This window comes from Flavobacterium sp. (genome assembly GCF_040379285.1).
Classification (GTDB): Bacteria; Bacteroidota; Bacteroidia; order Flavobacteriales; family Flavobacteriaceae; genus Flavobacterium.
On sequence record NZ_JBEILJ010000014.1, the window covers coordinates 1 to 53957 of the forward strand.

The following is a 53957-nucleotide window of genomic DNA, read 5'->3' on the forward strand; positions in this document are numbered from 1 at the left end:
AATCTTCCTATTTTTCAAATCCGCAAGAGTATTCCTGTATTGCTGCGGTCCAAAGGGGTAGACGCGCTGATCATTGCCGATCGATCGCTGACCAAAGAGGAGCGTTCGATTATCGTGGACGAATGTATTGAGTACGGATTTAAAGTGTATACGTTGCCAGTTGTTGCCGATTGGGACGATCAAAAGAAATTTCTAAAAAGATTAAGAATTTTGAAATTCACGATTTATTGGAGCGCAAGCCGATTACGTTGGATACCCAACTGATTTCGGAGTATTTGCAGGAAAAAACGATATTGGTGACGGGCGCTGCCGGTTCCATTGGGAGCGAGATTGTTCGTCAAGTTCTCTTATTTCAACCCAAGCGTATTATTTTATTGGATCAAGCCGAGACTCCGTTGCATTCGCTATCCTTAGAAATTTCAGGGAAAGGTCGTGCGGTTGAATTGATTGATGTGGTGGGTGATGTGCGGGATTATGCCTTTATGGAAACGGTTTTCAAATCGTATCTCCCCGATGTGGTGTATCACGCAGCAGCCTATAAACATGTGCCCTTAATGGAAATCAATCCCGCTCAAGCAGTCTTTACCAATGTGTTGGGCACGCGAAATGTAGCCGATTTATCCAACCAGTATCATGTTGATCGTTTTGTGATGGTTTCAACCGACAAAGCGGTAAATCCCAGTAGTGTGATGGGAGCTAGTAAACGCATTGCAGAAATGTATGTTCAAGCCAAGCATTTTAAACACCAACGACAAAATAATGGCCGATTTACCCGGTTTATTACTACACGCTTTGGGAATGTGTTAGGCTCCAATGGTTCAGTAGTGCCTCTTTTTACGAAACAGATACAAGAAGGCGGCCCCATTACGATTACCCATCCTGAGATTATTCGGTATTTTATGACCATACCCGAAGCGTGTCAATTGGTTTTGGAAGCAGGCTCTATGGGTAAAGGAGGAGAGATTTTCATTTTTGATATGGGCAAACCGGTTAAGATTATTGATTTGGCTCGAAAAATGATTCGTTTGGCGGGGTTTGTTCCCGAAAAAGATATTGCCATCAAAATAGTAGGCCTTCGTCCTGGAGAGAAATTGTATGAAGAGTTACTGAATGATTCGGCCAAAAATTTACCTACCCACCATGAAAAAATTATGATTGCCGTGGAGAATAGCGCCGATTTTGAAGAAGTAAGTCACCAAGTGGAAGTTTTGATCACCACTGCACGAACGGGTGCTTATGAAGCTACCGTTTCGCAAATGAAAGCGTTGGTACCTGATTTTAAGAGTTTGAATTCTGTATTTGAAAAATTAGATGTGACTCAAAAATAGCTCCCCTTTGTTAATAATCCCTATATTTGCAACACATTATTCAAAGTATGAAGAAAATTTCCTTACTTTTTTTGTTAATTACAGCACTTTCCCAAGTGTCATGTATCTCTAAGAAAAAGTATTATTACCTGCAAGGCGATTACAATATGGCTAATGCAGCCGCCAATTATGAGCCCATCATCCAAAAAGACGATCAAATTTCTATTCAAGTGTTGACTTACCAACGCGAACTTTCTGAACCTTTTAATATGAATGCTGTTGGTAATATGGGAGGAGGAAATATTATAAACAATCCCAATGCAGGATATTTAGTGGATAGTGAAGGGACAATCGATTTTCCTACTTTGGGTAAATTATCCGTGGCTGGTTATACTATTGAGCAATTGCGCTTAATGCTGACCGACAAATTAAAAGCCTATTTGGTCGATCCCATTATCAACATTCGCATTCTAAATTTTAAAGTAACCGTTTTAGGTGCAGTGGGGAATCCTGGAGTTAGAAATTTTAACACTAATCGGGTGACTATTTTCGATGCCTTGGCAATTTCTGGCGATGTAACTCCTTTTGGACTCCGCCAAGAAGTAATTATAATTCGTGACTACCAGGGAGTTAAATCCTTTAATACGATTGATTTGACCAAGGCTGATTTGGTGAATTCACCTTTTTACTACTTGGATCAAAATGATGTAATTTACATTCGAGAGCGCAAGGCAAAAATAGATGCCACAGCACTTCCCAATTTACCTATTATAATTTCTACAGTGAGTTTTTTAACTACAATGATTTTGTTACTTACCCGATAATTGAACTATGCAACAACCCTTAATACAAAATACAACTTCTCCAATCGAATCTAAGTCGGATGATTTCAATGTCAAAGACTTACTTTTTCGCTATCTTATTTATTGGAAATGGATTATTTTGTCGGTCGTTATCTGTTCGGCGTTAGCTTATATCTTTTTAAGGTATAAAGAAATTTATTATGGGGTTAATGCCTCTATATTAATTAAAGATGAAAAAAAGGGGGGTACTAGTGAGTTTTCGGCCTTTAGTGATTTGAATATTTTTGCGGGAAAAAACAATATTGAAAATGAGATTGCTATTTTTAAATCTCGAGGGCTCTCTCAAAATGTAGTGAAAAAACTCGATCTGGATATCAGTTATTTCAGCGAGGGTCGTGTGGTTGCTAAAGAATTGTACCGGGATTCCCCTATAAAAATGGTTTTTGTCAAGAAAAATGAATTGTATGATTCTAGGTTTATTTCATGGCGTGTTCGTCTGCTTGATTCTAAGCACTTTGAGTTGTCCCAGCCCGATCTATCGCAGTCCCAACGGTACCGTTTCGGTCAGTTGATTTCCTCTCCAATAGGGACTTTTTTCATCCAAATTAAATCGTTTCCTGTTAAAGAGCCAATGTCCGATATTTTAATTGTTAAAAGTTCGGTAGAGTTGAAAGCCAATGTATTACGTGCAAGCTTAGGAATAACAAACGAAGAAAAAACAAACATTGTTAATTTAACTTATACGGACTTAACCCAAGAACGAGGGGTGGATTACCTCAACGGTCTCATCGAACAATACAATGAAGATGCCGTTCGTGACCGAAATCAAGTGGCCGAATTTACCAAAGAGTTTATCAATAGACGTTTAGAAATCATTACTAAAGAATTGGGGGGCGTTGAGGGCGATGCAGAGGTCTTTAAAAAACAACGGGGACTAACTACCTTAGAAGCTGATGCAGGATTGAGTTTGTCTTCAAAAACGGAATATAATAGATCGGTACTATCTTTAGAAACAGAATTGAAAGTAAGTGACTTTCTGCTCGATGAAGTGCGTAAAATCAAAAAAGGGATGTTGATACCCACCAATGTGGTGACCGCTTCCCCCTCGATAGTAACTTTCATTAACAAGTACAATGAATCGGAATTAAGCCGTAAAACTTTTTTAATCAGTGGTACTGAAAATAACCCTCGCGTTAAACAAATTGAGCGTGAATTAGAGGATATTAAGCAAAGTGTAATCAGTAGTATTATCAGCCATCAACGCGACTTGCGCATTAAAAAGAATGATTTATTAAACCAACGCGCGCTTTACGAAGGTAAAGTGTATAATGTGCCTACGAATGAGCGTTTTTATAATGAAATCGCCCGTCAACAAAAAATTAAAGAAACACTCTATTTATATTTACTCCAAAAACGTGAGGAAACTGAAATCTCTCTAGCGGTTACCTCTCCCAAAGCCAAAATTATTGATACCGCCTACCTAACAGGGCCGATTTCAATCAAATCTTCCCTCGTCTATTTAATTGCTTTTGTATTAGGTTTGGCACTGCCCATCGGATTTTTGACCTTACTTTTTGCTTTAGACACCAAAATCAAAAGCCGCATGGATGTGGAAGGAAAAGTGTCGGTTCCCTATTTGGGCGATATTCCACGTTCGGATAATAGTGAAGAGCTTATCGACTCCAACAGCCGCTCTAGTTCGGCAGAAGCAGTTCGTATGATTCGAACCAATTTGGAGTTTGTGCTCTCCGAAGTGCAGCCTGGACGTTGCAAAACGATTTTTGTGACTTCCTCGATACCCAAAGAAGGGAAGACGTTTATAGCGATTAACTTGGCTACAACCATTGCCCTCTCTGGGAAAAAAGTATTGGTGATTGGATTGGATATTCGAAATCCAAAATTGGATGTGTATATCAATCTTCCCGCCAAAGGACTCACCAATTTCTTATCCAAAACGGGAGAATCCATTCACGATTATATTATCAAAGTCAAAGGCTACGAAAATTTCTATGCTCTTCCTTCTGGGGTTATTCCGCCCAATCCTGTAGAGCTTTTGATGAATGATAAAATCAATCGCCTTTTTGATGAATTAAAAACGGAGTTTGATTATATCATTGTAGATACTGCTCCAGTGAGTGTGGTTACCGATACGTTCTTGATTTCACACAATGCCGATGCCTTTATCTATGTAATGCGTGCCAATTATTTAGACAAACGAATGTTGCGTTTTGTGGAAACTATTTACAAAGAGCGCAAATTGCCCAATATGGCTCTTGTGTTGAATGACACCGATATTCAACGTTCCTACGGCTATGGTTATGGCTATGGTTACGGCTATGGTTACGGCTACGGTTATGGTTACGGTTATGGCTATGGGGTAGAAGAAAAGAAACTTACCCTTACGGATAGGATTCTTCGTTATTTTAAGAAGTAATTCTAGCTTATTTCGTGTAAAAATCCACGTTTTTTTGGAGTAATTCCACGACTGCTTTTTCGTTTTTTACGGCCAATGGTTGGCTTAAGGCTTGCACATGCTTTTCATGGTGGACATCGGTTCCCGAGTACTCGTAAAGTCCTTCGTTTAATAACAATGCTGCCGTTTTTAATACAGGCCAACCATAATATCCAGTAAGCGCGGGAAGATTCAATTGAAACAAACACCCCGCTTTCTTGAGGCGTCGGTACTCCTCCATTTTTCCATGATAAAAATTATAGCGTTCGGGATGTGCTAAAACCGGACGATATCCTTCGACTTGAAGTTCAAACAGCCAATCGTATAAAGCCAGTGGCGGTTGTTGGTAGGACATTTCAACCAACACCAAATTTTCTCTCAGGGTACAAAGAGGCCCTTCATATAGTTTTTGCGTAAAATCGGCATCCAACATGTACTCGGCAGCCCAATGCAACGAACCCGAATCCAAAGGGATATGGTCTGAAAACGACTGTGCTAAGGGTTCGATGGTAGCCCGATTATTGTGCCAAACTCCTGCCATGATATGGGGTGTGGCCGTAAAATGATGAATTCCTAATGCTTTCAATTCGGCACATCGCATTTGCGTTTCTTCCCACGAAGCACAACCGTCGTCAATTCCGGGGAGTAAATGCGAATGGATGTCGACATAACCTTCAGGAATTAAGCGGCTTAGTATAGGTTTTTGTTTCGTAAAGAACCACATAAAATTATCTGTTTAAAAGCGGGGTAAAGGTAACTAATTCGTGATTTAGTTTTATATTTGCCCGACAAATAACCCAACCCTTGTGAGTCAAAATACACGTCCACATAACGATAACGAAGCCTGGGATCTCATCATCAAAGGGAAACAAGGCATCTTTGCGCTCCACCTCAAGGATTTATGGCGGTACCGTGATTTACTTTTCATGTTTGTAAAACGCGATTTCGTAAGTTTTTACAAACAAACCATCTTGGGGCCGTTGTGGTTTTTTATCCAACCTCTTTTTACTACCCTTGTCTTTACTTTCGTATTTGGGAATTTGGCAGGAATCAGTGCCGACGGGTTACCGCATCAGCTCTTTTACTTGTGCGGGATCACAGCTTGGAATTATTTTGCCGATTGCTTGACCAAAACCAGTACCGTGTTTAAAGACAATACTAATATTTTTGGCAAAGTCTACTTCCCGCGTTTGATTATGCCCTTGAGTATCGTTGTGAGTAATCTGGTGCGGTTTGGAGTGCAATTATTGTTGCTCATTGCCATGATGGGTTATTTTTCGTTATATCCCATTCCCAACACTTCGTTTCAACTCACGGAAGGTATTTTTCTATTTCCTTTTTTGGTGGTATTGATGGCGCTTTTGGGACTCGGATTGGGGTTGATAATCACAGCAATTACCACCAAATATAAGGATCTTACTTTTTTGGTGACGTTTGGCGTGCAACTTATGATGTATGCAACTTCGGTGATTTATCCGTTGAGTTATATCCAACCCGAATATAAAAAGTGGATTGCGTGGAATCCGATGACGACCATCATCGAGGCGTTTCGCTATGCCTTTTTAGGAAAAGGCGAATTTACCACCTACAGCTTATTGTATACTACTGGAGTAACCTTAGTCGTATTGTTTTTAGGAATTTTGATTTTTAACAAAACCGAACGCACGTTCGTCGATACCATCTGATGCCACGCACTGTTATAGAAGTTCACCAGCTTTCCAAAGCTTATCAAATCGGACAAATCGGTACCGGTACTATTTCCCGTGACTTGGAGCGATTTGTGGTGACCAAAATTTTACGTCGTGACGACCCCTTTTTGAAAGTGGGTGAGGTAAATGATCGAACGGTGAAGTCCGATTCAGATATCGTTTGGTCTTTGCGCGATATCAATTTTGATGTACAAGAAGGCAATGCGGTGGGGATTATTGGTAAAAATGGAGCCGGAAAAAGTACGTTACTCAAACTCTTATCCCGTGTTACCGCTCCTACTACAGGTGAAATTCGAATCAAAGGCCGAATCGCAAGTTTGCTCGAAGTGGGTACTGGATTTCATCCCGAATTGACGGGTCGCGAAAATATTTATTTAAACGGCGCGATTTTGGGGATGCGCAAAAAAGAAATCGATCGTAAAATCGATGAAATTATTGCTTTCTCTGGTTGTGAACGTTACATCGATACCCCCGTAAAACGCTACAGTAGCGGGATGACCGTTCGTTTGGCTTTTGCGGTAGCGGCGCATCTCGAACCCGAAATTTTGGTGGTGGATGAAGTTTTGGCTGTCGGGGATGCCGAATTTCAAAAAAAAGCCATTGGTAAAATGCAAGACATCTCCAAAGGTGAAGGACGCACCGTTTTGTTTGTCAGTCACGATATGACCGCCATTCACGCCTTAACGGATTCGGTTATTATTTTGAAAAATGGGGAATGCTCCGATCGAATGCCCACCGACGAAGGAATTCAACAGTATTTGGCTACTAATTTGACGCAAAGTAGTAGCAAGTTAATTCGTAAATCGGATGGCGATTTATACGTAGAACGCTTTTTGATCAATAGCGATGAAGTCAATTATACGCAAATTCCCTCTGGCGACCCGTTGCGCATGCAGTTTTTTCTGAACAAACCCATTTCGGCACAAGAGGCTTCGTCTTTGGCGTTTTATGTTGTCTTTCGAAATGAACTCAATTATCCCGTATTTACCGTTTCCAATCGGTACGATGCCCACGCCCAAGTCTCCGATTCGGGTCAGGTGCAATACATCGAATGCCTAGTGCCCTCTATGGCCTTGGCTGAGGGAAAATATACGGCCAAAACCTGGATGGCTTTCAAAGGTGGGTTTTGTGACGAAATTACCGATGCTTTTGAAGTGGACGTGTTGGCTTCCAACTTTTACCATACCGGTCAAATGCCCATCGCGCGAAAGCACGGTGCCTTTTTGTTGAATCAAAATTGGACGTTGAAATGATAGCGAACAAAATTCGAGAATTCATCTATCGCCGATATAATATTAGCTTTTCCAAGGCGGGAGAGGACATGCAATTGATGAAATTAATCATTCATCGTACGCCCGGCGTTTATGTTGACATCGGTTGTTGGCATCCTGTGATTGCTTCTAATACGTATTTGTTTTATATCCACGGATGGAAAGGCATTTGCATTGATCCCAATCCCGAACTTCGCCCTTTGTACCAAAAGTTTCGTCCTACCGATATTTTTGAAAATTGTGCTTTAGGTTCCCAAGACCTCAATTTAAAATATTATATGCTTCCCGATAGTTCGATGAACACCCTTGATTATGGGTTTATCGAAAAAAGGGAATTGCAATCACAAATTCAGCAAGTTCTCGACGTTCCGACTATTCCTTTGGCCACTATTTTGGAACGGCATTTGCAGCCAGGCGATCGGTTGGATTTCTTTGATGTAGATGTGGAAGGATATGATCTGGAAGTGCTGAAAACTAATGATTGGGAGCGTTTTCGTCCTCGGTTTTTAGTTGTAGAATCCGATTTACCCCTCAAGGAAGACTTGGATTCGGAGATGCATGATTATCTTTCCTCGGTAGATTATATCATCATCGGTAAAGTGATTACCAAAGGAAATCTCGGCAATACCTTTTACATCGATAATCGTCTGTAATATGCGCTCTGGTTTTAATCCCAACAAAGATCAGTTGGTTCCCCCTTCAAAGTACCTACATCAAGTAGTGGTGCCGGTGCATATACCCCACCAAACGGACTACTATAAAGACAGTCTTAATATTTTAAAGTATTGTTTAGACTCCCTAACCGCTACAGTGCAACCTTTTACCTTTATTACTGTGGTCAACAACGGATCTTGCGAAGCTGTAGTTCAAGAATTAAACCGCCGACACCAAGAAGGTACAATTCATGAAATTATTCATTCCATCGCTATTGGTAAAGTCAATGCCTTAATAAAAGGATTGGTGAGTCATCAAGCCCCTTTGGTAACGCTAACAGATGCCGATGTGCTTTTTCAGCCAGGTTGGCAAGAAGAGACGATTGATTTATTTGAAAAAGTGAAGCGCATTGGGGCAGTCGGACTCATTCCGCAGATGAATTTGTTTCGTGTCGATGGATTTTCGTTGGTGTGGGAACATTTGTTTTCAGCCCGTTTGCGTTTTGCCAAAATACCCGATGTCGCTGCTGCCGAACGTTTTTACGACAGTATTGGCTGGGACCGTAACTATAATCCAAACCATCTTTTGTATAATTTGCAATACTCTGAAAATGGGAAATCCATGTGGGTGGGTTCTGGTCATGTGGTGGCGACCTTTCGTCGGGATGTCTTTCGCGAAATACAGCAGTCAGTTCCTCATCAATTGGGCGGAGATTCCGAGTGGTACCTCGATGAAAAACCCTATCAGTTTCATTACCATAAAGTAACCACATTGTCAAATTATGCCTTTCACATGGGTAATGTGAGAGAATCATGGATGGAAGTTCCGCCAACGATCCCCAAAGCCTCCACGCGAACCCACATTGAATTGTCACCTTCAGCGCCCAAGATTAGTCGTGTCGCTTACTTTTGGCAGTATCGTTTTTGGCGTAGAATTATGATGAACACGCCACTACTTTTCCGTTGGTTTATACTTCGAAAAGGGCTTCCTAAATCAGTGAAAGACATATGGTAACAAATCCCGTATTTAGTATATTAATTACGACACGCAATCGTTGGTCTGACTTGCAATTTACGTTGCAACAGCTTTTACCGTTGCTCCGACGGGACGATGTAGAATGTTTGATTGTCGACGACGGCTCTACCGATGGTACCACTACTTTTATTAAAGAACAATTTCCTCAGGTTCAGTTTTTTACCAACCCTAAGACAAAAGGATATATTTATAATCGTAACTTTTTGTTGCATACCGCTAAAGCGCCTTATCTGATCAGTTTGGATGACGATGCACATTTTGTGTTGCCACAGACCCTCGAAATCATACAGCAGCACTTTGAAAGGTATCCCCGTTGCGGACTCATTGCTTGTCGTGTTTTTTGGGGGAAAACGTTGCCTGCTACCCTCCAAACGGATGCCTTATCCCACAATGGTTTTGGATTTGTAGGTTGTGGACATGTGTGGCGAAAAAAAGCTTGGGAGTCCATTCCCGATTATCCAGAGCATTACGGATTTTATGGTGAAGAAGAATTTGCTTCGATGGCGCTCCTCCAAAAACGTTGGGAAATGCATTATGTTCCCGATCTTCTTGTTAACCATAGGGTAGAAGTTCGCCTACGGAAAAACGATGCCGACTATGCCTATCGACAGCGGAAAGCGTTTGCCAATAGCATTCGAAATTACATGACCTTTTATCCGTATTTTCGTCTTCCGTATACCTTGGCGTATTGCACGGCCATGCAGTTTTTTAATAAAGTAAAAGCACGGGATTACGTTGCCCTTTGGGCTACATTTAGAGCGATTTTTAGTATATTAGGCGCCTTAGGGGACTTGTTTCAAAGACGATACCGTTTGACCAAAATGCAGTATATTCGGATGAAAAAGTTACCTTTGAATCCTATATTCTGGAAACCTAACCCATGACAAACCCGTATATCGCCATTATTCCAGCCCGTGGCGGGTCAAAACGCTTACCCGGTAAAAACATTCGTTTTTTGGGTGACTTGCCCTTACTCGCGCACAGCATTCGGTATGCACAAGCCTCTTCTCGTATTCAACGAGTGATCGTTACTACCGATGATCCAGCGATAGAAGCAGTGGCCATGGACTATGGCGCCGAAGTCATCCAACGCCCCCACGAATTATCGGGCGATAAATCTCCTACCGTAACGGCATTGCAACATGTGTTAGCGCAACTAACCAAACTACCCGAGGGCGTGGTAGTACTACAACCCACCAATCCCTTGCGCCCTGTGGGTCTTTTGGACGAGGCTTTAGATTATTTTGAGCAAAATAAAGTGTCGGGTTTGTTTACCGTTTCGCCCAATCTCCATAAGTTAGGACGTATCCAAGCGCAATGCTTTGTGCCCTTTAATTACCATTTTGGCCAACGCAGTCAAGATATGGAGCCGTTGTATTATGAAAATGGATTGCTCTATGTTTGTAAGCCTTCGCTCATCAATAGTGGTGCTGTTATGGATGAAACCTGCTATCCGTTAGTCGTTACGCATCCCTATGCTGCAGTCGATATCGATACGGAAGCCGACTTTGCGTATGCCACATTTTGTTTCAACTATTATCAAACCCAACATAAATCAAACCACCCATGAATCCTTACTTTGAAATCGCTGGTCGCAAAATTGGACCGGATTACCCGCCCTTGGTAATCGCCGAAATTGGAATCAATCATGAAGGCGACTTGGAAGTGGCCAAAGCGATGGTTGATGCCGCACATCGTGCGGGCGCTGAGGTCGTGAAACACCAAACCCATATTGTTGCCGACGAAATGAGTGGTGCGGCCAAAAAGGTTATTCCCGGCAATGCCACGGTTTCAATCTATGAAATTATGGAGCGTTGTGCTTTAAATGAAGCCGACGAATGGGCCTTAAAATCTTATGTGGAAAGCAAAGGAATGATTTTTATTTCCACCCCTTTTTCCCGTGCTGCAGCCGAACGCTTAAAGAAATTTGATATTCCTGCGTACAAAATTGGCTCGGGCGAATGCAACAATTATCCTTTACTAGAACATATCGCAGCTTTTGGAAAACCGGTGATTTTGAGTACCGGAATGAATACCATCGAAAGTGTACAAAAAGCGGTGGCTATTTTTGACCGCTATCAGGTTCCTGTAGCCCTTTTGCACACCACCAATTTGTATCCAACCCCTATACCGCTTGTTCGTCTGGGAGCCATGACGCAGTTGCATGAAGCGTTCCCCGATAAGGTTTTTGGATTGTCCGATCATACGCTAAACAACAATGCATGCCTTGGGGCAGTGGCGCTAGGAGCAAGTATCTTGGAACGCCATTTTACCGACCACATGCAGCGCACCGGGCCCGATATTGTGTGCAGTATGGATGAACAAGCCTGCCGTGAATTGATTGTGGGTGCACATGAAATTTGGCAAATGCGTGGCGGTGAAAAACGTCCCGCGGCCGAAGAACAAGTGACCATCGATTTTGCGTTTGCCACCGTTTGTTCTATTGCTCCGATTGCTGAAGGGGAAACGCTAACCAAGGACAATATTTGGGTGAAACGACCCGGAACGGGAAAGATTTTAGCGGAGCATTTTGATTCATTGCTCGGAAAAAAAGCAACCCGTGCCATTGCGGCCGATGAACAATTGGATTTTTCAGATTTTAAATAAATACTATGCGCGTAGGAATGAACCCCCAAAAAAGCGAAGGCTTTATTTCGTTGACATCCAAACACCGGATGATCATGGTTTGTTACATTCCTGATTTTAGTGATTATTACCAAGCGTCATTTGAGGTGTTACAACTCTGTGTCGAATCGGCGATAAAAACGTTTAATACGCATGGAAAAATAACCTTGGTCAACAACGGGAGTTGCGCCGCAGTGCGAACCTATTTCAATACATTGTTTGAGTCAGGACAAATTGATAGTGTGATTCACCATCAAGAAAATATGGGTAAAATAGATGCCATGATGCAGGCAGCACGTGGGGTTCGAGAGGAGTACATTACCTTTTCGGATACCGATATTTTATTCAAAAATGGCTGGCAAGATGCGGTGGAACTGCTTTTAGATTCGTACCCCGATGTGGGTTCGGTTTCTCCCATATCTGTTCGCAACACACACAGTTACGTCACCGTGGCTACGATGCGTAAATTACTTCGCGGTAAATACCGTTTTTATTACGAATCATTACCCCAAAATATGGAGGATTACAATCGTTTTCTCCTCAGTATCAATTGGAAACCCATTGAAGATGTTCAGGTGAGATGGCCTGTCATTGATTTGGGCGCTCACAAAGTTTTGATGGGAGGCGGGCATAGTTTAGTGACGATTCGCCGCTCGATTGTACGGGATTTTGTTCCCAAAGATCCAGCCTTGATTTTAATCGGGAAACATTCCGTGTATAATTACATCGATTTGCCTGTAGATTTGGCCGGAAAAATGAGGGTTTCTACCTATGCCAATTGGGCGTACCACATGGGGAATGCTGCTGATGCCTGGATGTATGATATTCAAAAAAACAATCAAGCCGCCCCTCAAGCACCTTATGAACCACCTGTTTTTCAACAAGGGAAAATGATCGACTACAAAACGTTTTGGTACAAAATTCAAAAAGAGGTGTTCAAAAAACTATTCTTTTTACGTTATCCCAACCCATGAAAAAAATTGTTTTTTTAACTGGTACCCGAGCCGATTATGGTAAAATCAAATCCTTGATACAAATTCTAGAGGAACATCCCGATTTTGAACCCTATGTTTTTGTAACGGGCATGCATTTGCAACAAACCTATGGCTATACGCTCATTGAGATTCAACGGTGTCAGTTTTCACAAGTACATACCTTTGAAAATCATACCCATGAAACGACGATGGACTTGACATTGGCCAAAACCATAGAAGGATTTTCGGCCTATGTCAAAACTGTAAAGCCTGACATGATTGTGGTGCATGGCGATCGGGTGGAAACGCTTGCGGGCGCCATCGTGGGTTCCCTCAACAATATTTTGGTAGCGCATATCGAAGGTGGCGAATTGTCGGGTACGGTTGACGAACTGATTCGACATAGTGTTTCTAAATTAAGTCATGTACATTTTGTTTCCCATGAAGAAGCGGCCAACCGTTTGATTCAAATGGGTGAAATGGAACCTTCTATTGTGACCATCGGATCGCCCGACGTCGATATCATGTTTTCCAATCAGTTGCCTTCCCTTGATACTGCTAAAACCTATTATGAAATCCCGTTTGACGCCTATGGAATTCTGATGTTCCATCCCGTGACTACCGAAGCGGCAGCCATGCAAGGCTATGCCCAGCAATTGGTACAGGCCTTACTCGACGATACCCATAACTATGTCGTGATTTATCCGAATAACGATTTAGGCAGTCAAAAAATTCTAGACGCCTACGCTGCTTTTCAAGGGCAATCACGTTTTCGGGTGTTTCCTTCTTTGCGGTTTGAGTACTTTTTGACCCTATTAAAAAATGCCCAGTTCATCATCGGAAACAGTAGCGCGGGCATCCGCGAAGCCCCTTATTATGGTGTGCCTATTATAAATATTGGAACCCGTCAGCAAAATCGCGCTTTGCATGCCGATATAATCAATACCGACTATTCTTTTGAAGCTATTCGAGCAGCTTTGAGGGGAATCGATGCGCATGCTGTGCAACCCTCGGTTTCCGATTTTGGAGCGGGTAATAGTGCAGCCCTTTTTCTAGCGGCTTTACAACGTCCAGGGTTATGGGACATCAACCATCAAAAGCAGTTTAAAGACCGTTAATTTTTGAGTTGTTGTGAAAAAAAGAATCAAATCGATCCTCAGTCGCTTACTGCCTCAAGGCATGTTTCGGGAGCAAATAAAGTTAAGGTATTACCAATGGCGTGCGCCACGGGGTATTCGATTTGCTTTGGAGACCACCGCTTCCGGTTGGATTTACTGCACTACGATTGAGGGTGTTTCTATTCGCACGGTCGATCCGGTGTATACGGTGGCCAACGATTTTTTTTACTATCAAAAATTTTACAAACCCCAACCCGGTGATGTGGTCATGGATGCGGGCGGCAATGTAGGCATGATGGCCTTGTATTTTGCCCAACTCGTAGGGCCTTCAGGTAAGGTGTATTGTTTTGAACCCGATGCGCATAACCTTCGCGATATTCAGCGGAATTTGGCAATTAACTCCGAGTTGCAAGACCGAATTGTGGTGCAGTCTGAGTTGTTGTGGAATGCTAATACCTGGGTTGATTTTCAAGAATCGGGTACGGTCGGTTCTTCGGCCGTTTGGTTTTCTGGTACAGAGTCTATTGTCAAAAAGCAAGCCCTTACCATAGATGCTTGGGTACAATCGTTGGGATTGACGCGATTGGATTTTATAAAAATGGACATTGAAGGGGCGGAGATTGAAGCCTTGGAAGGCGCCGCGACCACATTGCGAACGTTACGGCCCAAAATGGCGATAGCCACGTATCATATCGTCAACGGAGCGCCCACGTATGAATGGGTGGAAACCTATTTTACAAAGCTGGCGTACCCGCACCAAACCCTTTCGTTAACCCGCCAAGAAATTTTAACGTTTGCGGGGTAGGTTTATCCAAAAATTCCTAATTGCGTATTGCAATCGGAGATTTTATATTTTTTTCAAAGCTTGTGAGCTGTCTAAAAGGCTCATAGTTTTGGGTGAAAGTTATAGTAGTAGTCACCAAAATCTAGCATCAGTGGTTGATGACTGTTAGCACTTATTTTATTTCTTTAAATACATTTCCGGGCTAAAAACTGCCAGCTTACTTTTTTTATAATCTTTTACATTCCTCGTTAAAATGATATTAATTGAATTGCTATTTTCCGCAGCATAATTTTGCATTGCATCTTCAAAGTCTTTAAATTTTGAATTAAGCGCTTCAATGATTACTTCCTTATTGATTTCAGCAATATCGATAATTCTCAAGAGCTGCTTTAGCTTTTCAATCACAATTTCATGTTTTGCAAACTTTACTAGTAAATAGTAAACATTGCTTATTATCACTGGAGTAGTGAAACCTTTAATTTTATCATTTTCACACAAAGTAAATATTTCAGTAGCATATTCGGCAAAAGGTTCTCTGTCGAAAAAGAAGTCGAGAATAACATCGGAATCAATCAATACATTATCCATTTATAAATGTTTTTTTTCGATGGCTTTGATAAGTTCTTCTTTATAATCTATATCTTTTGAGAGTTTGAAAGATCCTCGTAATGATTTTACAATTGGACTAACTTTCACAGCTTCTTTTTTAACATCTTCTTTGGTTAATGATTTTAGATAACTCTCAATGATATTTGAAAGACTACGGTTGTTTTTTTTCGCATAATCTTTAGCTTTTTGTATAATTTCTTGTTCAAGTACAAGCGTCAATTTTGTATTCATAACTTACTTTTCTTCAAAGATAGGAAAAATTCGTCTTCAACACGTGTGATTTATATTATTTTTAGACGTGTAGCACAGGCTATAATTTATTTGATGCCAATGGTCGTGTTCGTGCCTTTTTTACGATCGATGAAAGAGGTAACTCCATCCAAAAATCCTTACGTAAGGACAATTTTGGTGCAGGGGTATATGGCGTGAGTTTATGGATCAATGGAAAAAAAAGCCGATACCCAAAAGATTGTTTTTAACTAATACAAAAAGAAACTAACATTAAAACGCTGGGCTTTGGTTCAGCGTTTTTTTATCTCTAAATTTGACCCATGAAAAAATTAGGTGTGGTCATCACAGATGGGGTTGGTTTCCGAAATTACTTGTTGAGTGATTTTATGCAAGAGGCTGTACAACAATTTGATGAAGTGGTCATTCTTTCGTACCTTCCTCATACAGCCTATATTGATTTGAAACTTTCAGTGAGGGTTATCGAATTGGAAGCGCTTGAAGAAAATTTCTTCCAATGGTTTTTTCGGAAATCGAAAGAAGTAGCTCATTTGAAAAAACATCAAAAGGGAAACTACGGTATTCAAGATAATTTACAAACCAATACAACCAAAGCGATGACCTCCCGTGGCATTGCAACACGTTTGATTTTTCGCTTTACCCATTTTTTCCACTCAGAAAGATGGATTCAACGATATTATAACTGGCAACAGTTATGTTTTAAAAATCATCGTATTACCAAAAATTACGAAGCTATTCTAACGCGAGAAAGATTTAGCCATTTGTTTTTCACCCACCAACGACCTCCTTTTATCGCTCCTCTTGCATACCGTGCACAAAAACAAAAGATAACCACCTCTACTTTCATTTTTAGTTGGGATAACTTAGCTTCCAAAGGACGAATGGCGGCAAACTTCGACTATTATTTAGTGTGGAGTAAACTCATGAAAAAAGATTTGAAGTCATTTTATGAGAAAGTTAAAGAGCATCAAATCGCCATTGTAGGAACACCTCAATTTGAGCCTTATGTGCTCTCGCGCTATGAAACCTCAGAAGAAGCGTTTTATACAAAGTTTCAATTGAAAAAAGAATTTCCTACCATTTGTTTTAGCTGTGGTGATAGCTCTACCAGTAAAAATGACGAACTTTATATTCAAAGTATTGCCAAAGCAATTGAGGTAAAAAAAATACCGAAAGCCAATCTTTTGGTTCGAACTTCACCCGCAGAGGATCCTATTCGATTCAAAAATTTAGTTTCGGAATTCCCTTGGATTCAGTGGAACTTCCCGAAATGGGAATTGTCCAGAAGTTCCCACCAAGAATCGTGGTCGCAACGTATCCCTTCCATAGAAGATGTGAAGGATTTGAGAGCTATTTTGATGTATTCAACACTTAACGTAAATATGTTGTCTACAATGAGTCTTGATTTTATGCAATTTAATAAACCTGTTGTGAATCCAGTTTTTGGGAATAAAAGTAATGGATTGTATGATGACCAACGGTTTTTAAAGTATGCTCATATAGAACATGTCATCCAATCAGGTGCCACTCAAGTTGCTTTGGATGAAGCCTCTTTGATAACTGCCATAGCACAATATCTAGCACAGCCTGATCTACACGCTACACAACGGCAAAAACTCATCGACCTCGAAATCGGATTGCCCTTACACGGAACCAGTGCTCGAATTGCTGAAACCCTTTACCAATGGTCGTGACGCCCATGCATATTGCTGTCGTGTGTAACTACCGTTTGATGCCCGAACGGGTAGGAGGGATGGATCATTTTTTTGTGCAATTCAACCAACAATGTTTGGCTGCCGGCATCGCTGTCGATTGGTATTTTCCCAACACGGCAACCCATTTAGACTATGCCTCTTTTTCATTGATGGCGGCCGAACCCGAAGCCTTGGAAACCGTTTTTTTAGCGCAATTGCCCCAAAAAAACTATCGGGTTATTTTTACCCATTTTCTCGAACTCTGCACCCCTTTTTATGCACAAGTGCGTCAACTGTCGCAAGCCCGTATCGTTGCCGTTGACCACAATCCGCGTCCTGCCGGAGGATATTCCTGGAAAAAGCGCCTTAAAAAACGGATCAAAGGATGGCGTTATCAAGCATCATCCGATCTATTTATTGCAGTATCCGAGGCGATGAAACGCGACCTCATTACCGATTTCGGTTCGATCCCTCCTAATAAAATTCGCGTAATTCCCAATGGAATTGCCAATGCAACCTTGATTCAAAAAACCGATTTTACACCGCGCTATCATTTTTTAACCGCTTCGCATTTGCGCCCCGAAAAAGGGCTCCACGATCTTGTTGCGGCTGTAGCACAGTTGGATCGAACCGCATTGCCCCATTTTCAAATCTCAATTTTTGGAGAAGGACCTGCCGCTGCAGCATTACAGCAGCAAGTCACCGCCAATCAGTTGGATTCGGTTATTCATTTTGAAGGAAGTGTGTCAACGTTACATCAGCGGTACCACGAATTTGACGCGCTCCTACATCCCTCTCACGGAGAAACCTTTTGCTATGCTGTGGTTGAGGCTTTGATGGCCAACCTGCCCGTAATCACTACACGACACCAGGGCAATGTATTGGGTTTGGTTCAGCACGGAGTCAACGGACTTTTATTTGAAGAAGGAGGAGTGGATGAATTGTCGCATCACCTAAAAACGCTACTTTTGAATCCGAGAATGCTCCAAAATGGCTTGCATCGTTGTCCAGAAGTACGCCAATATACTTTGGGTCAAATGGTTGAAAATTATTTAAATATCGTGCGCGAATGCTCTTCAACTCCATAGGCTTTTTACTTTTTTTACCCTTCGTATTTGGGGTGTATTGGAGCTTGTCTCGAAAGGCATTGTGGATACAAAACGCTTTTTTATTGGCGGCCAGCTACTTTTTTTATGCGTGTTGGGATTGGCGGTTTTTGTTCTTGCTTTTGTTTTCTACCGTACTCGATTACTACACCGGATTACGCATGCACCAAGCCCGAACACAGCATGCAAAGACCTTTTGGTTTTGGTTGAGTATCGGCGTCAACCTCAGTTTTTTAGGCGCTTTTAAGTACTATGATTTTTTCGCAACTTCGTTTCAATCGTTGATGGGGCAGATGGGACTTAAGGTCGATGTGGTGACCCTTTCGCTGGTGCTTCCGGTGGGGATTTCCTTTTATACTTTTCACGGACTCTCGTATGTGATTGATATTTACAAAAATCGTATCGAACCCGAACGAAATCCCATTACGTACGCCCTATTTGTGACTTATTTTCCACTTTTAGTGGCAGGTCCGATAGAACGTGCAACCCATTTGCTTCCTCAAATAAAGGTCAAACGCCAATTCTCCTACCCCTTGGCGGTTGAAGGGATACAACAAATCGTTTGGGGTTTATTTAAAAAAGTGGTTGTGGCCGATAATTGCGCTTTTTTTGTGGATGAAATTTTTAAAAATAGCAGTTCACTTTCAGGAGGAGAACTCCTTGGGGGCATGTTTTTGTTCTCCTTTCAGATTTATGGTGACTTCAGCGGCTACTCGGATATTGCGTTGGGAACCTCTAAACTTTTTGGAATTCAATTGCTTAAAAACTTTAACTTTCCCTATTTCGCGACCGATATTGCCGATTTTTGGCGCAAATGGCATATTTCACTATCGTCCTGGTTTCGGGACTATATCTATATACCGTTGGGCGGTAGTCAAGGCACCCGAATGCGTCAGCTGCGGAATGTGATGGTGATTTTTTTGCTAAGCGGTTTTTGGCATGGCGCCAATTGGACGTTTATCGTTTGGGGATTGCTGCATGCTTTGTTGTTTATTCCGCTTTTGCTCCAGCAACGTAACCGAAATACGGTGCATCAAACGGGTTATCGCTGGTCGGATGGATTTCGAATGCTGACCACTTTTGTGTTGGTGAGTATCGCTTGGGTTTTCTTTCGGGCCGATTCGCTCACCGATGCCGTGCATTATCTCACGCGAATGACCCAATTGTATCCTTTTGATTTTGACTTTTTCTATAAAAATGCCAAGTATACCTTGCTAACCGGAATTACCGTTTTGGCGCTACTTTACCTGCTAGTTCAAGAAGGGTATTGGGTGTTTACCAAACAAAGTCAACCTGTATTTTCACCGCGATGGACCCTTTGGGTTATCGTCATGTTGTTTGCTATGGGTACGTATCGCAATCAAATGAGTTTCATCTATTTTCAATTCTGATGCAAAAGTTTTTAAAGAAAATAGCGCTGTATGGTCTTGGGGCATTTTTGCTGGTCAACGTTTTGGCGATGGCGGTATTGTTCGGTTTGCGAAAATCCTCGTTTTATAAACCCTCGTATGTTGCTTCACATTACGCGCCCAAAAATTTAGATTATGTGGTCATCGGATCCAGTATCGGATTAACGACTTTAAACACCCAACGCATCGACAGTCTCACGGGCCTACAAGGGTTTAATTTAAGTATCGACGACACCTCTTTAAGCTCCAACTATTTGATGTTGCAGCATTTTTTTGCCCAAGGAAAAACGGCGAAGAATTGTATTTTGGCCGTAAGTTATTGGGATGCCAATAATGCGCAGCCCTCGTTGAACAATAATGATTATCGGTTTTTACCTTTTGTCAATGAATCCTATGTCCACGACTATTACGCCGAAATGGAGTCTGGATATTTCAAACCCCTCACGTTTTCGCAGTACATTCCAGCTATTGGGGTGGCCTATTACAATACCGAATTAATTGTCCCATCGCTTTTGGGTATGGTGCAACCCCAACGGAAGAATCGTTTTGATGCCCATGGTGATTATGCTTATCCGGGAGAAGGGATTTCCAAAAAGGTGCCTTTTAAAACCTTAACCCTTTTGTGGAAGAATCCGTTTTTACAACGTATCGCCGACTTATGTGCACAGCATCAAACCCGTTTGATCGTCTATCAAGCGCCGCAGTACCACACCCAAGTCGTAATGCAACATCCTGATTACCGTATCCTAAATCATTCGCAATATCTTTCCGAGGCGAAGTATTATTACGATGCTATACACGTGAATTACCGTGGTCGTCTAGCGGCTACTGATGCGCTCGTCAAGGCGATTAACGAAGGATGCTTCCAAAAATAATGGCTATATTTGGAGCGATTCATTTTCAAATGTCAACCCTCGCATGATGCATATTGGTTTTATTTCTATGGAATTTCCGCACCCCCGTGTTGGGTCTTCTGGCGGCATTGGAACCAGTATTTATAACCTTGCCAAAGGACTTATCGCAAGGGGACATAAGGCTACCGTTATTTTATATGCGCAAAAAGAGGATGCTGTTTTTGAAACAGAGGGCATTACGATTTATATGGTGAAAAATGTGGTTGTACGAGGTATTTCATTATATTTTTCTCAAAAAAAGGTAGAAGCTCTTCTAAATCAATTGCATGCTGAGGGAAAAATGGATATTGTGGAAGTACCCGATTGGACAGGTTTTTCGGCTTTTGTTCAACCCAAAAAATGTCCTGTCATCATAAAGTTGCACGGCAGCGACACATACTTTTGCCATTTGGAAAACCGAAAAATGAAATTTAAGAATCGATTTTTAGAAGGTCGCGCACTACGCAAAGCCGATGGAATCATAGCGGTTAGTGATTTCACAGGTCGAACCACCAATGCTTTGTTTGGATTACAGCGGTCGTATATGGTTATTCATAATGGGTTGGATACCCAACAGTTCACCCGTGTACCCCAAGCAGCAAAAACCAAAACCATAGTGTATATAGGGACCTTAATTCGCAAAAAAGGGATGATGGAATTGCCGCATATTTTTAATGCTATTTTCCAAAACGACCCCGAGGTAAAGTTGGTGTTGGTGGGAACCAATGCCTTAGACATCAGTACCCAATGGCAACCTACTTGGGATTTAATGCAGCCGCTTTTTCACCCCGATGCGTTTCAAAATGTGCACTATGTAGGGGCTGTCCCTTATGAAGCCGTGCAAGGCTATTTGGACGAGGCAGCGGTGTGTGTATTTCCCTCTTTTGCCGAAGCACTTCCCGTTTCCTGGATTGAAGCAATGGCGATGGGAAAAGCCGTGGTGGCCTCCAATATTGGCTGGGCTACTGAAATTATAACCGATGGCAAAGATGGCCTTTTGGCCGACCCTCGGGATCATGTTGCTTTTGCCCAACGTATTTTATCCCTACTTCAAAACCCAGAAAAGGCTGTAAATATTGGTAAAGCCGCCCAAGAAAAGGTGCGACACATGTTTCAACTGGATACTATAGCAGCCCAACACGAAGCATATTACCAAGCTAAAATCCATGCCAAAAATTAAAACACTTTTTGTACGATCGCTTTCTTTTTTTGATTTTAATCGTATAGGCTAATCCCCTAGAATTCCCTACATTTGTGGGAATTTGAACGATTTTTGAAACATGAACTTTCAAACCTATACTACCACAAAAGGAGAAACGCTTTACTACTTGGGGCAACCCGATACGACTAAGTTGGAGGCGTTGGCAGAAGGTTATGGTGATCTTTGGCATGCGTCTTTTGACCAAGGATTTAAAAATGCTTTTTCCGATATAGTCTACCAAGCCGTAGTATTCTTCTGGTTTGTCAGTGATTTTGACGATTTGGATCAATGTGTAAGTTGGCGTATCAATCCTGACGCGTTTGTGGTGCGGAAGTCGGTTTGGGACACCTTGCAAGGATTTGATACCAACTATACCAATCCTGTTATGGCGGCCTTCGATTTCGGATTCAATGCGTTACGCTATCAAGGAGCGATTCCGATGTATGTGAAAGGACTTTTTCCCGTGGCACCACAAGCGACTCCAAAAATTAGTCGTCAAGACCGTTACGATTTTTACCGTCGTAATTTTATTCCTTCCCATGCGGTGTACATGGCGCTTCGAAAAGGGTGGAATCCCTTGGAGTGGTGGGCCTTGGCGAAAGCAAAATCCCGTCTTAACCTAAAAAAAGACATGCCGGTCATTCCGCCCAAACCATTAGAACCCATTCAAGGAAATCCTACGGTGAGTTATATTATCCCCACGATGATGCGTCAAGATTTTACGCTAAATTTGTTAAGCGATTTAAAGCAACAAACTTATCTTCCGACACAAGTTATTGTGGTGGATGCCACTCCCGAAAATGCGAGAGATTCATCGTTATACCGCCCTGAAGATTATCCGTTTGAGGTGATTTTCCGTTGGCAAACGACCAAAGGAAGCTGTCGGGCTCGCAATGAAGCCATTGCTTTATGTACGGGGGACTTTATCATTTTTGGAGATGACGATATACGCATACCTCCTGATTTTGTAGAAAATCATATTCGTTTGTTGCAAACGTACGGCGCGGGAGCAGCCAATGGGTTGGATATTCGTGCCGACCACCAGCAACAGGACCTAACCGATTTAGCCCATAAATTGCAAAATTATAAAGGACAACGCTGGTTAGTAGGTTGTGCTGCCACTTTCAATAACGCCAATTCCTGTGTGCTTCGCAAGCATGTGCAAACCCTAGTCGGAAACGACATCAATTTCGATGGGGGCTATGGCGAAGACAGTGATTTTGGATTGTCCCTGACGAAAATTGGCGTTGACGTGTTGTTTAATCCTTTTTCGACCAATTTACATTTAAAACCCCCGATGGGAGGGTATCGTTTTTGGGGCAGTCAGGCGAAGTTGATGGGGAAAAAACGCAAAGCCCAACCCTGGGAATTGGACACGCCAGTAAAATCCATTCGTCCTGTGCCTAGTCCTACCATCATGTACCAATTACACAAGCATTTTACCGCCGAACAGCGCAAAGAATACTGGGTAAAATACTTTGTTTTTTATCTTTTCAAAGGAAAATTTTGGACGTTGCCCATGCGTATATTCTGGTTGCCATTGCGTATTTTGCAATACCGAAAATCGGTTTTTTATGCTAAAAAGTTAATGGCTTTAGGCAAACGAACACAGTGATATGATCGTTTCGGTTATTTGGGAAAAACAAGGGATACGTCGGAAATTGGATACCGCGTTACACGGGTTGCAATGGCAGCCTGAAGGCTTCGTTGTGACCGATTTTTCTGAATCCTGTTTGTTGGAGTTTGTTTTTGATTCTCCCTTAAAGGCCTTTCAAAATCACGCCTACCGCTGGGAAGATTTGCCCCAACAACACCCCGTCTATTGCGGTTTGATGGTGCCCAAAGTGGTGCGATTGGCCAATGGGCAACTGATTCAAGCCACTATTCAAGGCGGTCATTGGGAACTCCATGCGCGCTACCCTAATCGTTTGCGTTGGTGGTTTTATCCCGAAAAGGCTCAGGTGCTAACCCGTTACACTGGAATGCGTCACGAGCGCCAATTGGAGTCGGTGGCGGGCGTTATGCCTTTACCAGCGCTTCCAGGCTTGCTTTTTTCTAGACAATTTGTGTCGTGGAGCAGGGCGTCTATTCCGTTTGCTGCCACAGCTTGTTTTACCGATCACTGTGATTTTGATACGCCCGAAAATTTGGAAATCCAACGCGAATTCCTCCGAGAATGTGGTATTCGGGTGACCAAAGGAATGTTTTTACACCATTTCTCCAAGCGTGAGGATAATGCTTCTTGGGAACGGGATGAGGCTTTATTGCAGGCATGGGCTAACGACGGGCATGAATTGGCATGTCACTCGTTGACCCAATCGATTCGGGACAAGGAAGCCGCTTTTCAGGAATTTGAAACAACCATTCCCCCGGTCCCCATGCCCACTTGGATTGATCATGGCTACCAACCATACAATGTGTCGTTGTATGCCAATGAAGGAAAAAGTGGTTCTTGGTTGGGACAACAATTGTCCGTCAAAAAAATCGTCAATCTATGGAATTATGTGGATTGTGGTACCGCCACAAAAGGTGTGATAAATCAACTTAATCCGCAGCATTTTACCTTAAAGACTTTTTATAAAGGAAATCAATCCCTTGGAATAGTCACCCGACTTTCTTTGCTCATCAAAGCAATTTTATTTCATTATTATGCCCAAGAATCCCTGATTCGTCAGTATAAATCGTTGGCTTCACAATTCAAAGAGTTGGTATTCCGTAGACAATGGCGACAGTTTCCCGAGTTTGTAAAGAAAATAGTACGCTTATCCGGTCCACTTTCAAGAGTAATCTTCGGTTGGCGTTCCCGTGCCAGCGAAGCGTTTCCCTTGGCTCGTTACCAAACCCTCTTTTTTGAATATACATTTGATAAACATCCCGTTGCTATTTTTCAAACTATCGAAATGGTCGATTTTGAACGCGCGTTGTGTCCCTCCAATGTCGACGATTTGATTATAGATAGTGGCGTTTTTATTGCTCATACTTATTTTTCGGTTCCTTTGGCTTACCACAGCGGTCGTCTTTTGTTGAATGACCAAACAGTAAACCCTAAGGTGTGCGTCAATTTTGAATATTTGGGTGATAAAATCCGCGAGCAAGTTGTATGGAATCCTACACTTGAAGAATGGATGACCTATGTCAAAGGATTTACAAAAACGGTACTCACCTGCGATGCTTCGGGCCATTGCGTAGTAGTGTGTGACGGTCAATTAAACTATCGCATAACAACATCATGATACAATTTCCTTCCACTACGGCTGATTTTGAAGCTTGGGATACTTTTGTGGAGCAGTATCCACAAGGCTCACATTTGTTGTATTCCGATTGGTTACATTCCTACCGGAACTACGGATTTCAAGCGGAAATTGGGGTGTATCAAACGGCGGGTGGAATTCAAGGAGGTTTCGGTGCTGTTATTGCCAAAGTGCTGGGTTTTCGATTTTATATTATTCCTTACGGACCTGTAGGCACAGCGCCCGAGGTTATTCAAGCCTGTTTGGATTCGGCTGTGAAACGTGCTCAAGCGGTGGGTGCCTGCATGATTCAGTTTACAATTCCCATGGGTACCAAATCTTGTCGCCCCATGTATCCATTCAATGAAAACTACATTCCTCATGAATTTCAAATGGGAAATGCTTTCAAGTATGTGTACTCCTGTCCGGGATTTAATTGGGTGGACCTCTCGGGTCAAAAAACAATTGAGGGTTTGATTGAATCCTTTCCTTCGGCCTCTTTTCGTCGGGATGTTCGTAGCGGGATGCGGAAAAACGAAAAACTTTCCTATGCCCTAACTCCTGAAGAAGTGGCTCAAGCCTACGCCTTATGTCAGGAAAATGCTGATGAAAATGGGTATCAAATTCGATCGTGGTCGGATATCGGTCCAACAATACTCAACTTGATTGGCAAAGAGAGATTAAAATTTTTGACCACCACATCGGACGGGCAACTCAAAGGCGCAGGATTATTTTTGAAAGCGGGACAGTATTACACCTTTGTCATGGGTGGCACTAAAAAAGAAAAGCCCCCCCGACATACAGGGCATTATCTTCAAATGAAAGTGATAGAAATGGCGCTTCAAGAGGGAATGGATGGCTACAATATTTCATTGGGGGGATCCGAGGGAGTTAAAGCGTTTAAAGGAAGTTTCGTTACAGTTCCCTACTATTTTCATGATGGAACCTATTACCGTGTACTGAAACCGATTCGCTTTAAAATTTTTCGTTACTTTGACACTTGGATAAAACCCTATAAAGGACACATTGCAAAACTTTTAAAACGGATAAAAGGATAAAATGAAGATTGAAAATAAAGAATTCTGGGAGCGTGAAGACGTGATTTATTCTCAGGATAAGACGGTAGATAATACGTCCAATTATGAAGCGTATTTGTATGAAAAAGCAGTAGCTTATTTTCAAGCACAACAAATTTCCATTCAACAGGCTAAAGTGTTTGGATGCGGGACAGCTCGTGAGGTAAAAGGGCTTTTAGAGTTTATGGATATTCAGAAAATCTATGCTACGGATATTTCTGAAAATATGATTGCCAAAGGGAGAGAAAATATCCAACGTTGGGGATTCTCCGATAAAGTGACACTAGGCGTTCAAGATGCGGTAACCTATACGGCTCCCGAGGCAACCTATGATTTGGTTACCTTGATGAGTTGTATTCTCACCTTTGTGGCTACACAAAAAGAACGCTATGCTCTTTTTCAAATGGTGCATCGCATTTTAAAACCCAACGGTTGTTTAATTGGTGTCGTTCACAATCAAGTGGGTACTCCCCAGAAAACGGTGTATTTCTGGTTACGCCGACTGTTCAAACCGTTTCTCCGCAATGAGGTAGGCAATCGTAATACCGGGTTTTATGGGTTTAATATAAAAGGTTATTATTTTTCTAAAGAAGGATTGTATGATCATTTGAAAGATAACGGTTTTCAAAATATAGAAATAAAATCGCTTTCGGACTTATACAAAGAAATGGGTGTTCCCTACAACCGATTGAAAGGCTACAACAATTTAATCTTTTTTGCAACAAAGTAACACATTCAGCAGGCATGAGTATTTTAAAATACTTTAAAATAAAAACCATTCATATGTATGTTTATCATCGCGATAAGTCTCATGTAGTGAATTTGCCTGAATTGGAATACACTTATCATATTGAGCAAAATAAAAAGCATCAAACCACTTACCGAATCAAAAAAGACGGTTGTACTATACATGAAAGTACCGTTTACAAGCGGCTTCACTTTTTAGGAATCATTGATAAGCAAGGGCCGACAATAGGTAATTGCTTTACACATGATGATTATCGTGGGCAAGGGATTTACCCGGCCATGCTTAATTTAATAACAAATAAACTTTTGGTGGAAGAACAAATCCCCGAGGTTTTTGTAATTGTGGATGTCCACAATATTCCTTCCATTAAAGGCATTGAAAAGGCGGGTTTTACCTTGTATGCCACCGTAAAAACCAAGCGATTTTTATTTTTTTATATCAATCAAGAAGTCCATTATGACGCTTAAGGTTACCTTAATCATTTGCACCTACAAACGCGCTGAAAGTTTGCATCGACTCCTTCAAACGGTACGCACGCAATCGAAGCATCCCGATGCTATTCTCATTATTGACGGTTCACCCGACGATCAAACCGAAGTCATGTTGCAAGCGAATCCGATTAACAATCTTGTTTATTTTCGAGTGACCCCAGAGCAACGCGGTTTGACCAAGCAACGCAATTTTGGGATTCAGCACGTGGAGCCCCAAACCGATATTGTTTGTTTTTTGGATGACGATGTTTTGTTGGAGCCCACCTATTTTGAGGCTTTGACGCAAACTTATGCGGTTTATCCTGAGGTGTTGGGCGTGGGAGGTTTTATTACGAATGAAACGCAATGGATTCCGATGCAAGCTAATGAAACCCTTAGTAACGCATGGTTTGCCTTTGACGGGTGGAAACGGAACGAACCTTTACGGAATAAAATTCGGCGCAAACTAGGCTTGGATGCCGATGTGCCTCCGGGATGTATTCCGATGTTTTCCCATGGACGCAGTGTGGGATTTTTACCACCGAGTGGAAAAATTTATCCCGTGCAACAATTGATGGGGTGCTCTTCTTCGTTTCGGAAATCGGTTTTTGATCGCCTACAATTTTCGCATTTTTTTGAAGGCTATGGTCTCTATGAAGATGCCGATTTTACTTCGCGTCTTTCGAAGTTAGGCCCTTTGTATGTCAATACCGAAGCACGATTAAGTCATCACCACGATTTTTCGGGTCGCCCTAATGCCTTCAAATACGGACGTATGGTTGTGCGAAATGGTTGGTATGTGTGGCGTGTGTATGCACCACAACCCGGATGGCGCAACCGCGTGAAATGGAATCTCATCACAGGCGTATTGATAGCCATACGATTTAGTAATATCTTTACTGCCACCAATAGCATGGACTGCCTTCGGGAGACGCTCGGTCGACTTACGGGGTGGTTTAGCCTTATTGTACATAAACCCAAAATTGAACATTCATGATCGCTGACGCTATACTTAAATCCCTTGTTCACCCCAAAACAAAAGCTTCAGTTGCGACCGTTGATTCCGATATGATTCGTTTTACGGACGGTCATAGCTTACCGATAATCCAAGCGCGTCCTATTTTACTTTCGGAAGATTCCTTATTTACCATCGAGGGTATTTTACAAAATGCAGCCACCACGCAAGAAGCTACTTTTATTGACACCCAAGGTTCAATGAAAAATTATCTCCGCAAACGAGTGCTCCCTTCTTTAGCCAAAGATTTTCACATCGGAAAGCGTTACCGCGAATTGGCCCAAACGGTCAATGCACAAGGGGGGCGCGTCCTCGTCATTGGTTCAGGAGATAAGGTTGTTTATTATAAAAATCTTTTTCATACATGTGAGGTCGTGTGCAGCGACGTGCATTTACAACTGGGTGCCGATTGTGTCATTGATGCGCATGAAATTCCTTTTCCCGATGCGTTTTTTGATTTGGTGTTTGCGGCCCAAGTTTTGGAACATACCATGAATCCCTGGAAAGTGACTCAAGAAGTGCAACGCGTGACCAAAATAGGGGGTCGTATTCAAATAGAAGTCCCTCAAAATTATCCATATCACGGGCAGCCTTATGATTTTTTCCGATTTACTTTCACAGGATTACGGGTTTTGTTTGAACAGTGTAGCGTAGCAAAAGCGTCAATAACCGAGAGTAATGCTGCGATGGTTGGGGTTACATTGGGCAATTATATGATGAATTTATCGGCACAAAAATACTACCGTCAGGGAGCACTTTTCCTCTCACGTTTTTTGTTTGGATGGCTAAAATATCTCGATCGTTTTACCTTACACCAACGTTCGGTTTCTTCTCCCAAGGGATATGCTTTTACCTTTTTAAAAGATGGTGAAGTGCGGAAGGGAGCTGCGTTATTGGAAGAATATTACGCATTAAAACCTTGATGATTCCATGAAAACGGTAGTCGTTTCTTCTGCTCCGCTCATTCAAAAGGCTGATGGTTGGTATGCCTACAGTCCGTATGTACAGGAATTGGAGTTATGGGCAAAATACGCTACCACAGTCACAATGGTTTGTCCCGTTTGGTCAGATACAAAAGGTACTTTGGTTGCTCGACTGTCATTCTCTCCTGAACGGGTGATTTTTCTACATGAATTTAATATCAAAACACTGCAGGGTGTCTTGCGGGCACTTTTCTTTTTAATCCCTAATCTTTGGAAATTGTACCGCGCCATGCAACGGGCTGAACATATTCATTTGCGTTGCCCAGGAAATTTATCATTATTAGGTTGTGTAGTGCAATCCCTTTTTCCCAAAACCTATAAAACCTGTAAATATGCGGGTAACTGGGACCCCCAAGCGGCTCAACCCATTGCATACCGTTGGCAAAAAAAACTGTTATCCCATACCCGTTTTACCCAAAATATGCGTGTTTTGGTTTATGGGGAATGGCCTCGAGCAAGTAAAAATATCGTCCCTTTTTTTACGGCGAGTTATTTTTACTCCGAAATTCTCCCCGTTCCAGATCGATGGGAGCGTCGTCCGTGGCATGTGGTTTTTGTAGGTACCCTTGGCGCAAACAAACGGCCGATGTATGTAGTGCAATTGGTGGCAAAACTACGAGAGCGTGGTGTTCCAATGACCTTAGCACTTTATGGGCATGGGGCTGAATACGATCGGATAACACAGTTTATTCAGGAGCAAAATTTGTCGGAGTGGATTGTTTGCTATGGCAATCAACCTCGCGAGGTAATTCAACAAGCGCTATGTGATGCTCATTTTTTATGTCTTCCGTCGCAAAGTGAAGGTTGGCCCAAAGCCGTGGCTGAAGCTATGTTTTGGGGAGCTATACCGTGGGCTACGTCTGTTTCTTGTGTGCCCCAAATGTTGAATGAAGGACGAAGAGGTCTCATCTTGACGTTGGACATAAACCGCGATATTAAACATATTCAACAAGGGTGTGCCGATCCGAATGCTTTGCGTCAACAATCCCAACAAGCGATGGAATGGTCACGGCAATATACTTTGGACGCTTTTGAAATAGCCATCCGTAAATTGATGCAACCATGAGGATATTGCAGTTCATTGATACGTTAGAAACAGGAGGTGCCGAACGTATGGCGGTTAATTATGCCAATGCTTTGCATCAAGCAGGCGATTTTGTGGCGTTGGCGGTAACTCGAAAAGAGGGGCCTTTGCGCGCTGAATTGCAACCCGAGGTGCCTTATCTTTTTGTGCAAAAAAAAGGAATGATTGATATTCCGGCTCTTTTTCGCGTGAGATCTTTTTGCAAACGCCATAAAATAGAATGGATCCACGCGCATTCCAGTTCGTTTTTTTGGGCTGTTTTGTTAAAATTTACCTTGCCACGATTGCAAATTATTTGGCATGACCACTATGGATTAAGTGAGTTTCCTGAAAAGCGGACACTTTATCCCTTACGTTTTTTTTCCTTATTTTTTTGGGGGATTCTTCCCGTGAATCATAAGTTAGCCGAATGGTCCCAACAGCGCTTATGGTGTAAAAATATTCAGTATTTTCCCAATTTTTCATTCCCTTCAATCCAAGAAAAAAAAGTGACTTCCTTGCATGGTTGTGCTGGGAAAAGGGTTTTGAATCTTGCCAATTTACGTCCCCAAAAGAATCAGCTTCTATTATTGGATGCTGTAGTGCAAATTCGTGATGCGTTTCCCGATTGGACCTATCATTTGGTAGGGAAAGATTTTAACGATGAATATGACGCAAAAATAACTACTTTTATCCACGACAATCAACTGGAATCGGTGGTATTTCGGTATGGGGCATGTCCTGATACAAATTGGATTTTTCAACAAGCTGATCTCATGGTGTTGAGTTCCGATTCGGAGGGGTTGCCCGTTTCCTTGTTGGAAGCTGCCAACTATCACTTACCTATTGTTGCAACAGCCGTAGGGGAGATTCCAGTCATCATTAACTCTGGTAAAACTGGAGTATTGGTGCCTCCGGGGGATGTTTCATCATTAGCTAAGGCATTATCAGCACTTATGGCCTCACAGGAAATGCGACAAGCTTATGGAGATGCTTGGCATCATGCTGTAAAAGAAAGCTTTTCGGCTACCGCAATTATACAACGCTATAAAAATTGGACTCGTGTTTAAGTTTTTAGAACAAAAAGAACGGAATTATCTTTTACTCATCCTCGTGCATGCGTTGTTGGGTGTACTGATTTATTACAATCTTTTTATCTCTAAAATTTACGGTATACTCATCTTTGTCGTGAGTTTGTATTTTATTATAAAAACGCGTAATCGGAACAATGAAGTGCTCTATGCTTCAGCTTATCTGGTAGGAAGTGAAGTATTTCTTCGGATGACTGAGGGTAATCCCAACCATGAATTTTCTAAGTATGGTATCATTCTTTATGTGACTATCGGAATGATTTATAGTGGGTTTTCCAAAAATGCGATACCGTATTGGATTTTCCTGATTTTATTGGTGCCGGGACTGATTTTAGGTGCCCAAGAGTTGGATTTGACCACACAAAATATTCGAAAAACACTAGCGTTTAATATTTCAGGTCCTATTTGTTTGGGTATTACCTCACTGTATTGTTACAACAGGAAACTCACCTTTCCTGAGATGAACAATATCCTACTCATGGTAGGTCTCCCTATGGTTGCTTGTTCCACCTACTTATGGTTGTTTACACCCGAATTGAAAGAGGTTTTAACCGGTACGGGTTCCAATGGAGAAACCTCGGGTGGATTTGGTCCCAACCAAGTATCAACTGCCTTGGGCTTGGGGATGTTTGTATTCCTCTCCCGACTTTTTGTAGCCTCCAAAACCAAAGTCTTATTTTTAATTAATCTAGTACTTGCGCTCAATATTTCCTACCGTGGTTTAGTAACGTTTTCCCGCGGCGGAATGATTACAGGATTTGCCATGTTGGTGATTTTGTTTGCTTTCATGTATTTAAATTCCAGTAAACGCGGCCGTTTAAAGATGATATACTTTGGGGGAATTATGGCGGTTATTCTCACTTCGGTTTGGTTTTATACCGAAGTGCAAACGGGCGGATTAATTGGACTCCGATACGCCAATAAAGATGCCCTCGGTAGGGAAAAAGAAAGTAAATTCACCGGTCGGGAAGAAATTGCCGATAGTGAAATCAATGCTTTTTTGAATAATCCTTTTTTTGGTGTGGGGGTTGCCAAAGGTACTGAAATTCGCTTGGCTGAGACAGGTCAGGTTATCGCCTCCCACAACGAACTCACCCGAATGCTGGGCGAGCATGGCTTTTTCGGTTTGTTGGGATTGGTTTTGTTGGTGATGACCCCTACCATTTTGTTTTTGGGGAATAGGCAACACGTATATGCCTTCTGTTTTGTAATCTTCTGGCTATTAACTATTAACCATGCTGCCATGCGAACTGCCGCCCCTTCATTTATTTATGCATTATCATTACTTAAAGTTTACCTAATTGACCCCAATGAAATTACTCTACATCGGGAACAAACTGTCTAAACATAATCGCGGACAAACGGTTATGGAATCTTTGGGTCCCGATTTGGAGCGGGAGGGTTTTACGGTTCGGTATACTTCCGATAAAAAAGGCTTACTGTGGCGATTTCTCGATATCGTATGGTCAGTGATGCGCTATGCCCGTAGCTCCGATTATGTGCTTATTGACACCTACAGCACCTGGAGTTTTTATTATGTGGTGGTTACCGCAACGCTCTGTCGTCTTTTTCAGGTGCCCTACATTTCTATTTTGCATGGAGGTCATTTGCCCAACCGTCTTCAAAAATGGCCCCGACTTTCTCGTTGGGTGTTTGCCCATGCTTATGCCAATGTAGCGCCCTCAGGCTACTTGTATGCCGTATTTAAGCCTTTATTTTCACAAACGATCACCATTCCCAATGCGATTCCAATTAAAGATTATACCTACCAACCGCGTGATACTCGAACACTTCATTTGCTTTGGGTACGTTCGTTGGTCCCTTTGTACCATCCCGAAATGGCATTACAAGTTTGTGCCGCATTGCAACATTACCACCCGTGTACACTCACCATTATCGGACCTGATCCACAACAGCGTAAACCTGAACTCGAAGCTTTGGCAAAACAATGGGGGATCTCGGTTATTTTTACGGGAAAACTTACTAAAGCCGAGTGGCATCAAAGGGCAACGTCGAGTACTATTTTTCTTAACACAACCCGTGCCGACAATACACCTGTGAGTGTCATCGAAGCGATGGCGTTGGGATTGCCAGTGGTGAGTACCCATGTAGGTGGACTACCGTATTTGATTACACCGCATGAAACTGGACTCTTGGTGCCTTCTGAAGATGTTCAGGCGATGACAGAGGCGGTTTTGCATCTTCATCAGCATCCAGATAAAGCCCTAAAAATGGCTGAAAAGGCGCGCGCTCAAATGGAAAATTTCGATTGGTCAGTGGTAAAAGAAGCATGGATAAAACTATTAAAATCGTAGACTTTCTTTTCAGAATTTGTAACTTGCACTCGTAATAAGGAACTTCTAAATGAATAGCAACAAGAAAATACATTTTGAAATTTCCGAACGGAAATTATTGCTACGCTTGTTTGATACATTGCTAGTTATTATACTGCTTTACATCATCAGCTCGCTTTTTGATTTCCGTTATTTTACATTTTCCAAAGACAACTTTATTTGGTCGGTCGTTTTGGCGGTCTACCTCAATATTTTCAGCTCGGTGTTTGAAATGTACAACCTTCAAGTGGCGAGCAACCAGTTTCAAGTGATTCGAAGCATTGTTTTGACGACCTCGACGACCGTTTTGTTTTACTTGTTGACCCCAATTTATACCCCTGTTTTACCCTCAAATCGAATTCAAATTATCATTTTCTTCCTGTCGATTTTTACCACATTACTGCTTTGGCGGTTGTTTTATGTGTTTTTTCTAGCTTCCCATCGTTTTGTCAAAAAAGCGATTTTGGTTTGTGATCAAGAGCATTTGGATGAATTGATTTCAGGGATCGAAAGTGTTGATCCCCATTATAAATTTATTGCCTTTGTGAATTCCGATGAAACGGAGGCCGACAGTGCGAAAACCTTTTCCATTCGCCGAATTCCCTCCCAAAATCTCGAAGCTTTTGTACGCAAAACCTCTATTTCTGAATTGGTTATAGCCACCCAAAAAACCGATGGAATTACGGTAAATCTCTACAATCAATTGATTCATTTGCTGGAAAACGGTATCATCATTCGTGAATACACACAAGTGTATGAAGACAGTACAAAGCGCATTCCCGTGCAATATGTTTCCCGTGATTTTTATCGGTATTTCCCTTTTAGTCGAAGCAATCAGAATCACTTGTATTTGCTTTTCTCAAGAATTTTTGATGTGCTTTTTTCGGTGATTGGTCTCCTATTAGGTCTGGTGTTTTTTCCGTTAATTCTTTTTGGGAATCTCTTTGGTAATCGCGGACCGCTGTTTTACACCCAAGAACGAGTGGGTAAAAACGGAGAAGTCTTTCGCATTTATAAGTTTCGCACCATGGTCAATAATGCCGAAGCTAACGGGGCTGTTTTTACCACTGCGAATGATACTCGAATTACGGCTTTTGGAAAGTTTATGCGCAAAACGCGCTTGGATGAATTTCCCCAATTTATCAATATTCTCCGTGGCGATATGTCGATTATTGGTCCTCGTCCTGAACGCCCTGTTTTTGTGCAGCAAATTGCCGAAAACATGCCCTTTTATGAAACCCGTCATGTGGTGAAGCCCGGTTTAACCGGTTGGGCCCAGGTCAATTACTCCTACGGCGATTCCATCGATGATAGCTTGGTGAAGTTGCAATACGATCTATATTACATCAAACACCGCAGTATTTTCTTGGATATCAATATTGTGATTAAAACCTTCAGTACGATTTTATTCTACCGCGGGCAGTGATTTTTTACGAATCTGTTGCAAACGAATCCGCAGCAATAATACATGGGCTATTACAAAAGGAAGCATCAACAAAAGATGGGGTTTATTGAATAGGAGCACAGCATAGATGCCCAACGCCACCAATCCTATACCTATACATCGCACCAAGGCTTTTAACGAACGGACAAACGGGAGTACAACGTATAAAGGATTGAACAATAAGGCGTTGTAATTCCATAACACTTCTTTGTGATCTGAGTATAATCCTATTAAAACCAGAAAAATTCCTAATCCACCGGTCAAAAACCAATATACATTGTAGATCCAAGCACGGCGACTCAGTAAAACCGCGGCCAAAAATAAGATCACCACAAAAATGCTATTCCAAAAGGAGAAAGCTATCGTTTTGGGCTGTCCTTCCACCCATTTTTTCTCTTCAACAACGATGGGTTTCCCATTGATTTTTGTTTGGTTGAGACTGTGCATTAATTCAATAGGTAAAAACATCTGGGTGGCGGCTGCATCGGTTTTCGCCCCAAATAAAATACTAATACCTAGTTTAAAATAAAAATGATCGTTAAAATAGGGGTACAATAATTCCCGATATGAAATTGAGGTATCGTCCACCTTTTGCAAAACAGGTTTCCCTATCACCGCATTGATTTTTTCATAGACCATGGTTGTACAATTTCGGTCGATGAATTTGTAAGTATAATAACGCTCGTCGGAATACAACGATTGGTTAAGCACTGTAAATAAGGAGTTGACTTGCTCGGGAGTGAGTCGTAAGGTTTGTTCAACCACTTCCCTTTCGCTCATTTGGTATTCCATCAAAAAGTCGGGAAAAGCATAGGCGGCAACAAAATATTGCAAATCGCCTTTGACAAATTTGAGGTAAAAATTGGGCGTTTGAAAATCAAACATCCCGTAATTATAAACGATATCCAGATTTTGTATCGTGTCTTCAACCCGCAAAGCGGTATGTCCGAAGGTAGTGTACAATTCCGAACCACGGTCACAGGTTAGCACACTTATTTTTGCGTCTTTAGAGAGGGTAGGAGTCTGTCCTAGTAGCACTAGGGGTATCCATAAAAACAACCAACGGAAGAGTGCCTTCATGTTATCGGAAAATGCTAAAATCAACTTTCACAGAAAATATATTGGAGTACAACGCGGCACTTTGGTCGCCCAAATCGGTGAGCGCATAATCAATTTGAATCCCTTTGTACTTAAATCCAATACCAATATTGGGCTGGAAACCAAGGCGACGACTCCCATCAATTTGGGTTACATTTTGGAAATTCCCCAATCCTGCACGAACAAAAATCAAGTCGGTATAGTTGTATTCCGCTCCCAAAGCAGGATCGATACTTACCACATCGGTAGCTAGAATATCATTAGTTTTGGTAAACTGCATGTTCAGGTTACCCGACACCCGCAGAAAGGTTTCGTTGTGCAAATCAAATTCACGCGAGACCCCAAACTGTGCTTTCGGAGCCGTAATTTCGGTGCTTTCAGGGAGCTCCTGATTTTGTCCCGCTACCGCACCTTGAATGCTTTTGAACGCCTCTTCATTGATAGCCCACACATTGTAAGTGGTTGTAATATCCCGAACCATGAGGCCAAAATTCCAATCGTCACGGTCCCATTGCAATCCCAAATCAAAACCGAATCCCCAAGAATTGGCAAAATCACCAATCGTACGTCGGATGACTTTTGCATTAATACCGTATTGGAATCCAGGGATTTTTAATTTACGGGCATAAGAGAGGGTAAAGGCGTAATCGGCGGTTGAGAATTTACTGATGCGGTTATAGTCAATGTTCCCTTGACTGTCAATCAATTGCGTAGTATTCAAAATATCATCGACACCAAAGCGAATGACCGAGATTCCCCAAGCGCTTTCCGTGTCGATGGGTTGGGCAAAGGCCGCGTAATCATATTGGGCGATATTGGCAAAATAACTGGCGTGCATCGCTGCCGCTTGTCCGTCTTCCAAATGGACCAAACCTGCAGGATTCCAATACACCGAGTTCACATCCTGCGTTTGCGCTACGACCGCATTGGCCATGCCAAAGGCAGCGGCATCTACTCCAATGTTCAAAAACTCATTGGAATATTTCCGTACCGATTGGCCAAAGGAAACCCCTGCAATCCAAAACAATACCCATGGAGCAATTTTTTTCAAGCGCAATTTTTTTTCAAAAGTAGCAATTTTCTAAGCGGTTTCCAACAAGCAAACTGTCGAAAACTACCCCTTTAAACGTGTTTGTTCATTCACTTATTGTGCTACCTTTGTGATTTAAATTCAAGTGCATGGCGTTGCTTAAATACCTTCCCAATTTTCTCACCCTTCTCAACTTGCTTTGCGGTTGCATCGCGCTAGTTCACGCGGCTGAATTCAATTTTGAAGTTGCCTTTTCTTGGGTGTGTCTCGGTATATTTTTTGACTTTTTTGACGGTTTTTTTGCGCGTAAGTTAGGCGTAGCCGGACCCTTGGGGGTGCAACTCGATTCGTTAGCCGATATGGTAACCAGCGGTGTTGTCCCCGGGTATGTTATGGTGTGTATGCTAAGTGGTCATGCGTTTCCTATGCCCATACATGGATTTTTTCCCTACATCGGATTCCTTATCACTTTAGGTGCTTGTTATCGCTTAGCCAATTTTAATATTGACACCCGTCAATCCGATTCGTTTATCGGCTTACCCACACCAGCCAATGCCTTGTTTATCACAAGTTTGCCCATAGTGGCGCATTTCCCTCCCGATGCATCATGGACCGTTGTGTTGCAACAGCCATGGGTATTAGTTGCCATCACCTTACTCAGTACTTGGGTTATGAATGCCCCCCTTCCGCTTTTTTCCTTAAAAATTAAAAAATTCAGTTTCAGTGCCTACAAATTGCAATTGGGTTTTGTAGCCTACTCCATATTTTTACTCATTGTATTAAAAATCGTCGCAGTGCCTTTGATCATCCTTTCTTATGTTATCGTATCGGTGTTGCATACGTTTTTTACCCGAACAGCGTTAGGAATGAAAAAATAGCATGGCTGCCACACCGCGCAAAAAATCACCCGCTCGTCGCAAATCTACTGCCGCCCCTCGTTTTTCATGGGTGAAAGTCCTTACTTGTGGATTTGTCCTTTTATTTACTTCAGGAGTAGTAATCCACTACCGTGATGCCCTTTTGTATTACTTCAGCTTCAAGTCCAAACACAGCCTCAAAGAAGATAAAGTTGCCGAAGCCCGTATTTTTCAAATTCTTCAAAAATACCCCGATTACTGTGTTGGTCTTGACGTTTCTGAATACCAAGGAAAAATCGATTGGGAAGCCGTCGATTCGCTTGAAGGACGCCCGATTCGGTTCGTATTCGTGCGCGCAACTTGTGGTCGTGACCGAAAAGATACTCAGTTTGAAACCAATTGGAATGGGGCAAAAAAGTACATTCGAGGCGCTTATCATTACTACCGACCCGATGAAAACTCATTGGAGCAAGCCCGAAAATTTATTGCGACCGTTGCCTTACAACCGGGCGATCTTCCGCCGGTGCTCGATATTGAACAATTGCCCGAAAATCAGTCCATGGAGCGCCTGAAAATAGGATTGCAAAAATGGCTTGATGCCGTTGAAAAGCACTGCCATCGAAAACCAATTATTTATTCGGGACAGCAGTATTATGAAGATTTTTTAAAAGAAGAATTTGCAGACTACACGTTTTGGGTAGCCAATTATAATTTCTTTGCCGAGACCCTGCAGCCGGAATGGTTGTTTTGGCAGTTTTCCGAAAAAGGTTGGGTCGAAGGAATTCCAGAAAAAGTCGATGTTAATTTGTACAACGGCACCCCCAAAATGCTCGATTACCTTGTACACCCTTAATCCAAAAACCAAACCGGAAGCAACAATAAGGCGAGCAAAAGCACTAAAGCAAGCACGGCCTTCGGATGCGCAAAATTTACCATCCATCCCATCCATTCTATCGGTTTGGGAGGGAAATACCGCGGGTTTTCCGCATTAAAATAAATCAATCCACCCCAGCGCCAATTTTTGGGATCTTCCATCCACGATTGATGCGTTTTTTTAGATATAGCGTTCATAGGATTCTTTTTTGGGCGTGCCCCCTCGGAGGCAATTCACCGATTCAAAGTTGTATCCAGATTCCTCGGGGTCAGGCTTTCCGCAGTATGCACCTCCCTAACGTCCGGTGGGTACTTGCTGCAATCCTTCACGCACTCCAGGAACCGCAACAGGGGGGTATTAAAATTCGAGTTTCTTTTTACGTAACTCAAAATTTTGACCCAAGTATACTTTTCGTACCATTTCATCGGCCGCCAACTCTTCGGGAACACCGGCTTTCAAGATACCTCCTTCAAACATTAAGTAGGTTTTGTCCGTGATGGCCAAGGTTTCTTGTACGTTGTGGTCGGTGATTAATATACCGATGTTTTTATTTCGTAATTGCGCTACAATGCGCTGAATATCTTCCACCGCAACCGGGTCAACACCCGCAAAAGGTTCATCCAAAAGAATGAACTTAGGGTCTGTGGCCAACGCGCGTGCAATCTCCGTACGACGCCGTTCTCCTCCCGAAAGCAAGTCTCCACGGTTGGTGCGAATATGTTGCAAGCTGAATTCATCCAATAAGCTCTCCATTTTTGCCTCTTGTTCCGCTTTCGAAAGTGAGGTCAATTGCAAAACACTCATGATGTTGTCTTCCACACTCAACTTCCGAAACACCGATGCTTCTTGCGCCAAATAGCCAATGCCGTGTTGCGCGCGTTTGTACATTGGAAACTCTGTAATGTTCAAATCGTCGAGGTAAATCGTTCCCGAATTGGGTTTGACCAACCCAACAATCATGTAGAAGGAGGTTGTTTTTCCAGCGCCATTCGGACCCAATAGTCCCACAATTTCGCCTTGGTTTACCTCCACCGAAATGCCTTTTACGACCGTTCGTTTTTTATAGGTTTTAATCAGCTGTTCAGCGCGTAATTTCATAAGTTAGCAAACGTTTAGGGGACAAGGTACTACTTTTTCATCGTGTTCATTGCCCAATAAAGTGTTAAATGATTAGGACTCTTGCGTTTCCAAAGCTTCCCAAAATTCGTAAGCACGACGCAAATGCGGAATCACAATGGTGCCTCCAACTAAAGTGGCAATTCCCATGGCTTCCATCATTTCGGCTCTTGAAACGCCTTGCTTGTAGGCGGTCTCCAAGTGGTATTTGATACAATCGTCGCACCGCAATACAGCAGAAGCGACCAATCCTAAGAGTTCTTTGGTTTTAACATCCAAAGCCCCCTCGGCGTAAGCGTTGGTGTCTAAATTAAAGATGCGTTTGATGACCAAATTGTTGTCGGCCATCAATTTTTCGTTCATTTTTGAACGGTAACTGTTGAATTCTTCTACGAGATTACTCATGCTTTTAATCTTCTTTTTTCTACTACAGCTGCAATAATTACACTGGCTTCAAATACCAAGAGCATCGGGATGGATACGGTAACCTGACTCACCACATCGGGAGGAGTAACTATAGCGGCAATAATTAATACAATAACGATGGCATATCGACGGTATTTGCGCAAAAAAGCAACCGTAATTAATCCTAATTTAGTCAAAAAGTAAATAATCACCGGCAATTCAAAAAACAATCCACTGACCAAAACCGAACTCTTAATCATACTGATGTAGGATTCCAAATTGAATTCGTTTACCACTGCAGTACTTATTTGAAACGTGGATACAAAGTTGATGGTCATTGGGATAATCACAAAATACCCAAACAGCACCCCTAAAAAGAACAAAAGCGAGGATACAATGATAAAGGCTTTGGCACTTTTTCGCTCCTTTTCATACAATGCGGGACTGATAAAATTCCAAAATTGGTAAATGATATACGGAAAGGCCAAGATGAACCCGGCGGTAATACATATCCAAATAAAGGTATTAATTTGCCCCTCCATCGAGGTGTTTTGGATTTTAAAGTCCAAATCAGTAATGCAAATGTTCTCAGCAATACCTAAATACTTTGAGGCATCACAAAAAAAACGGTACGTGACAAATTCGGCTTTCGTAGGTCCGAAAATGACAGAGTTGAATAAAAAATCATTGACCATGTATGTGGCAAACGCCATAATTACCGTAGCTAACGAGCACCGTACCAACACCCATCGCAACTCCTCCAAGTGTTCCATGAAGGACATATCTTTATGTGCTTTTTTTGCCATCAGACGATGCCTTCTTTTAAAATATCATGCAAATGAATTACGCCAAGATATTGAGTGCCTTCTACCACAACCAATTGGGTAATTGCATACTGTTCCATCCGATTTAAAGCATCCACCACTAGCGTATCGGGTGCTATTGTTTTGGGGTTGATGGTCATAATATCTCGCGCTTTCCACCCCGTAATCGTTTCAGTTTTATTCAACATACGTCGAATATCCCCATCGGTAATAATTCCGATTACGTGTTCGTCTTCTAGCACGGCGGTGACTCCCAAGCGGCCTTCAGAAATGGACACAATCACTTGTTTGATATCCGAATTCGGTTCCACTACAGGACGATGAGCCGTATCAAGGAGGTCGTTTACCTTCAGTAAAAGTTTTTTTCCCAAGGCACCACCCGGATGGTACAATGCAAAATCTTCTGCGGTAAATTGTCGCATTTCAATCAAACAAACGGCGAGAGCATCGCCCATTGCTAATTGTGCCGTAGTACTGTTGGTGGGTGCCAAATTATTGGGGTCCGATTCCCGTTCTACCCAGGTATTTAACACATAATCAGACGCTTTCCCCAAATAAGATTCAGGGTTGCCAGTCATACCAATGAGTACATTGCCTTGACGTTTTAATAAGGGGGCCAATACTTTGATCTCGGGACTGTTTCCACTTTTGGAAATGCACAATACAGGGTCGCCCTGTTGCACCATGCCTAAGTCGCCATGAATCGCTTCGGAAGCATGGAGAAAGAGGGCAGGTGTACCCGTAGAATTGAGGGTGGCGACAATTTTTTGGGCAATGATGGCACTTTTTCCGATTCCTGTTATGACTAAACGTCCTTTGGTTTGAAACAGAAGTTCCACCACAGCGACAAAGGAATCATCCAGAAATTCAGCGAGTTTGGCAATCGAGACACTCTCTGATAGTAAGGTGCGTCGTGCACACTCGACTAAGGCTTCTTTCGTTATCAAAATGAAATGTTATAAAATTTGTACGTACAGAAGTTTATTGTATATTTATGCTTGCAAATTTAGATAAAAATACCTGTAACTAAAGAATGAATTCCAACGAAATTGACATCCACGCAGCGTTAAAGAAGTATTTTGGATTTTCCCAATTCAAAGGGTTGCAAGAGCGTGTGATTCGAAGTGTGATTGATAAGCAGAACACGTTTGTGATTATGCCTACTGGAGGCGGAAAGTCGCTATGTTACCAATTGCCGGCCTTGATTCAAGAAGGTACCGCTATTGTGGTCTCTCCCTTAATTGCTTTGATGAAAAATCAAGTCGATGCGATTCGTAGTTTGTCGGCGACCGAGGGTGTGGCGCACGTGCTTAATTCTTCCCTGAACAAAACGGAAGTTAATCAGGTGAAAAAAGATATTGCCACAGGTGTAACCAAGTTGTTATATGTGGCCCCAGAATCCCTCACCAAAGAAGAATATGTTGAGTTTTTACAATCCGTACCAATCTCTTTTGTAGCCATTGATGAAGCCCATTGTATTTCGGAATGGGGGCATGATTTCCGTCCTGAATACCGTAATTTAAGAGCGATCATTAAACAATTGGGGAATATTCCTGTGATTGGTTTGACGGCAACTGCTACGCCCAAAGTACAAGAAGATATACTCAAAAACCTAGATATGACGGACGCTAGCGTCTACAAAGCTTCATTCAATCGACCCAATTTGTTTTATGAGGTACGCACCAAAACTAAAAATGTGGAGGCCGACATCATTCGTTTTATTAAACAAAACAAAGGGAAATCGGGCATTGTTTATTGTTTGAGCCGCAAAAAAGTCGAGGAAATTGCGCAAGTATTGCAAGTTAATGGTATTAGCGCAGTGCCGTATCACGCGGGACTCGATGCAAAAACCCGTGCCAAACACCAAGATATGTTTTTGATGGAAGATGTTGAAGTGGTGGTGGCAACGATTGCTTTTGGAATGGGTATCGACAAACCCGACGTGCGCTTTGTTATTCACCATGATATCCCAAAATCGTTAGAGAGTTATTACCAAGAAACTGGTCGTGCTGGTCGTGATGGTGGTGAAGGCCATTGTATTGCCTACTATTCTTATAAAGATGTTGAAAAACTTGAAAAGTTTATGGCCGGAAAACCCTTGGCTGAACAAGAAATAGGATTTGCATTGCTGCAAGAAGTGGTCGCTTATGCAGAGACCTCCATGTCTCGGCGTAAATTTTTACTCCACTATTTTGGGGAAGAATTTGATGCTGAAACTGGAGAAGGCGCCGATATGGATGATAATGTGCGCAATCCCAAGTCCAAAACCGAAGCCCAAGCTCAAGTCAAAATGCTTTTAGAAGTTGTACGCGACACCAAACATCTATATAAGTCCAAAGAAATTGTCTTTACCCTTATCGGTCGGGTCAATGCCATTATTAAAGCGCATCGCACCGATACCCAACCTTTTTTTGGGTGTGGAAAAGCATTTGACGAGCGCTATTGGATGGCGCTGATTCGTCAAGTATTGGTCGACGGTTTATTGCATAAGGATATCGAAACTTATGGTATTTTGAAAGTGTCCGAAAAGGGACATACGTTTATCACCACTCCTCACTCTTTCATGATGTCGGAAGACCATGAGTACAGCGAAAGTGAGGATGAAACGATTGTAGCCGCTTCCAAAGCGACGGGTACTGCCGATGAAGCCTTAATGGCCATGCTGAAAGAGTTGCGTAAAAAAGTAGCCAAACAATTGGGGGTGCCTCCGTTTGTGGTGTTTCAAGACCCGTCCTTGGAAGATATGGCGCTTAAATATCCCATCACCATTGATGAATTGACCAATATTCATGGCGTAGGTGAGGGGAAAGCAAAAAAGTACGGAAAAGATTTTGTCGCATTGATTGCCCGTTATGTTGAAGACAACGAGATTATTCGTCCCGATGATTTGGTGGTGAAATCTACCGGAGCCAATTCCTCCAATAAATTGTATATCATTCAAAATATCGACCGAAAATTATCCCTCGAAGATATTGCCTCCGCCAAAGGCATGAATATGGATACATTAATGAAAGAAATGGAGCAGATCGTCTATTCGGGAACGAAGTTGAATATTGGATATTGGATTGATGAAATACTCGATGAAGACCAACAAGAGGAGATTCATGAGTATTTTATGGAGTCAGAAACTGATCGAATTGAAGATGCCTTACGCGAATTTGATGGCGATTATGATATTGAAGAACTTCGTTTAATGCGAATTAAATTTATCAGTGAAGTAGCCAATTAGGCATACACTACGCACAAGGTTTGGAACCGCAATTCAAGCAATTGAGTTGCGGTTTTTTTAATTTAATATTCAAAATTCATAATAATTTTAGGGCGTGCCCCTTCGGGTTGGGCCATTTGTTGCAAGTCCTCGCTTCGGTGCCCTACGCTGTGGGCTTCCCACGGCTGCCTGACTGCCGGTAGGCAGGTCCCTCACGCTAATGTGTGCTCGGTTCAACTTTAAATTAAACCTGCCAATCGGCAAAAAACCTGCCAATCGGCAAAAAAACCTGCCAATCGGCAAAAAACCTGCCAATCGGCAAAAAAACCTGCCAATCGGCAAAAAACCTGCCAATCGGCAGGTTCTACGTATAATTTAAAATTTAAAATTCATAATTCATAATTTTTCATTCATACACCTCACCCCGGTGTGGCTTCAACGTATCCCGTACGGCAATCATTTGCGATTCTGGGACCACCATGTAGGCGATGGCATGCATTTCATGAATAATTTCATAGCCGGTTATATCAAGAGGTAACTTTTCTATTTGGATATATTCCTTTAAATGAATTTCATGATGTTCTGCTGTTTTTGCCGCGGCAGGTCCCCTAAAATCCCAAATAAGTTTGATGTTGCGCATTTTTTTTGAAGTAAAATTACAAATTCATAAAGACCGTAATGATTTTCTATCCTATTTTTACCAAAAAAAATATGTTTCAAAGACTATTTTTTGTGGCGCTTATTGTTGTTCATGTTTCCTCAGCCCAAGAACTTACAATTGATCGCGCCAACGGTTTAGCTCGTTTGCCCTTAAAATGTTTGCAACAAGAGTATCCCAATAAATTAAATCAATTACTCCTCGATGCCAGCGAATTGGGTCCTCCCAAAACGTTACACCCTGCCTTTTACGGTTGTTTTGACTGGCATTCGGCCGTGCATGGACATTGGAGCTTAGTTTACCTGCTAAATCATTTTCCACAACTAGATAATAAAGCATTAATTCTCGAAAAATTACAAACCAATCTCAGTAAAGCCAACATTGAGGTAGAAATAGCTTACCTTTCCAAAAAGCATGAGAAATCGTTTGAACGAACCTATGGATGGGCGTGGGTGTTGAAGTTGCAGATGGAGTTAGAACGCAGTAATGATCCCGCCTTGAATGCTTTGGGGGTAAACCTCAAGCCGCTTTCTCAATTGTTGTGCGAGCGCTATATTGAATTTTTACCCAAACTAAATTATGCCCTTCGCGTGGGAACGCACACCAACACGGCTTTTGGTATGGCTTTGGCCTGGGATTATGCCTTTTATTCCAAAAATCTTGCCTTACAACAAAGTATACATAACAATGCGCTTCGTCTTTTTTTAAACGATCAAAATTGTCCCTTTGCATGGGAGCCAAGTGGAACCGATTTCTTGTCCCCTTGTATGGAGGAAATCGGATTAATGCAACGGATTATGGAACCCAATGCTTTTTTGAAATGGTTGAAAGCTTTTGCACCCAATTTATTTCAGAAAAAGTATAGTTGGGTCCCCGGAATGGTGAGCGATCGCACCGACGGTCATCTCGTGCATTTAGATGGTTTAAATTTTAGTCGGGCGTGGAATTTATACCGATTGAGTCAAGCTTTTCCCAAAGCGCTAGGACATTTGAAGGCAATTGCGCAACAACACCTTAGCTTTTCATTGCCCGCGATTGTAGATGGAAACTACGAAGGCGAACATTGGTTGGCGTCTTTTGCATTGTATGCTTTTGAAGCCCAAGGAACGTTAGAAAAGTAGTAATTTTGCCTCATGCCACGAGAACTTCAATTTCAAGTCACCCCCGAAGTCGCCGCACAACCTGAATTGCTTCAGCAACATGTTGCCCGTCTTATGCACGTTGGTGTAAAAGATATTCAACACGTTATCATTCGAAAACGGAGTATCGACGCCCGCCAACGCGCGATAAAAATCAACCTTAAAGCAATGATTTATTTCCAGGGAGAAGCCATCACCGAGGAGGAGGTTCGCTTACCCGACTACCCCAATGTGGCTCATAAAACCCCTGTAATTATTGTGGGTGCGGGTCCAGCGGGATTGTTTGCTGCCTTGCAATTGATTGAATTAGGTGTAAAGCCTATCGTGGTGGAGCGCGGGAAAGATGTTCGCGGACGCCGACGGGACTTGAAAGCCATCAATCGCGATCATGTGGTGGATGAAGATTCCAATTATTGTTTTGGCGAAGGCGGGGCAGGAACCTATTCGGATGGGAAATTGTATACGCGTTCAAAAAAGCGAGGCGATGTCGATCGTATACTGCGATTATTGGTAGGTTTTGGTGCTTCCTCCGAAATTTTGGTCGAAGCTCATCCGCATATTGGGACCAATAAATTACCCCAAATTATCCAAGATATTCGCGAAGCCATTATTCACTTTGGGGGCGAAGTAAGGTTTGAGTCTCGCGTGACCGATATTTTGGTGGCCCATGGCGAAGTACAAGGGATTGAACTCCATAATGGACAACGTTTGCAGGCGAAAAAACTGATTTTAGCAACAGGCCATTCTGCACGCGATATTTTTGAATTACTCCATAGAAAAAAAATTCTTATTGAAGCCAAGCCTTTTGCTTTGGGCGTTCGCGCAGAACATCCACAATCGTTAATAGATCAAATTCAATATTCCTGTGACTTTCGCGGGGACTTTTTACCGCCAGCGCCGTATGCGATTGTCAAACAAGTAAACGGGCGCGGGATGTATTCGTTTTGTATGTGTCCAGGAGGCGTGATAGCGCCGTGTGCTACAAGTCCCGGGGAAGTAGTAACCAACGGGTGGTCGCCCTCCAAGCGCGATCAAGCAACGGCCAATTCGGGTATCGTCGTTGAATTGCGGCTTGAGGATTTTAAACCCTTTGCCAAGTTTGGCCCTTTGGCCAGTATGGAATTTCAAAAAGATATCGAGCAGCGTGCTTTTCGTTTGGCGGGTCAAACCCAAAAAGTCCCTGCCCAACGCATGGTTGATTTTTCACAAAAGAAAAAATCGGCTGATCTTCCTAAAACCTCTTATGTTCCTGGTACGACTTCGGTAGAGTTGGGAGAGGTATTTCCTCCTTTTTTAACCCAAATTATGCGCGAAGGATTTGTGCAATTTGGCCATTCGATGAAAGGCTATTTTACCAATGACGCTATTTTACATGCTCCCGAGAGTCGAACTTCCTCACCGGTGCGGATTCCCCGTGATCCGATTACCTTAGAACATCTACAAATCAAAGGGTTGTATCCCTGTGGTGAAGGTGCTGGCTACGCAGGGGGAATTATTTCGGCGGCAATTGATGGGGAGAAATGTGCGCTCAAAATTGCGGAATCGTTGTGATATGAAGTTTATTGGTTTCTTTCTTGCAGTTTTTCTAGCCTTATTTTGTTTTCCAAAACGGACTATGAATTGCATTGCATTCGCCCCAGAAGACACCCTAACAATTGACTTTAAACCGTTCACTTATTCATCGGATTCCATTTATGCGGTAACTTATCTTCGGCAAATGAATGCTGATTCAACCCATGAGGTTCATTATAATGCGTTTAAATTTTTTAATGAGCATTCCAAAACGTTTCGTGTAGTTCACTTTTTTGGGGAGTATGTTGGTGGCTCAGGCGTCAATCCATCAACGGCCTGTTTTTTTTTTGTATAAAAACAAGATCACTGCTCAACCTTTTCCGGGTGAAGTTATTCGAGTGGATCAAAAGGCACCACATATTTTTTGGGTGTATTGTGATGAAAAGTCGCGGTTGAGTAGTCATGTAACCCTTTATGAAATGACTTTGAAAGATTCGGGGATCCTTTTTATTAAGCAACCGAAACCGTTGAAAAATTTCTTTTACGATTGTATCCAACAAAAAACAGTGCGCGCCACTGATTTACCGCAGATAATTCCACCTGCTAACGATGATGACTTTTTGGGCCTTTTAGGTATATCCAAAGATACTCTAGCACCCAACACTTATTACTGGCGTGCGGAACAACAATTTCTTGGGCGTTCGTTTGTGTATGACTCGTTGCAATATCTTGAAGGCTTACTGTATTACCGTCATTCTAATGGTGATCAATGCGATCAATGGGTTCGAATTGACAACGGAAAGACTTCCAAAGATATACTACTTGCCTCCCGTGCCGATGATCCAGAAGTTCGAATTTCAAGTTCGTTTTGCAATGATTCTACTTTTGTGCGAACGCAAGTAAGTCGCGAATTACAATCCGAGGGGTCACAATATACGACCTACGAGATTGATTCTACACAGATACGTTTTCATTACACTACGAAGTTCGATTTTCTGCTAGTGGATGAAGCAAAGTATTCATATACTCAAACCCAATGGACGCATGAAAATCAATGGGTGCAAACCATAGATGCTGTTGATACAAAACCCTTTAAATTGAATGGGTTGAACGTTTTGGGTAGATTTGAAAAGGTACGAGATCTAAAACAGTCACGCACGTATTTTCAGTATTCTGTAATTCTTATTTCTACTCTAAAAAGTCTGATTACTCTTGAAGTGCCCGAATTTCAAGGAACTATTTTTGACTGGGAAGTTACTGATCGTTGGGTCGACGTCAATTTGGATGGTTATTTGGATTTGCAGTGGTATGATCCCAATGCCTCGGGAAGTGCGGGGAGCTATTACCAAATTTATCTTTATCAGCCCCTCTTACAAACATTTTCGGTCAAGCCTTCAGAATTATCGGGGTATGATTTACAGGTTAATGCAAAACAACGTACAGTAACCAGTTTTGGTAAATCGGGATATTATAGTTTTCAAATAAACATTATGCACTTAAATGCTAAGTCCCAGATTGTATTAACGGAAACTTATCGCTGTAAGGAAATAGGACAGGGGAAACTCCAACTTCGCTACCAAAAACAAAACGCTAAAAAAATTCTCTACCAAAAATCAAAAGAGGTTTTGATAGAGAACTTTTCAAATCGGGAGTCGATTGAGCAGGAAATGGTTCGTTTAAAATCCTAATTTGTCTTTTTATTTTTCAACCGGTCTTTAAACACCTTTTCAAACTTTTCCACTTTGGGGCGAACAACCATTTGACAATAGGGTTTGTTAGCATTGTTGGCGTAGTAATTTTGGTGGTATTCTTCAGCTGCCCAGAATTTTTTGAGCGGTTCTAGGGTTGTTACAATTTTGGACGGATACACGTTTCGGAAGTTCAACGCGTCAATCAACGCTTGTGCCTCTTTTTTTTCATCCTCATTTTTATAAAAAATCACCGAACGGTATTGGGTACCCACATCGGCTCCTTGTCGGTTCAACGTTGTGGGGTCGTGTACGGTAAAGAACACTTGATAAATTTCATCCAAACTGGTTACGTTGGGATTGTAAGTGATTTCTACTACCTCTGCGGCTCCCGTTCTACCGGTACAAACTTCTTCGTAACTCGGATTCTCCACGGTGCCTCCCGCATAGCCAGAAACCACTTTTTCTACGCCATTCAAGTTTTGGTATACGGCTTCCACACACCAAAAGCATCCGCCTCCCAAGACTACCGTTTTCAATTGCGCTACTTTTTCTGCCGAATCGGGGACAAAATCAAGCGAAACGGCATTCATGCAATAGCGTTTTCCCGTGGGTTCGGGTCCGTCGTCAAACAAGTGTCCCAAATGGCTGTCACAACGACTACACAAGGCTTCAACCCGTTGCATACCGTAGGAATTATCAGGTCGGAACCAAATGCTTTTGGGATTGTCCTGTTCAAAGAAACTGGGCCAACCGCAACTGCTGACAAATTTTTGCTGGGAACGGAACAGTTTATTCCCACAAGCGGCACAATAATAGGTTCCTTTGGTTTCACTTTTCCACATCGAACCCGTAAATGCACGTTCGGTATCGGCATGGCGTGCTACTTCATAAAGGTCGGGGGGGAGCACTTTTTTCCATTCGGCATCCGACAAAACGAGTTTGGTTGTGTCTGTGTTTGAGTAATACGGATTTTCGGGTTTTTGAATTGTATTTTCCATCGTTGTTTTTTTTGTTTTTTGGGATTGTTGCGGCTGATTTTGACCACAGGCAGTTGTAGTAAATAAGCTTAGACTGAGTAAAAAACAATATATTTTTTTCATGTTTTCAATGCTTTACGATACAAAGGTATTAAGCAAATACGTTTCAAATCGTAATTTAGTTTACAAAGGGCGATGCTTTAAGGAAAGTTTAACGGTTGTTTGTAAAGCTTCGACAAAATTACACGAGAATTGTTGTACTTTTGACCCTAGACATCCCACTATGAAAGAAGAACAAGTCATTTTAGTCAACGCCAACGATGAGCCGATTGGTTTGATGAACAAGTTGGAAGCCCACGAAAAAGCCGTGTTGCATCGGGCCTTTTCTGTTTTTGTATTAAATGATAAAAATGAAGTGATGTTGCAACAACGAGCGCATCACAAATACCATTCTCCATTGCTGTGGACTAATACTTGTTGCAGTCATCAACGCGCAGGTGAAACCAATATTCAGGCGGGCAAAAGACGTTTGGAAGAGGAAATGGGATTTGTAACCGAATTAAAGGAGCTCTTCCATTTTATCTACAAAGCGCCTTTTGACAATGGGTTGACCGAACACGAACTAGATCACGTGATGATCGGTTACTACAACGGTGAACCGGCCATTAATCCAGAAGAAGTAGAAGGTTGGAAATGGATGGATATCGAGGCCATTCGCGAAGACATGAAAAACCATCCTGATCGTTATACCGTATGGTTTAAAATCATATTTGACGAATTTTATCATTACCTCGAAGACCATAAATTATAATCATGCGCGTAACCGTATCCCGAAAAGCCCATTTCAACGCTGCGCATCGTTTGTGTCGAAAAGATTGGACGATGGAGCAAAATCAAGCGGTGTTTGGTAAATGTAATAATCCCAATTTTCACGGACATAACTACGAACTTATTGTCTCTGTTACCGGAGAAATTGACCCTGAAACGGGGTATGTGATCGATGTAAAAATTATTTCCGACTTGGTAAAAACCCTTGTAGAAGATGCATTTGATCACAAAAACCTCAATTTGGATGTGCCAGAATTTCACGATTTGAATCCAACCGCTGAGAATATAGCCGTTGTGATTTGGCAGAAACTCCGTCCTCATATCGGATTAGATAAAGATTTAGAAGTGGTGTTGTATGAAACGCCTCGAAATTTTGTGACCTACAAAGGGAATTAATCATGGCATTACGAAAGGGTTCATTGGTTCCTAATTTTACAGCAACAGATAGTCAGGGAGAACAATTTGATAGTTCCATTGTTTTCGGGAAGCAATGGGTCGTACTCTTTTTTTATCCAAAAGATGATACGCCGGGTTGTACCACACAAGCTTGTGCTTTCCGCGATCGTTACCAAGATTTCACCGATTTAGGTGCAGTAGTGATAGGTGTTAGCGCTGATGGTGTGGCTTCTCACCTTCGATTTCAAAGCAAATATAAACTTCCATTTACCCTCTTGGCCGATACCCAAAAGAAAATCCGAACCTTGTTTGGTGTCCCTAAGGATTTATTAGGTTTGGTAGACGGTCGTGCGACTTATGTTATCGGTCCCGATCAAAAGATTCATTTCATTTTTGATTCCTTAAGCGGAAGTGGCCACATGGAGCGTGCCTTAGCTTTTTTGAAAAGCAAGGTTTAACCTCATTTTTTTTAATCAATACAACAAACAACCTATTTTTGCTTTTTATACATAAGTACTATGGATTGGTATCCCTTGGTTTTCAAACCCATAATTAAAGAACGAATTTGGGGCGGAACAAAATTGCGTGACGTTTTACACAAACCTATTGTTTCTGAGATTTCAGGAGAGAGTTGGGAACTTTCAACGGTTCCAGGAGATGTGAGTGTAGTCGCCAATGGATCGCTTGAAGGAACCGATTTAAATACGGTTGTTGCCCTCAATCCAGAAGCGGTTTTGGGGAAGAAAGTGGTTGCACAATTTGGTGATCAATTCCCATTACTATTTAAGTTTTTGGATGCCCGTGAGGATTTATCCATTCAGGTACATCCCAATGATGCTTTGGCTAAAGAACGTCACAATTCGTTTGGTAAAACGGAAATGTGGTATGTGATGCAAGCCGATCCCGGTGCACAATTGATCGTAGGATTCAAAGAAGATTCCAATGCTGAAGCCTATCAAACCGCCTTGGCACAACATCAAGTAGTGGATTTGTTGGCCAAACATTCGGTACAAAAAGGGGATGTTTTTTTTCTAGAAACAGGGACGGTGCATGCCATTGGAGCAGGGACATTGATTGCCGAAATTCAGCAAACATCTGATATCACCTACCGTATTTATGATTTTGATCGAAGGGATGCCCAAGGGAATCTCCGGGAATTACACACGGAATTGGCATTGGAGGCGATAAATTACCAGCATACTGAAAGTAAAAAAGCATATACCAAAATCACGAATGTATCAAACGTGATGGTGGATTGTCCCTATTTTACGACTTCTTTTATTCCGTTGATCGGAACAGCAAGTGTTCATTGCGCTCACGATTCTTTTACCGTTTTCATGGTGATGGAGGGCGATTGCGCGCTTTTGTATGGAGATAAAAAGATGGAAGTAACAAAAGGGACAACGATTTTATTGCCCGCAGCTTTAGGGACGGTCCAGTTGAAGGGGAATGCCGAATTATTAGAAATCACAATTTCCTAACCGCATTCCGAAGATAATCCTTACCTTTGCCAAAATTTAAAATACCAAGCATTATGGCCAGTGTAAGAAACTTAAAAAAAGACATTAACTACGTATTGGGCGATATTATCGAAGCCGTTTATTTGTTGGAAATGACCACCGCAGGGAAACCCACCGAACCGACCCAAGCCATCATTACAGAGGCTTTAGTAGCTTTTGATGATTTGATGACGAAAGTGAATGCCAAAAACGTTGAAAATAGGAAAGCGCATTTCAAGCAAATCAATACTGAATTGGAAGCGGCTGCGAATCAGTTGGTTGATAAAATCAACGCTTTGTAATACTGATTTTTTTCCAAAAAGTGACGGAAATTTTTTGGAGAATTCAAATTCAAATTTATATTTGCATCACAATACACCGCCGGTGTAGCTCAGCTGGCTAGAGCAGCTGATTTGTAATCAGCAGGTCGTGGGTTCGAGTCCCTCCATCGGCTCAGTTTTAAGGAACACCTAAGTGTTCCTTTTTTATTTATGAAAGG

Annotated in this window: 55 protein-coding genes and 1 tRNA gene; 44 read left to right on the plus strand and 12 right to left on the minus strand. The window is 42.1% G+C overall.

What is annotated here, in order from left to right; genetic code table 11:
• From ABWO12_RS04660 to ABWO12_RS04675, 4 genes are all read left to right on the plus strand, one after another.
• Positions 1 to 264: nucleoside-diphosphate sugar epimerase/dehydratase (locus tag ABWO12_RS04660; RefSeq protein ID WP_502902910.1), on the plus strand; the 264-nt coding region annotated here is incomplete at its 5' end.
• Positions 228 to 1328, plus strand: a complete 1101-nt coding sequence (locus ABWO12_RS04665) for a UDP-N-acetylglucosamine 4,6-dehydratase family protein (RefSeq protein WP_353087622.1) — start codon at positions 228 to 230, stop codon at positions 1326 to 1328. The genes ABWO12_RS04660 and ABWO12_RS04665, both read left to right, overlap by 37 nt.
• A gap of 47 nt (positions 1329 to 1375) precedes the next feature.
• Positions 1376 to 2131, plus strand: a complete 756-nt coding sequence (locus ABWO12_RS04670) for a polysaccharide biosynthesis/export family protein (RefSeq protein WP_353087623.1) — start codon at positions 1376 to 1378, stop codon at positions 2129 to 2131.
• 7 nt (positions 2132 to 2138) lie between these two features.
• Entirely contained in the window at positions 2139 to 4544 is a 2406-nt protein-coding gene (locus tag ABWO12_RS04675) for a GumC family protein (RefSeq protein WP_353087624.1), read from the plus strand.
• A 7-nt stretch (positions 4545 to 4551) separates the two neighbouring features.
• On the opposite strand, the gene ABWO12_RS04680 is transcribed toward ABWO12_RS04675, so the two are convergent.
• Positions 4552 to 5286: a tyrosine-protein phosphatase gene (locus tag ABWO12_RS04680; RefSeq protein WP_353087625.1), complete on the minus strand. Its 735-nt coding sequence runs from the start codon at positions 5284 to 5286 to the stop codon at positions 4552 to 4554.
• A gap of 82 nt (positions 5287 to 5368) precedes the next feature.
• Between ABWO12_RS04680 and ABWO12_RS04685 the strand changes: the two genes are divergently transcribed.
• Genes ABWO12_RS04685 through ABWO12_RS04730 form a run of 10 tightly spaced genes read left to right on the plus strand, consistent with a single transcriptional unit; the run spans position 5369 to position 14753 of the window.
• On the plus strand, positions 5369 to 6247 hold the full coding sequence (locus ABWO12_RS04685) for an ABC transporter permease (RefSeq protein WP_353087626.1): 879 nt from the start codon (positions 5369 to 5371) through the stop codon (positions 6245 to 6247).
• Positions 6247 to 7524, plus strand: a complete 1278-nt coding sequence (locus tag ABWO12_RS04690; RefSeq protein ID WP_353087627.1) for an ABC transporter ATP-binding protein — start codon at positions 6247 to 6249, stop codon at positions 7522 to 7524. The genes ABWO12_RS04685 and ABWO12_RS04690 overlap by 1 nt, the downstream gene beginning before the upstream one ends.
• On the plus strand, positions 7521 to 8195 hold the full coding sequence (locus tag ABWO12_RS04695) for an FkbM family methyltransferase (protein WP_353087628.1): 675 nt from the start codon (positions 7521 to 7523) through the stop codon (positions 8193 to 8195). The genes ABWO12_RS04690 and ABWO12_RS04695 overlap by 4 nt, the downstream gene beginning before the upstream one ends.
• Before the next feature lies 1 nt (position 8196).
• The gene (locus tag ABWO12_RS04700) at positions 8197 to 9210 is read left to right on the plus strand and encodes a glycosyltransferase family A protein (protein WP_353087629.1); all 1014 of its coding nucleotides are present in this window, start codon (positions 8197 to 8199) and stop codon (positions 9208 to 9210) included.
• A complete protein-coding gene (locus tag ABWO12_RS04705) occupies positions 9204 to 10115 on the plus strand; it encodes a glycosyltransferase family 2 protein (protein ID WP_353087630.1) in 912 nt (303 codons plus the stop codon). The genes ABWO12_RS04700 and ABWO12_RS04705 overlap by 7 nt, the downstream gene beginning before the upstream one ends.
• Positions 10112 to 10801: an acylneuraminate cytidylyltransferase family protein gene (locus ABWO12_RS04710; protein WP_353087631.1), complete on the plus strand. Its 690-nt coding sequence runs from the start codon at positions 10112 to 10114 to the stop codon at positions 10799 to 10801. The genes ABWO12_RS04705 and ABWO12_RS04710 overlap by 4 nt, the downstream gene beginning before the upstream one ends.
• Positions 10798 to 11838 (plus strand): N-acetylneuraminate synthase family protein, encoded by a 1041-nt coding sequence (locus ABWO12_RS04715; protein WP_353087632.1) that lies wholly within the window; start codon positions 10798 to 10800, stop codon positions 11836 to 11838. The genes ABWO12_RS04710 and ABWO12_RS04715 overlap by 4 nt, the downstream gene beginning before the upstream one ends.
• 5 nt (positions 11839 to 11843) lie before the next feature.
• Complete coding sequence (locus ABWO12_RS04720; RefSeq protein ID WP_353087633.1) at positions 11844 to 12830, plus strand: glycosyltransferase; 987 nt, start codon at positions 11844 to 11846, stop codon at positions 12828 to 12830.
• Positions 12827 to 13948, plus strand: coding sequence for a UDP-N-acetylglucosamine 2-epimerase (gene neuC, locus ABWO12_RS04725; protein ID WP_353087634.1), 1122 nt, complete (start codon positions 12827 to 12829; stop codon positions 13946 to 13948). Before ABWO12_RS04720 ends, neuC begins: the two co-directional genes overlap by 4 nt.
• A 13-nt stretch (positions 13949 to 13961) precedes the next feature.
• On the plus strand, positions 13962 to 14753 hold the full coding sequence (locus ABWO12_RS04730) for an FkbM family methyltransferase (RefSeq protein ID WP_353087635.1): 792 nt from the start codon (positions 13962 to 13964) through the stop codon (positions 14751 to 14753).
• Between the two features lie 156 nt (positions 14754 to 14909).
• Here ABWO12_RS04730 and ABWO12_RS04735 read toward each other — a convergent pair whose 3' ends face one another.
• Positions 14910 to 15320, minus strand: coding sequence for a type II toxin-antitoxin system VapC family toxin (locus ABWO12_RS04735; RefSeq protein ID WP_353087636.1), 411 nt, complete (start codon positions 15318 to 15320; stop codon positions 14910 to 14912).
• The gene (locus ABWO12_RS04740) at positions 15321 to 15572 is read right to left on the minus strand and encodes a DUF6364 family protein (RefSeq protein ID WP_353087637.1); all 252 of its coding nucleotides are present in this window, start codon (positions 15570 to 15572) and stop codon (positions 15321 to 15323) included. It lies immediately after the preceding gene.
• 320 nt (positions 15573 to 15892) lie between these two features.
• Between ABWO12_RS04740 and ABWO12_RS04745 the strand changes: the two genes are divergently transcribed.
• The 17 genes from ABWO12_RS04745 (at position 15893) to ABWO12_RS04825 (ending at position 35328) form a co-directional block, all read left to right on the plus strand.
• Complete coding sequence (locus ABWO12_RS04745; protein WP_353087638.1) at positions 15893 to 17284, plus strand: hypothetical protein; 1392 nt, start codon at positions 15893 to 15895, stop codon at positions 17282 to 17284.
• A complete protein-coding gene (locus tag ABWO12_RS04750; RefSeq protein WP_353087639.1) occupies positions 17275 to 18372 on the plus strand; it encodes a glycosyltransferase family 4 protein in 1098 nt (365 codons plus the stop codon). Before ABWO12_RS04745 ends, ABWO12_RS04750 begins: the two co-directional genes overlap by 10 nt.
• On the plus strand, positions 18354 to 19781 hold the full coding sequence (locus ABWO12_RS04755; protein WP_353087640.1) for an MBOAT family O-acyltransferase: 1428 nt from the start codon (positions 18354 to 18356) through the stop codon (positions 19779 to 19781). Before ABWO12_RS04750 ends, ABWO12_RS04755 begins: the two co-directional genes overlap by 19 nt.
• Positions 19781 to 20674, plus strand: coding sequence for a hypothetical protein (locus tag ABWO12_RS04760; protein WP_353087641.1), 894 nt, complete (start codon positions 19781 to 19783; stop codon positions 20672 to 20674). Before ABWO12_RS04755 ends, ABWO12_RS04760 begins: the two co-directional genes overlap by 1 nt.
• Positions 20675 to 20741: 67 nt before the next feature.
• Positions 20742 to 21872 (plus strand): glycosyltransferase family 4 protein, encoded by a 1131-nt coding sequence (locus ABWO12_RS04765; protein ID WP_353087642.1) that lies wholly within the window; start codon positions 20742 to 20744, stop codon positions 21870 to 21872.
• Between the two features lie 100 nt (positions 21873 to 21972).
• Positions 21973 to 23508: a glycosyltransferase family 2 protein gene (locus ABWO12_RS04770; RefSeq protein ID WP_353087643.1), complete on the plus strand. Its 1536-nt coding sequence runs from the start codon at positions 21973 to 21975 to the stop codon at positions 23506 to 23508.
• Position 23509: 1 nt separating this feature from the next.
• The gene (locus tag ABWO12_RS04775) at positions 23510 to 25126 is read left to right on the plus strand and encodes a hypothetical protein (RefSeq protein WP_353087644.1); all 1617 of its coding nucleotides are present in this window, start codon (positions 23510 to 23512) and stop codon (positions 25124 to 25126) included.
• The gene (locus tag ABWO12_RS04780; RefSeq protein WP_353087645.1) at positions 25123 to 26181 is read left to right on the plus strand and encodes a GNAT family N-acetyltransferase; all 1059 of its coding nucleotides are present in this window, start codon (positions 25123 to 25125) and stop codon (positions 26179 to 26181) included. Before ABWO12_RS04775 ends, ABWO12_RS04780 begins: the two co-directional genes overlap by 4 nt.
• Position 26182: 1 nt before the next feature.
• Positions 26183 to 26929, plus strand: coding sequence for a methyltransferase domain-containing protein (locus ABWO12_RS04785; protein WP_353087646.1), 747 nt, complete (start codon positions 26183 to 26185; stop codon positions 26927 to 26929).
• Between the two features lie 53 nt (positions 26930 to 26982).
• Positions 26983 to 27414: a GNAT family N-acetyltransferase gene (locus tag ABWO12_RS04790; RefSeq protein WP_353087647.1), complete on the plus strand. Its 432-nt coding sequence runs from the start codon at positions 26983 to 26985 to the stop codon at positions 27412 to 27414.
• Positions 27404 to 28414, plus strand: a complete 1011-nt coding sequence (locus tag ABWO12_RS04795; RefSeq protein WP_353087648.1) for a glycosyltransferase family 2 protein — start codon at positions 27404 to 27406, stop codon at positions 28412 to 28414. Before ABWO12_RS04790 ends, ABWO12_RS04795 begins: the two co-directional genes overlap by 11 nt.
• Complete coding sequence (locus ABWO12_RS04800; RefSeq protein WP_353087649.1) at positions 28411 to 29355, plus strand: class I SAM-dependent methyltransferase; 945 nt, start codon at positions 28411 to 28413, stop codon at positions 29353 to 29355. Before ABWO12_RS04795 ends, ABWO12_RS04800 begins: the two co-directional genes overlap by 4 nt.
• 7 nt (positions 29356 to 29362) lie before the next feature.
• Positions 29363 to 30481, plus strand: coding sequence for a glycosyltransferase (locus ABWO12_RS04805; protein WP_353087650.1), 1119 nt, complete (start codon positions 29363 to 29365; stop codon positions 30479 to 30481).
• Positions 30478 to 31548: a glycosyltransferase gene (locus tag ABWO12_RS04810; RefSeq protein ID WP_353087651.1), complete on the plus strand. Its 1071-nt coding sequence runs from the start codon at positions 30478 to 30480 to the stop codon at positions 31546 to 31548. The genes ABWO12_RS04805 and ABWO12_RS04810 overlap by 4 nt, the downstream gene beginning before the upstream one ends.
• Positions 31541 to 32914 (plus strand): O-antigen ligase family protein, encoded by a 1374-nt coding sequence (locus tag ABWO12_RS04815; RefSeq protein WP_353087652.1) that lies wholly within the window; start codon positions 31541 to 31543, stop codon positions 32912 to 32914. Before ABWO12_RS04810 ends, ABWO12_RS04815 begins: the two co-directional genes overlap by 8 nt.
• Positions 32880 to 33884, plus strand: a complete 1005-nt coding sequence (locus tag ABWO12_RS04820; RefSeq protein ID WP_353087653.1) for a glycosyltransferase family 4 protein — start codon at positions 32880 to 32882, stop codon at positions 33882 to 33884. Before ABWO12_RS04815 ends, ABWO12_RS04820 begins: the two co-directional genes overlap by 35 nt.
• 49 nt (positions 33885 to 33933) lie before the next feature.
• A complete protein-coding gene (locus ABWO12_RS04825; RefSeq protein ID WP_353087654.1) occupies positions 33934 to 35328 on the plus strand; it encodes an exopolysaccharide biosynthesis polyprenyl glycosylphosphotransferase in 1395 nt (464 codons plus the stop codon).
• On the opposite strand, the gene ABWO12_RS04830 is transcribed toward ABWO12_RS04825, so the two are convergent.
• The gene (locus tag ABWO12_RS04830; protein WP_353087655.1) at positions 35308 to 36426 is read right to left on the minus strand and encodes a lipoprotein N-acyltransferase Lnb domain-containing protein; all 1119 of its coding nucleotides are present in this window, start codon (positions 36424 to 36426) and stop codon (positions 35308 to 35310) included. The two genes, ABWO12_RS04825 and ABWO12_RS04830, sit on opposite strands and share 21 nt — an antisense overlap.
• Position 36427: 1 nt before the next feature.
• Positions 36428 to 37495 (minus strand): putative type IX sorting system protein PorV2, encoded by a 1068-nt coding sequence (locus tag ABWO12_RS04835; RefSeq protein WP_502902911.1) that lies wholly within the window; start codon positions 37493 to 37495, stop codon positions 36428 to 36430.
• A gap of 128 nt (positions 37496 to 37623) precedes the next feature.
• On the opposite strand from ABWO12_RS04835, the gene ABWO12_RS04840 reads away from it, so the two are divergent.
• Both ABWO12_RS04840 and ABWO12_RS04845 read left to right on the plus strand, forming a co-directional pair.
• Entirely contained in the window at positions 37624 to 38352 is a 729-nt protein-coding gene (locus tag ABWO12_RS04840; protein ID WP_353087656.1) for a CDP-alcohol phosphatidyltransferase family protein, read from the plus strand.
• A gap of 1 nt (position 38353) precedes the next feature.
• Positions 38354 to 39184 (plus strand): GH25 family lysozyme, encoded by an 831-nt coding sequence (locus tag ABWO12_RS04845; protein WP_353087657.1) that lies wholly within the window; start codon positions 38354 to 38356, stop codon positions 39182 to 39184.
• Here the strand turns inward: ABWO12_RS04845 and ABWO12_RS04850 are convergent.
• From ABWO12_RS04850 to ABWO12_RS04870, 5 genes are all read right to left on the minus strand, one after another.
• Positions 39181 to 39402, minus strand: coding sequence for a hypothetical protein (locus ABWO12_RS04850; protein WP_353087658.1), 222 nt, complete (start codon positions 39400 to 39402; stop codon positions 39181 to 39183). The genes ABWO12_RS04845 and ABWO12_RS04850 overlap by 4 nt on opposite strands.
• Before the next feature lie 160 nt (positions 39403 to 39562).
• Positions 39563 to 40303: an LPS export ABC transporter ATP-binding protein gene (gene lptB, locus ABWO12_RS04855; RefSeq protein WP_073363964.1), complete on the minus strand. Its 741-nt coding sequence runs from the start codon at positions 40301 to 40303 to the stop codon at positions 39563 to 39565.
• 72 nt (positions 40304 to 40375) lie between these two features.
• Complete coding sequence (locus ABWO12_RS04860; RefSeq protein ID WP_353087659.1) at positions 40376 to 40726, minus strand: carboxymuconolactone decarboxylase family protein; 351 nt, start codon at positions 40724 to 40726, stop codon at positions 40376 to 40378.
• Positions 40723 to 41532, minus strand: coding sequence for a twin-arginine translocase subunit TatC (gene tatC / locus ABWO12_RS04865; RefSeq protein ID WP_353087660.1), 810 nt, complete (start codon positions 41530 to 41532; stop codon positions 40723 to 40725). The genes ABWO12_RS04860 and tatC overlap by 4 nt, the downstream gene beginning before the upstream one ends.
• Entirely contained in the window at positions 41532 to 42497 is a 966-nt protein-coding gene (locus ABWO12_RS04870) for a KpsF/GutQ family sugar-phosphate isomerase (RefSeq protein WP_353087661.1), read from the minus strand. The genes tatC and ABWO12_RS04870 overlap by 1 nt, the downstream gene beginning before the upstream one ends.
• 86 nt (positions 42498 to 42583) lie before the next feature.
• Here ABWO12_RS04870 and recQ point away from each other — a divergent pair, with 86 nt between their 5' ends.
• A complete protein-coding gene (recQ, locus tag ABWO12_RS04875) occupies positions 42584 to 44779 on the plus strand; it encodes a DNA helicase RecQ (RefSeq protein ID WP_353087662.1) in 2196 nt (731 codons plus the stop codon).
• 385 nt (positions 44780 to 45164) lie between these two features.
• On the opposite strand, the gene ABWO12_RS04880 is transcribed toward recQ, so the two are convergent.
• Entirely contained in the window at positions 45165 to 45398 is a 234-nt protein-coding gene (locus tag ABWO12_RS04880) for a hypothetical protein (protein WP_353087663.1), read from the minus strand.
• 71 nt (positions 45399 to 45469) lie between these two features.
• Here ABWO12_RS04880 and ABWO12_RS04885 point away from each other — a divergent pair, with 71 nt between their 5' ends.
• The 4 genes from ABWO12_RS04885 (at position 45470) to ABWO12_RS04900 (ending at position 49755) form a co-directional block, all read left to right on the plus strand.
• A complete protein-coding gene (locus ABWO12_RS04885; RefSeq protein ID WP_353087664.1) occupies positions 45470 to 46537 on the plus strand; it encodes a DUF2891 domain-containing protein in 1068 nt (355 codons plus the stop codon).
• 12 nt (positions 46538 to 46549) lie between these two features.
• Positions 46550 to 48106, plus strand: coding sequence for an NAD(P)/FAD-dependent oxidoreductase (locus ABWO12_RS04890; RefSeq protein ID WP_353087665.1), 1557 nt, complete (start codon positions 46550 to 46552; stop codon positions 48104 to 48106).
• A 64-nt stretch (positions 48107 to 48170) separates the two neighbouring features.
• A complete protein-coding gene (locus ABWO12_RS04895; RefSeq protein WP_353087666.1) occupies positions 48171 to 48422 on the plus strand; it encodes a hypothetical protein in 252 nt (83 codons plus the stop codon).
• Positions 48415 to 49755 carry an XAC2610-related protein gene (locus ABWO12_RS04900; RefSeq protein ID WP_353087667.1) on the plus strand — a complete coding sequence of 447 codons (1341 nt, stop codon included), beginning with the start codon at positions 48415 to 48417 and terminating at the stop codon, positions 49753 to 49755. Before ABWO12_RS04895 ends, ABWO12_RS04900 begins: the two co-directional genes overlap by 8 nt.
• Here the strand turns inward: ABWO12_RS04900 and ABWO12_RS04905 are convergent.
• Positions 49752 to 50858 (minus strand): bifunctional methionine sulfoxide reductase B/A protein, encoded by a 1107-nt coding sequence (locus tag ABWO12_RS04905; protein ID WP_502902912.1) that lies wholly within the window; start codon positions 50856 to 50858, stop codon positions 49752 to 49754. The two genes, ABWO12_RS04900 and ABWO12_RS04905, sit on opposite strands and share 4 nt — an antisense overlap.
• 160 nt (positions 50859 to 51018) lie before the next feature.
• On the opposite strand from ABWO12_RS04905, the gene idi reads away from it, so the two are divergent.
• From idi to ABWO12_RS04935, 6 genes are all read left to right on the plus strand, one after another.
• The gene (gene idi, locus ABWO12_RS04910; RefSeq protein ID WP_353087669.1) at positions 51019 to 51546 is read left to right on the plus strand and encodes an isopentenyl-diphosphate Delta-isomerase; all 528 of its coding nucleotides are present in this window, start codon (positions 51019 to 51021) and stop codon (positions 51544 to 51546) included.
• 2 nt (positions 51547 to 51548) lie between these two features.
• Entirely contained in the window at positions 51549 to 51959 is a 411-nt protein-coding gene (locus ABWO12_RS04915; protein ID WP_353087670.1) for a 6-pyruvoyl trahydropterin synthase family protein, read from the plus strand.
• A 2-nt stretch (positions 51960 to 51961) separates the two neighbouring features.
• On the plus strand, positions 51962 to 52417 hold the full coding sequence (locus ABWO12_RS04920) for a peroxiredoxin (RefSeq protein WP_353087671.1): 456 nt from the start codon (positions 51962 to 51964) through the stop codon (positions 52415 to 52417).
• A gap of 60 nt (positions 52418 to 52477) precedes the next feature.
• Complete coding sequence (locus ABWO12_RS04925) at positions 52478 to 53440, plus strand: type I phosphomannose isomerase catalytic subunit (RefSeq protein ID WP_353087672.1); 963 nt, start codon at positions 52478 to 52480, stop codon at positions 53438 to 53440.
• A gap of 53 nt (positions 53441 to 53493) precedes the next feature.
• The gene (locus ABWO12_RS04930; RefSeq protein WP_353087673.1) at positions 53494 to 53760 is read left to right on the plus strand and encodes a hypothetical protein; all 267 of its coding nucleotides are present in this window, start codon (positions 53494 to 53496) and stop codon (positions 53758 to 53760) included.
• Between the two features lie 78 nt (positions 53761 to 53838).
• Positions 53839 to 53912 (plus strand) — tRNA-Thr (locus ABWO12_RS04935).
• The last annotated feature ends 45 nt before the right edge of the window (positions 53913 to 53957 follow it).

Coding starts and splice junctions, on each gene's coding strand:
- ABWO12_RS04795 (WP_353087648.1), top strand. CDS start 27,404: ATGACGCTTAAGGTTACCTTAATCATTTGCACCTACAAACGCGCTGAA.
- ABWO12_RS04825 (WP_353087654.1), top strand. CDS start 33,934: ATGAATAGCAACAAGAAAATACATTTTGAAATTTCCGAACGGAAATTA.
- recQ (WP_353087662.1), top strand. CDS start 42,584: ATGAATTCCAACGAAATTGACATCCACGCAGCGTTAAAGAAGTATTTT.
- neuC (WP_353087634.1), top strand. CDS start 12,827: ATGAAAAAAATTGTTTTTTTAACTGGTACCCGAGCCGATTATGGTAAA.
- ABWO12_RS04780 (WP_353087645.1), top strand. CDS start 25,123: ATGATACAATTTCCTTCCACTACGGCTGATTTTGAAGCTTGGGATACT.
- ABWO12_RS04775 (WP_353087644.1), top strand. CDS start 23,510: ATGATCGTTTCGGTTATTTGGGAAAAACAAGGGATACGTCGGAAATTG.
- ABWO12_RS04690 (WP_353087627.1), top strand. CDS start 6,247: ATGCCACGCACTGTTATAGAAGTTCACCAGCTTTCCAAAGCTTATCAA.
- ABWO12_RS04920 (WP_353087671.1), top strand. CDS start 51,962: ATGGCATTACGAAAGGGTTCATTGGTTCCTAATTTTACAGCAACAGAT.
- ABWO12_RS04700 (WP_353087629.1), top strand. CDS start 8,197: ATGCGCTCTGGTTTTAATCCCAACAAAGATCAGTTGGTTCCCCCTTCA.
- ABWO12_RS04925 (WP_353087672.1), top strand. CDS start 52,478: ATGGATTGGTATCCCTTGGTTTTCAAACCCATAATTAAAGAACGAATT.
- ABWO12_RS04885 (WP_353087664.1), top strand. CDS start 45,470: ATGTTTCAAAGACTATTTTTTGTGGCGCTTATTGTTGTTCATGTTTCC.
- ABWO12_RS04880 (WP_353087663.1), bottom strand. CDS start 45,398: ATGCGCAACATCAAACTTATTTGGGATTTTAGGGGACCTGCCGCGGCA.
- ABWO12_RS04820 (WP_353087653.1), top strand. CDS start 32,880: ATGAAATTACTCTACATCGGGAACAAACTGTCTAAACATAATCGCGGA.
- ABWO12_RS04895 (WP_353087666.1), top strand. CDS start 48,171: ATGAATTGCATTGCATTCGCCCCAGAAGACACCCTAACAATTGACTTT.
- ABWO12_RS04790 (WP_353087647.1), top strand. CDS start 26,983: ATGTATGTTTATCATCGCGATAAGTCTCATGTAGTGAATTTGCCTGAA.
- ABWO12_RS04720 (WP_353087633.1), top strand. CDS start 11,844: ATGCGCGTAGGAATGAACCCCCAAAAAAGCGAAGGCTTTATTTCGTTG.
- ABWO12_RS04760 (WP_353087641.1), top strand. CDS start 19,781: ATGCAAAAGTTTTTAAAGAAAATAGCGCTGTATGGTCTTGGGGCATTT.
- ABWO12_RS04710 (WP_353087631.1), top strand. CDS start 10,112: ATGACAAACCCGTATATCGCCATTATTCCAGCCCGTGGCGGGTCAAAA.
- ABWO12_RS04745 (WP_353087638.1), top strand. CDS start 15,893: ATGAAAAAATTAGGTGTGGTCATCACAGATGGGGTTGGTTTCCGAAAT.
- ABWO12_RS04755 (WP_353087640.1), top strand. CDS start 18,354: ATGCTCTTCAACTCCATAGGCTTTTTACTTTTTTTACCCTTCGTATTT.
- ABWO12_RS04670 (WP_353087623.1), top strand. CDS start 1,376: ATGAAGAAAATTTCCTTACTTTTTTTGTTAATTACAGCACTTTCCCAA.
- ABWO12_RS04680 (WP_353087625.1), bottom strand. CDS start 5,286: ATGTGGTTCTTTACGAAACAAAAACCTATACTAAGCCGCTTAATTCCT.
- ABWO12_RS04915 (WP_353087670.1), top strand. CDS start 51,549: ATGCGCGTAACCGTATCCCGAAAAGCCCATTTCAACGCTGCGCATCGT.
- ABWO12_RS04845 (WP_353087657.1), top strand. CDS start 38,354: ATGGCTGCCACACCGCGCAAAAAATCACCCGCTCGTCGCAAATCTACT.
- ABWO12_RS04830 (WP_353087655.1), bottom strand. CDS start 36,426: ATGAAGGCACTCTTCCGTTGGTTGTTTTTATGGATACCCCTAGTGCTA.
- ABWO12_RS04800 (WP_353087649.1), top strand. CDS start 28,411: ATGATCGCTGACGCTATACTTAAATCCCTTGTTCACCCCAAAACAAAA.
- tatC (WP_353087660.1), bottom strand. CDS start 41,532: ATGGCAAAAAAAGCACATAAAGATATGTCCTTCATGGAACACTTGGAG.
- ABWO12_RS04750 (WP_353087639.1), top strand. CDS start 17,275: ATGGTCGTGACGCCCATGCATATTGCTGTCGTGTGTAACTACCGTTTG.
- ABWO12_RS04705 (WP_353087630.1), top strand. CDS start 9,204: ATGGTAACAAATCCCGTATTTAGTATATTAATTACGACACGCAATCGT.
- ABWO12_RS04810 (WP_353087651.1), top strand. CDS start 30,478: ATGAGGATATTGCAGTTCATTGATACGTTAGAAACAGGAGGTGCCGAA.
- ABWO12_RS04930 (WP_353087673.1), top strand. CDS start 53,494: ATGGCCAGTGTAAGAAACTTAAAAAAAGACATTAACTACGTATTGGGC.
- ABWO12_RS04770 (WP_353087643.1), top strand. CDS start 21,973: ATGAACTTTCAAACCTATACTACCACAAAAGGAGAAACGCTTTACTAC.
- ABWO12_RS04785 (WP_353087646.1), top strand. CDS start 26,183: ATGAAGATTGAAAATAAAGAATTCTGGGAGCGTGAAGACGTGATTTAT.
- ABWO12_RS04675 (WP_353087624.1), top strand. CDS start 2,139: ATGCAACAACCCTTAATACAAAATACAACTTCTCCAATCGAATCTAAG.
- ABWO12_RS04765 (WP_353087642.1), top strand. CDS start 20,742: ATGGAATTTCCGCACCCCCGTGTTGGGTCTTCTGGCGGCATTGGAACC.
- idi (WP_353087669.1), top strand. CDS start 51,019: ATGAAAGAAGAACAAGTCATTTTAGTCAACGCCAACGATGAGCCGATT.
- ABWO12_RS04695 (WP_353087628.1), top strand. CDS start 7,521: ATGATAGCGAACAAAATTCGAGAATTCATCTATCGCCGATATAATATT.
- ABWO12_RS04805 (WP_353087650.1), top strand. CDS start 29,363: ATGAAAACGGTAGTCGTTTCTTCTGCTCCGCTCATTCAAAAGGCTGAT.
- ABWO12_RS04890 (WP_353087665.1), top strand. CDS start 46,550: ATGCCACGAGAACTTCAATTTCAAGTCACCCCCGAAGTCGCCGCACAA.
- ABWO12_RS04735 (WP_353087636.1), bottom strand. CDS start 15,320: ATGGATAATGTATTGATTGATTCCGATGTTATTCTCGACTTCTTTTTC.
- ABWO12_RS04850 (WP_353087658.1), bottom strand. CDS start 39,402: ATGAACGCTATATCTAAAAAAACGCATCAATCGTGGATGGAAGATCCC.
- ABWO12_RS04905 (WP_502902912.1), bottom strand. CDS start 50,858: ATGAAAAAAATATATTGTTTTTTACTCAGTCTAAGCTTATTTACTACA.
- lptB (WP_073363964.1), bottom strand. CDS start 40,303: ATGAAATTACGCGCTGAACAGCTGATTAAAACCTATAAAAAACGAACG.
- ABWO12_RS04715 (WP_353087632.1), top strand. CDS start 10,798: ATGAATCCTTACTTTGAAATCGCTGGTCGCAAAATTGGACCGGATTAC.
- ABWO12_RS04740 (WP_353087637.1), bottom strand. CDS start 15,572: ATGAATACAAAATTGACGCTTGTACTTGAACAAGAAATTATACAAAAA.
- ABWO12_RS04860 (WP_353087659.1), bottom strand. CDS start 40,726: ATGAGTAATCTCGTAGAAGAATTCAACAGTTACCGTTCAAAAATGAAC.
- ABWO12_RS04840 (WP_353087656.1), top strand. CDS start 37,624: ATGGCGTTGCTTAAATACCTTCCCAATTTTCTCACCCTTCTCAACTTG.